The 55,569-nt window shown below is 37.0% G+C and carries 71 protein-coding genes (2 of these 71 only partly in view); 62 read left to right on the forward strand and 9 right to left on the reverse strand.

What is annotated here, in order from left to right:
- The 44 genes from hxlB (BHF70_RS10105) to rpsI form a co-directional block, all read left to right on the forward strand.
- Window positions 1–97: the 3' end of a 6-phospho-3-hexuloisomerase gene (gene hxlB, locus BHF70_RS10105; RefSeq protein WP_075760106.1), read on the forward strand. Its footprint begins 467 nt before the window's first position; only the last 97 of its 564 coding nucleotides appear in the window; its start codon lies beyond the left edge, outside the window; it ends in the stop codon at window positions 95–97.
- Between the two features lie 13 nt (window positions 98–110).
- Window positions 111–1,109, forward strand: coding sequence for a dihydroxyacetone kinase subunit DhaK (locus BHF70_RS10110; protein WP_075760107.1), 999 nt, complete (start codon window positions 111–113; stop codon window positions 1,107–1,109).
- 27 nt (window positions 1,110–1,136) lie between these two features.
- Window positions 1,137–2,285 (forward strand): 3-hydroxyacyl-CoA dehydrogenase NAD-binding domain-containing protein, encoded by a 1,149-nt coding sequence (locus tag BHF70_RS10115; protein ID WP_075760108.1) that lies wholly within the window; start codon window positions 1,137–1,139, stop codon window positions 2,283–2,285.
- Between the two features lie 51 nt (window positions 2,286–2,336).
- Window positions 2,337–2,963 (forward strand): 3-hexulose-6-phosphate synthase, encoded by a 627-nt coding sequence (gene hxlA / locus BHF70_RS10120; RefSeq protein ID WP_075760109.1) that lies wholly within the window; start codon window positions 2,337–2,339, stop codon window positions 2,961–2,963.
- Window positions 2,964–2,984: 21 nt separating this feature from the next.
- The gene (gene hxlB, locus BHF70_RS10125; RefSeq protein WP_075760110.1) at window positions 2,985–3,542 is read left to right on the forward strand and encodes a 6-phospho-3-hexuloisomerase; all 558 of its coding nucleotides are present in this window, start codon (window positions 2,985–2,987) and stop codon (window positions 3,540–3,542) included.
- 118 nt (window positions 3,543–3,660) lie between these two features.
- Window positions 3,661–4,611, forward strand: a complete 951-nt coding sequence (locus BHF70_RS10130; protein ID WP_083638422.1) for an aldo/keto reductase — start codon at window positions 3,661–3,663, stop codon at window positions 4,609–4,611.
- A gap of 485 nt (window positions 4,612–5,096) precedes the next feature.
- Window positions 5,097–5,417, forward strand: a complete 321-nt coding sequence (rpsJ, locus tag BHF70_RS10135) for a 30S ribosomal protein S10 (RefSeq protein ID WP_075760111.1) — start codon at window positions 5,097–5,099, stop codon at window positions 5,415–5,417.
- A 113-nt stretch (window positions 5,418–5,530) separates the two neighbouring features.
- The gene (gene rplC / locus BHF70_RS10140; RefSeq protein ID WP_075760112.1) at window positions 5,531–6,160 is read left to right on the forward strand and encodes a 50S ribosomal protein L3; all 630 of its coding nucleotides are present in this window, start codon (window positions 5,531–5,533) and stop codon (window positions 6,158–6,160) included.
- 29 nt (window positions 6,161–6,189) lie between these two features.
- The gene (gene rplD, locus BHF70_RS10145; protein WP_075760113.1) at window positions 6,190–6,810 is read left to right on the forward strand and encodes a 50S ribosomal protein L4; all 621 of its coding nucleotides are present in this window, start codon (window positions 6,190–6,192) and stop codon (window positions 6,808–6,810) included.
- On the forward strand, window positions 6,810–7,109 hold the full coding sequence (rplW, locus tag BHF70_RS10150) for a 50S ribosomal protein L23 (RefSeq protein ID WP_075760114.1): 300 nt from the start codon (window positions 6,810–6,812) through the stop codon (window positions 7,107–7,109). Before rplD ends, rplW begins: the two co-directional genes overlap by 1 nt.
- 67 nt (window positions 7,110–7,176) lie before the next feature.
- Window positions 7,177–8,019, forward strand: a complete 843-nt coding sequence (gene rplB / locus BHF70_RS10155) for a 50S ribosomal protein L2 (protein WP_075760115.1) — start codon at window positions 7,177–7,179, stop codon at window positions 8,017–8,019.
- A gap of 16 nt (window positions 8,020–8,035) precedes the next feature.
- Window positions 8,036–8,314: a 30S ribosomal protein S19 gene (rpsS, locus tag BHF70_RS10160; protein ID WP_075760116.1), complete on the forward strand. Its 279-nt coding sequence runs from the start codon at window positions 8,036–8,038 to the stop codon at window positions 8,312–8,314.
- A 27-nt stretch (window positions 8,315–8,341) separates the two neighbouring features.
- On the forward strand, window positions 8,342–8,731 hold the full coding sequence (gene rplV, locus BHF70_RS10165; protein WP_075760117.1) for a 50S ribosomal protein L22: 390 nt from the start codon (window positions 8,342–8,344) through the stop codon (window positions 8,729–8,731).
- Window positions 8,732–8,743: 12 nt separating this feature from the next.
- Window positions 8,744–9,394, forward strand: a complete 651-nt coding sequence (gene rpsC / locus BHF70_RS10170) for a 30S ribosomal protein S3 (protein WP_075760118.1) — start codon at window positions 8,744–8,746, stop codon at window positions 9,392–9,394.
- Window positions 9,394–9,831 (forward strand): 50S ribosomal protein L16, encoded by a 438-nt coding sequence (gene rplP / locus BHF70_RS10175; protein WP_075760119.1) that lies wholly within the window; start codon window positions 9,394–9,396, stop codon window positions 9,829–9,831. Before rpsC ends, rplP begins: the two co-directional genes overlap by 1 nt.
- A complete protein-coding gene (gene rpmC / locus BHF70_RS10180) occupies window positions 9,821–10,024 on the forward strand; it encodes a 50S ribosomal protein L29 (RefSeq protein WP_075760120.1) in 204 nt (67 codons plus the stop codon). Before rplP ends, rpmC begins: the two co-directional genes overlap by 11 nt.
- Window positions 10,025–10,048: 24 nt before the next feature.
- Entirely contained in the window at window positions 10,049–10,303 is a 255-nt protein-coding gene (gene rpsQ / locus BHF70_RS10185; RefSeq protein ID WP_075760121.1) for a 30S ribosomal protein S17, read from the forward strand.
- Between the two features lie 33 nt (window positions 10,304–10,336).
- Window positions 10,337–10,705 (forward strand): 50S ribosomal protein L14, encoded by a 369-nt coding sequence (gene rplN, locus BHF70_RS10190; RefSeq protein WP_009264114.1) that lies wholly within the window; start codon window positions 10,337–10,339, stop codon window positions 10,703–10,705.
- A gap of 12 nt (window positions 10,706–10,717) precedes the next feature.
- Entirely contained in the window at window positions 10,718–11,029 is a 312-nt protein-coding gene (rplX, locus tag BHF70_RS10195) for a 50S ribosomal protein L24 (RefSeq protein WP_075760122.1), read from the forward strand.
- A gap of 23 nt (window positions 11,030–11,052) precedes the next feature.
- Window positions 11,053–11,592 carry a 50S ribosomal protein L5 gene (rplE, locus tag BHF70_RS10200; protein ID WP_075760123.1) on the forward strand — a complete coding sequence of 180 codons (540 nt, stop codon included), beginning with the start codon at window positions 11,053–11,055 and terminating at the stop codon, window positions 11,590–11,592.
- A gap of 14 nt (window positions 11,593–11,606) precedes the next feature.
- On the forward strand, window positions 11,607–11,792 hold the full coding sequence (locus BHF70_RS10205; protein WP_008393389.1) for a type Z 30S ribosomal protein S14: 186 nt from the start codon (window positions 11,607–11,609) through the stop codon (window positions 11,790–11,792).
- A gap of 23 nt (window positions 11,793–11,815) precedes the next feature.
- The gene (gene rpsH, locus BHF70_RS10210) at window positions 11,816–12,217 is read left to right on the forward strand and encodes a 30S ribosomal protein S8 (protein WP_075760124.1); all 402 of its coding nucleotides are present in this window, start codon (window positions 11,816–11,818) and stop codon (window positions 12,215–12,217) included.
- Window positions 12,218–12,430: 213 nt separating this feature from the next.
- Window positions 12,431–12,973: a 50S ribosomal protein L6 gene (rplF, locus tag BHF70_RS10215; protein WP_075760125.1), complete on the forward strand. Its 543-nt coding sequence runs from the start codon at window positions 12,431–12,433 to the stop codon at window positions 12,971–12,973.
- Between the two features lie 14 nt (window positions 12,974–12,987).
- Window positions 12,988–13,356: a 50S ribosomal protein L18 gene (gene rplR, locus BHF70_RS10220; RefSeq protein WP_075760126.1), complete on the forward strand. Its 369-nt coding sequence runs from the start codon at window positions 12,988–12,990 to the stop codon at window positions 13,354–13,356.
- A 14-nt stretch (window positions 13,357–13,370) separates the two neighbouring features.
- Complete coding sequence (gene rpsE, locus BHF70_RS10225) at window positions 13,371–13,880, forward strand: 30S ribosomal protein S5 (RefSeq protein WP_075760127.1); 510 nt, start codon at window positions 13,371–13,373, stop codon at window positions 13,878–13,880.
- Window positions 13,881–13,893: 13 nt separating this feature from the next.
- A complete protein-coding gene (gene rpmD, locus BHF70_RS10230; RefSeq protein ID WP_075760128.1) occupies window positions 13,894–14,076 on the forward strand; it encodes a 50S ribosomal protein L30 in 183 nt (60 codons plus the stop codon).
- 28 nt (window positions 14,077–14,104) lie between these two features.
- Window positions 14,105–14,548, forward strand: coding sequence for a 50S ribosomal protein L15 (rplO, locus tag BHF70_RS10235; protein ID WP_075760129.1), 444 nt, complete (start codon window positions 14,105–14,107; stop codon window positions 14,546–14,548).
- Between the two features lies 1 nt (window position 14,549).
- A complete protein-coding gene (gene secY, locus BHF70_RS10240) occupies window positions 14,550–15,866 on the forward strand; it encodes a preprotein translocase subunit SecY (RefSeq protein WP_075760130.1) in 1,317 nt (438 codons plus the stop codon).
- 103 nt (window positions 15,867–15,969) lie between these two features.
- Window positions 15,970–16,614 carry an adenylate kinase gene (locus BHF70_RS10245; RefSeq protein WP_075760131.1) on the forward strand — a complete coding sequence of 215 codons (645 nt, stop codon included), beginning with the start codon at window positions 15,970–15,972 and terminating at the stop codon, window positions 16,612–16,614.
- 3 nt (window positions 16,615–16,617) lie between these two features.
- Window positions 16,618–17,373: a type I methionyl aminopeptidase gene (gene map / locus BHF70_RS10250; RefSeq protein WP_075760132.1), complete on the forward strand. Its 756-nt coding sequence runs from the start codon at window positions 16,618–16,620 to the stop codon at window positions 17,371–17,373.
- Window positions 17,374–17,385: 12 nt separating this feature from the next.
- On the forward strand, window positions 17,386–17,604 hold the full coding sequence (gene infA, locus BHF70_RS10255; RefSeq protein WP_075760133.1) for a translation initiation factor IF-1: 219 nt from the start codon (window positions 17,386–17,388) through the stop codon (window positions 17,602–17,604).
- Window positions 17,605–17,673: 69 nt separating this feature from the next.
- Entirely contained in the window at window positions 17,674–17,787 is a 114-nt protein-coding gene (rpmJ, locus tag BHF70_RS10260) for a 50S ribosomal protein L36 (protein ID WP_075760134.1), read from the forward strand.
- Between the two features lie 283 nt (window positions 17,788–18,070).
- Window positions 18,071–18,439, forward strand: a complete 369-nt coding sequence (gene rpsM, locus BHF70_RS10265) for a 30S ribosomal protein S13 (protein WP_075760135.1) — start codon at window positions 18,071–18,073, stop codon at window positions 18,437–18,439.
- A gap of 111 nt (window positions 18,440–18,550) precedes the next feature.
- Window positions 18,551–18,943: a 30S ribosomal protein S11 gene (gene rpsK / locus BHF70_RS10270; protein ID WP_075760136.1), complete on the forward strand. Its 393-nt coding sequence runs from the start codon at window positions 18,551–18,553 to the stop codon at window positions 18,941–18,943.
- Window positions 18,944–18,960: 17 nt separating this feature from the next.
- Window positions 18,961–19,554: a 30S ribosomal protein S4 gene (rpsD, locus tag BHF70_RS10275; RefSeq protein ID WP_075760137.1), complete on the forward strand. Its 594-nt coding sequence runs from the start codon at window positions 18,961–18,963 to the stop codon at window positions 19,552–19,554.
- 39 nt (window positions 19,555–19,593) lie between these two features.
- Window positions 19,594–20,550 (forward strand): DNA-directed RNA polymerase subunit alpha, encoded by a 957-nt coding sequence (locus BHF70_RS10280; RefSeq protein ID WP_075760138.1) that lies wholly within the window; start codon window positions 19,594–19,596, stop codon window positions 20,548–20,550.
- A gap of 65 nt (window positions 20,551–20,615) precedes the next feature.
- The gene (locus BHF70_RS10285) at window positions 20,616–21,152 is read left to right on the forward strand and encodes a bL17 family ribosomal protein (RefSeq protein WP_075760139.1); all 537 of its coding nucleotides are present in this window, start codon (window positions 20,616–20,618) and stop codon (window positions 21,150–21,152) included.
- A 270-nt stretch (window positions 21,153–21,422) separates the two neighbouring features.
- Window positions 21,423–22,274, forward strand: coding sequence for an energy-coupling factor transporter ATPase (locus tag BHF70_RS10290; RefSeq protein ID WP_075760140.1), 852 nt, complete (start codon window positions 21,423–21,425; stop codon window positions 22,272–22,274).
- Complete coding sequence (locus BHF70_RS10295; RefSeq protein ID WP_075760141.1) at window positions 22,259–23,122, forward strand: energy-coupling factor transporter ATPase; 864 nt, start codon at window positions 22,259–22,261, stop codon at window positions 23,120–23,122. Before BHF70_RS10290 ends, BHF70_RS10295 begins: the two co-directional genes overlap by 16 nt.
- Complete coding sequence (locus tag BHF70_RS10300; protein ID WP_075760142.1) at window positions 23,115–23,924, forward strand: energy-coupling factor transporter transmembrane component T family protein; 810 nt, start codon at window positions 23,115–23,117, stop codon at window positions 23,922–23,924. Before BHF70_RS10295 ends, BHF70_RS10300 begins: the two co-directional genes overlap by 8 nt.
- A gap of 3 nt (window positions 23,925–23,927) precedes the next feature.
- A complete protein-coding gene (truA, locus tag BHF70_RS10305; protein ID WP_075760143.1) occupies window positions 23,928–24,680 on the forward strand; it encodes a tRNA pseudouridine(38-40) synthase TruA in 753 nt (250 codons plus the stop codon).
- A gap of 6 nt (window positions 24,681–24,686) precedes the next feature.
- Window positions 24,687–25,616: an AEC family transporter gene (locus BHF70_RS10310; protein ID WP_075760144.1), complete on the forward strand. Its 930-nt coding sequence runs from the start codon at window positions 24,687–24,689 to the stop codon at window positions 25,614–25,616.
- Between the two features lie 180 nt (window positions 25,617–25,796).
- Entirely contained in the window at window positions 25,797–26,231 is a 435-nt protein-coding gene (gene rplM / locus BHF70_RS10315) for a 50S ribosomal protein L13 (RefSeq protein ID WP_075760145.1), read from the forward strand.
- A 19-nt stretch (window positions 26,232–26,250) separates the two neighbouring features.
- Window positions 26,251–26,643, forward strand: a complete 393-nt coding sequence (gene rpsI / locus BHF70_RS10320; protein ID WP_075760146.1) for a 30S ribosomal protein S9 — start codon at window positions 26,251–26,253, stop codon at window positions 26,641–26,643.
- A 203-nt stretch (window positions 26,644–26,846) separates the two neighbouring features.
- Here rpsI and BHF70_RS10325 read toward each other — a convergent pair whose 3' ends face one another.
- From BHF70_RS10325 to BHF70_RS10335, 3 genes are all read right to left on the reverse strand, one after another.
- The gene (locus BHF70_RS10325; protein WP_158024887.1) at window positions 26,847–27,467 is read right to left on the reverse strand and encodes a transposase; all 621 of its coding nucleotides are present in this window, start codon (window positions 27,465–27,467) and stop codon (window positions 26,847–26,849) included.
- A 162-nt stretch (window positions 27,468–27,629) separates the two neighbouring features.
- The gene (locus BHF70_RS10330) at window positions 27,630–28,358 is read right to left on the reverse strand and encodes a transposase (RefSeq protein ID WP_075760148.1); all 729 of its coding nucleotides are present in this window, start codon (window positions 28,356–28,358) and stop codon (window positions 27,630–27,632) included.
- A 211-nt stretch (window positions 28,359–28,569) separates the two neighbouring features.
- Window positions 28,570–29,415: a patatin-like phospholipase family protein gene (locus BHF70_RS10335; protein ID WP_075760149.1), complete on the reverse strand. Its 846-nt coding sequence runs from the start codon at window positions 29,413–29,415 to the stop codon at window positions 28,570–28,572.
- A gap of 203 nt (window positions 29,416–29,618) precedes the next feature.
- Here BHF70_RS10335 and BHF70_RS10340 point away from each other — a divergent pair, with 203 nt between their 5' ends.
- Window positions 29,619–30,422 (forward strand): SDR family NAD(P)-dependent oxidoreductase, encoded by an 804-nt coding sequence (locus tag BHF70_RS10340; RefSeq protein ID WP_075760150.1) that lies wholly within the window; start codon window positions 29,619–29,621, stop codon window positions 30,420–30,422.
- Window positions 30,423–30,517: 95 nt separating this feature from the next.
- Here BHF70_RS10340 and trpS read toward each other — a convergent pair whose 3' ends face one another.
- The gene (gene trpS, locus BHF70_RS10345) at window positions 30,518–31,579 is read right to left on the reverse strand and encodes a tryptophan--tRNA ligase (RefSeq protein ID WP_075760151.1); all 1,062 of its coding nucleotides are present in this window, start codon (window positions 31,577–31,579) and stop codon (window positions 30,518–30,520) included.
- 137 nt (window positions 31,580–31,716) lie between these two features.
- Window positions 31,717–32,670, reverse strand: coding sequence for an L-lactate dehydrogenase (locus BHF70_RS10350; protein ID WP_075760152.1), 954 nt, complete (start codon window positions 32,668–32,670; stop codon window positions 31,717–31,719).
- 228 nt (window positions 32,671–32,898) lie between these two features.
- On the opposite strand from BHF70_RS10350, the gene BHF70_RS10355 reads away from it, so the two are divergent.
- From BHF70_RS10355 to BHF70_RS10370, 4 genes are all read left to right on the forward strand, one after another.
- A complete protein-coding gene (locus BHF70_RS10355; RefSeq protein ID WP_075760153.1) occupies window positions 32,899–34,062 on the forward strand; it encodes an FprA family A-type flavoprotein in 1,164 nt (387 codons plus the stop codon).
- A 113-nt stretch (window positions 34,063–34,175) separates the two neighbouring features.
- Window positions 34,176–35,102, forward strand: coding sequence for a radical SAM protein (locus BHF70_RS10360; protein WP_075760154.1), 927 nt, complete (start codon window positions 34,176–34,178; stop codon window positions 35,100–35,102).
- 17 nt (window positions 35,103–35,119) lie between these two features.
- Entirely contained in the window at window positions 35,120–35,995 is an 876-nt protein-coding gene (locus BHF70_RS10365) for a pyridoxamine kinase (protein ID WP_075760155.1), read from the forward strand.
- A gap of 27 nt (window positions 35,996–36,022) precedes the next feature.
- Complete coding sequence (locus BHF70_RS10370; RefSeq protein WP_075760156.1) at window positions 36,023–36,664, forward strand: chloramphenicol acetyltransferase; 642 nt, start codon at window positions 36,023–36,025, stop codon at window positions 36,662–36,664.
- Here the strand turns inward: BHF70_RS10370 and BHF70_RS10375 are convergent.
- Window positions 36,656–37,225 (reverse strand): TetR/AcrR family transcriptional regulator, encoded by a 570-nt coding sequence (locus tag BHF70_RS10375; protein ID WP_075760157.1) that lies wholly within the window; start codon window positions 37,223–37,225, stop codon window positions 36,656–36,658. The two genes, BHF70_RS10370 and BHF70_RS10375, sit on opposite strands and share 9 nt — an antisense overlap.
- Window positions 37,226–37,383: 158 nt before the next feature.
- Between BHF70_RS10375 and glgB the strand changes: the two genes are divergently transcribed.
- Window positions 37,384–39,201: a 1,4-alpha-glucan branching protein GlgB gene (glgB, locus tag BHF70_RS10380; RefSeq protein ID WP_075760158.1), complete on the forward strand. Its 1,818-nt coding sequence runs from the start codon at window positions 37,384–37,386 to the stop codon at window positions 39,199–39,201.
- A gap of 63 nt (window positions 39,202–39,264) precedes the next feature.
- Here the strand turns inward: glgB and BHF70_RS10385 are convergent, their stop codons facing one another.
- Both BHF70_RS10385 and BHF70_RS13045 read right to left on the reverse strand, forming a co-directional pair.
- The gene (locus tag BHF70_RS10385) at window positions 39,265–39,891 is read right to left on the reverse strand and encodes an SdpI family protein (RefSeq protein WP_075760159.1); all 627 of its coding nucleotides are present in this window, start codon (window positions 39,889–39,891) and stop codon (window positions 39,265–39,267) included.
- Complete coding sequence (locus BHF70_RS13045; RefSeq protein ID WP_143249386.1) at window positions 39,888–40,046, reverse strand: ArsR family transcriptional regulator; 159 nt, start codon at window positions 40,044–40,046, stop codon at window positions 39,888–39,890. Before BHF70_RS13045 ends, BHF70_RS10385 begins: the two co-directional genes overlap by 4 nt.
- Before the next feature lie 123 nt (window positions 40,047–40,169).
- Here BHF70_RS13045 and trxB point away from each other — a divergent pair, with 123 nt between their 5' ends.
- The 9 genes from trxB to BHF70_RS10435 all read left to right on the forward strand — a co-directional run bounded on the left by trxB (window position 40,170) and on the right by BHF70_RS10435 (window position 51,788).
- Complete coding sequence (trxB, locus tag BHF70_RS10395) at window positions 40,170–41,090, forward strand: thioredoxin-disulfide reductase (protein ID WP_075760160.1); 921 nt, start codon at window positions 40,170–40,172, stop codon at window positions 41,088–41,090.
- 355 nt (window positions 41,091–41,445) lie between these two features.
- The gene (hpf, locus tag BHF70_RS10400) at window positions 41,446–41,976 is read left to right on the forward strand and encodes a ribosome hibernation-promoting factor, HPF/YfiA family (protein WP_075760161.1); all 531 of its coding nucleotides are present in this window, start codon (window positions 41,446–41,448) and stop codon (window positions 41,974–41,976) included.
- Between the two features lie 337 nt (window positions 41,977–42,313).
- On the forward strand, window positions 42,314–44,881 hold the full coding sequence (secA, locus tag BHF70_RS10405; RefSeq protein ID WP_075760162.1) for a preprotein translocase subunit SecA: 2,568 nt from the start codon (window positions 42,314–42,316) through the stop codon (window positions 44,879–44,881).
- Window positions 44,882–44,893: 12 nt separating this feature from the next.
- Window positions 44,894–46,006, forward strand: coding sequence for a peptide chain release factor 2 (gene prfB, locus BHF70_RS10410; RefSeq protein WP_075760163.1), 1,113 nt, complete (start codon window positions 44,894–44,896; stop codon window positions 46,004–46,006).
- Between the two features lie 143 nt (window positions 46,007–46,149).
- A complete protein-coding gene (locus BHF70_RS10415; RefSeq protein ID WP_075760164.1) occupies window positions 46,150–46,590 on the forward strand; it encodes an ACT domain-containing protein in 441 nt (146 codons plus the stop codon).
- Between the two features lie 12 nt (window positions 46,591–46,602).
- Complete coding sequence (locus tag BHF70_RS10420) at window positions 46,603–47,802, forward strand: cofactor-independent phosphoglycerate mutase (RefSeq protein ID WP_075760165.1); 1,200 nt, start codon at window positions 46,603–46,605, stop codon at window positions 47,800–47,802.
- A 22-nt stretch (window positions 47,803–47,824) separates the two neighbouring features.
- The gene (locus tag BHF70_RS10425) at window positions 47,825–49,030 is read left to right on the forward strand and encodes an aspartate kinase (RefSeq protein WP_075760166.1); all 1,206 of its coding nucleotides are present in this window, start codon (window positions 47,825–47,827) and stop codon (window positions 49,028–49,030) included.
- Window positions 49,031–49,145: 115 nt separating this feature from the next.
- A complete protein-coding gene (locus BHF70_RS10430; protein ID WP_075760167.1) occupies window positions 49,146–49,625 on the forward strand; it encodes a deoxycytidylate deaminase in 480 nt (159 codons plus the stop codon).
- 18 nt (window positions 49,626–49,643) lie between these two features.
- Window positions 49,644–51,788, forward strand: coding sequence for a Tex family protein (locus BHF70_RS10435; protein ID WP_075760168.1), 2,145 nt, complete (start codon window positions 49,644–49,646; stop codon window positions 51,786–51,788).
- Between the two features lie 2 nt (window positions 51,789–51,790).
- Here the strand turns inward: BHF70_RS10435 and ymfI are convergent, their stop codons facing one another.
- Window positions 51,791–52,516, reverse strand: a complete 726-nt coding sequence (gene ymfI / locus BHF70_RS10440) for an elongation factor P 5-aminopentanone reductase (RefSeq protein WP_075760169.1) — start codon at window positions 52,514–52,516, stop codon at window positions 51,791–51,793.
- A gap of 135 nt (window positions 52,517–52,651) precedes the next feature.
- Here ymfI and BHF70_RS10445 point away from each other — a divergent pair, with 135 nt between their 5' ends.
- From BHF70_RS10445 to BHF70_RS10455, 3 genes are all read left to right on the forward strand, one after another.
- Window positions 52,652–53,896 (forward strand): LCP family protein, encoded by a 1,245-nt coding sequence (locus BHF70_RS10445; protein WP_075760170.1) that lies wholly within the window; start codon window positions 52,652–52,654, stop codon window positions 53,894–53,896.
- Between the two features lie 96 nt (window positions 53,897–53,992).
- Window positions 53,993–54,820, forward strand: a complete 828-nt coding sequence (locus tag BHF70_RS10450; RefSeq protein ID WP_230973643.1) for a YitT family protein — start codon at window positions 53,993–53,995, stop codon at window positions 54,818–54,820.
- A 96-nt stretch (window positions 54,821–54,916) separates the two neighbouring features.
- Window positions 54,917–55,569: the 5' portion of a PucR family transcriptional regulator gene (locus BHF70_RS10455; protein ID WP_075760171.1), read on the forward strand. It continues 433 nt past the right edge of the window; only the first 653 of its 1,086 coding nucleotides appear in the window; the start codon lies at window positions 54,917–54,919; its stop codon lies off the right edge, out of view.

Here is a 55,569-nt window from a genome sequence, read left to right on the forward strand (position 1 = left end):
GAGCTGGCTTACGTATGACAGTATTATTATGACTCTGATGGATAGACTGGGCCAGACCAGTGAAGAAATGATGGGACGACATACAAACTTAGAGTAAAAGGAGTAAATCAATGCAGAGATTTGTAAATGATCCGGATTATATTGTTGAAGATATGGTCAAAGGTTTTGTGAAAGCATATGATGATTTAATTGTCCGCTCAGAAAACAATGACCGGGTTGTAAAATATAAAGATGCACCAGTTGAAGGAAAAGTCGGACTTGTAACTGGAGGCGGAAGCGGTCATGAACCGGCATTTCTTGGATATGTAGGCAAAAATATGATGGATGCAGTTGCGGTAGGAGAAATTTTTTCTTCTCCATCGGCACAGGCCTTTTATGATGCATTTATGGAAGCAGATGCGGGAAAAGGTGTTGCCTGTCTTTTTGGTAATTATGCTGGTGATAATATGAATGTTAAAATGGCAGTGCGCATGGCAAAAAAGAAAGGTGTTACTGTTAAATTTGTTACTGCAACAGATGATGTGGCATCTTCTTCAAAGGAAACAAAAGAAAAGAGACATGGAATTGCCGGTGGTGTTTTCATGTGGAAAGTCGGCGGAGCTAAAGCTGCCATGGGTGCAGATTTAGATGAGGTTATAGAAACTGCACAGAAAGCAGTGGATAATACCAGAAGCATTTGTGTGGGTTTGGAACCATGTGCCATCCCGGCTGTGGGACATCCAAATTTCCAGATTGATGATGGTAATATGGAATTTGGTATAGGACATCATGGTGAGCCGGGTATTAATGTACAAAAACTGAAACCGGCAAAAGATATTGCAAGAGATATGGCTGAAGCAGTGATTGCAGATCTGGAACCAGATAGTGGAGATGAAGTGGCTGTGCTGTTATCTGGTCTTGGAGCAACACCGGTTATGGAATTGTATGTCCTGTATGATCAGATAGAAGCATACCTGAAGGAAAAAGGACTTTCTATTTATAAAGTCTTTATTGGAGATTATGTGACTTCTCTGGATATGAATGGGGCAGCATTAACCGTGATGAAGCTGGATGAAGAGTTAAAAGAGCTTTTGGATTATGAAGCAAAGTCACCGGGAATAGAAATATAAAGGAAATATTTTTAGGAGGAAGAAAAAATGAAAGCTGTACATTTTGGAGCAGGAAAAATTGGACGAGGATTTATTGCTGATTTATTGCATGATACCGGTTATGAGATTGTATTCGTGGATGTAAACGAAAAAGTAAATGAAGAACTGAACAAATACCATAACTACTATCTGTATGTTATTGAAGAAGATTATAAAAGAAAAGAAATTGATAAAGTATCTGCATTATCTCCAATTACACAGGGAGAAGAAGTTGCACAGGCAATCGTAGACGCAGATGTTGTAACAACTGCAGTTCTGGCAGATAACTTCCCTAAAATTGCAGGAAATCTCGCAAAAGGATTAAAAGCAAGATTGGATGCAGGAAAAGAAAAGATAAATGTAATCCCTTGTGAAAATGCATTGTTCTGTGGTGATATGCTGAAAAAAGAAATTGTTGCTACAGGAATTATTTCTGAAGAAGAGTTAGATAGCATAGCAGCAATTCCAAATACAGCCGTTGACCGTATGGTATTTGGGACAGATCGTGATGGAAGAGACGGAATAGAAATCGGTAAAGATCATGAATTGGCAGTGGAGGTAAATAAACTGACAGATCCGGAGAATCCTCCAATCAAAGGTGCAGAATATACAGATAATCTGCAGAAATTCCTTGAAAGAAAGCTTTATACTATCAACTGTGGTCATGCATGGTCTGGATACATGGCACATCTGATGGGATATGAAATTATTCAGGACTATTTTGCATCAGAAGAAAATGTAAAGATGACAAAAGATGTTATGTTTGAAGTGGCAGCGCTGCTGGAGAAGAAACATGGATTTACACACCAGGAAATGGCAGATTATATTGAATTTGCAGTAAACCGTTTCCTGACACCTGGAATCACAGATACAGTATCACGTATTTCCAGAGCACCAATCCGTAAGCTTGGACCAGAAGACCGTTTGGTAGGACCGGCAACTCAGTGTGAAGAAGCGGGACTTCCAAATGCCATGTTATTAAAAGGAATTGCAGCTGCATTCTTGTTTGATGTGAAAGAAGATGAGCAGTCTGTAGAATTACTTCAGTACGTTGCTGATAATGGAATTGAAAAAGCAATTCCTCATTATACAGGAATCGAAGAAGGAAGCAGAATGTTTAATGAAATTGTAAAGTATTACAATGAATTAAAAAAATAAAGTAAAAGATAATATAAAAAATGATTTTATAGAATTTTAGGAGGAAGAATTATGAAATTACAGTTAGCTTTAGATGAAATGAAAATGGATGCAGCATTAGAATTAATGGAAAAGGTAAAAGATTATGTAGATATTATTGAAATTGGTACTCCATTCTGCCTTGATTCTGGAAATAATGCAGTTGAAACATTTAAAAAAGCATTCCCTGATAAAGAAGTTCTGGCAGATTGCAAGATCATGGATGGGGGATATCTTGAAGCAGAAAATGCAATTAAAGCAGGAGCTGATTATGTAACAGTTTGTGCAGTAGCTGATTTATTAACAGTAAAAGGTGCTTTTAAAGCAACACAGGATTATGGAAAACAATTAGTTGTTGATATGATTACAATTGAAGATATTCCTGGAAAAGTAGCAGAATTAGAGGAAGTTGGAGTTGATGTATTGGCTGTACATACTGGAGCAGATGCACAGGCTGTTGGAAGAGAACCAATTCAGGATTTAGAAGTAATGGTTCAGTGCGCTAAAAAATCTAAAATTGCGGTAGCTGGAGGAATCAACAGCAAAACAATCGATAAATATGTAGCCTTAAAACCGGATATTGTAATTGTGGGAAGTGCTATTGGACGTGCAGAAGATCCGGTAGCAGAAGCAAAAGCAATCAAAGAGGCTATGTTATAAGAGTCGGGAGGAAATTAAATTATGACAGAATGTAAAAATATTTTTGCGATTCTTGATGAGTTAAAAGAAAATGCAGCACAGATCAATGATGACGATTTAAAAGCTGTGGAAAAGCTCATTACAGAAGCAAACCGTATTTTCATCGGTGGTGCCGGACGTTCCGGATTTGCTGCAAGAGGATTCTCTAATCGCTTGATGCATCTTGGATATACGGTATATTTTGTTGGAGAACCAACGACACCATCTATTCAGGCAGGAGATTTATTAATTGTAGGTTCTGGTTCAGGAAATACAGCAAGTCTTGTGTCTAATTCCCAAAAAGCAAAAGAGCAGGGAGCTAAAGTCGCAACACTTACCATGTTCCCGGAAAATACCATCGGATCTATGGCGGATGCTGCGATTAAGATTCCTGGAGAAACTGAAAAAGTGAAAGGGAAAGGAAAAGCATCTGTGCAGGCTTCCGGTTCATCCTTTGAGGAATTATGCTGGATTACCTATGATGCAATGGTAATGGATTTGATGAAATTAACAAATCAGACAAATGAAGATTTGTTTAAACGTCATGCAAATATGGAATAGATTAAAATTACAGCAGCTGTTTAGGTAAAAAGAGATATTTGTATATTAGAGAGTGTTGTACTTCTGGTGCAACACTCTTTTCTCCCCGTTATTACGAGAAATGAAAGAGGTGGAATATATGAAGATACCGGTAAGAACTTTAGAGAATGGAGTAGAAATGCCATATCTGGGATTTGGAACATGGAAACTAAAAGGTGAAAAATGCTCAGAAATGGTTGCGTATGCATTGAAAAATGGTTATACAGCTGTGGATACAGCTCAGGTCTATCTAAATGAAGAAGCAGTGGGGGAGGGAATTCGTCAATCTGGTAAAAAAAGAAATGAATTTTTTATAACATCCAAAATAAGAAATCGTTTTCAGGGCTATGATAATACCATGTATGCAGTGGAGGCTTCGCTGAAACGATTTGGACTGGAATATCTGGATCTGTTTCTTATTCACTGGCCGGGAGAAGATAAATACGTGCCTACATGGAAGGCACTGGTGCGTATGTATGAGGAAGGTATGATCCGGTCCATTGGAGTTAGTAATTTTTATCCGGAGCATATGGAACAATGTGCACAAAACACAGGAATTATGCCGATGGTAAATCAGATTGAAATGCATCCATACTTAATGCAATATGAGATTGTAGATTATTGTAGAGAAAATAATGTATTTCCGGTTTCATGGAGTCCTTTGTCAGCAGGAGGAGAAGCAAGACGAGATCCTAAAACAAGTGCGGAAGGTCATTCAGGACATATAGCCAGCGGAAATGTGATGGAGGATCCGGTGATCAGAAAAATTGCAGAAACACATAAAAAAACACCGGCACAGATTATTTTGCACTGGCATGTGCAAAATGGATTTGGAGTTGTTCCAAAATCTGCAAATCCGAGGCGTATTCTTCAAAATAAAGATATATTTGATTTTGAGTTAACTAAAGATGAAATGAATCAGATACAGGAATTAACCAAAAAGCAGATTCGCATTGGAGATGATGGAAGAACTTATCGTTTCCCGTTGTTGAATGAAATGATTGAAGCAGGAAATGAACCGGAAAAAGACCGGTTTGGAAACTACTTATAATATATTTTAATCCTTTGCCTGTCAGGTGTGCAGGTGAAGGATTATTTTTAAATTTAAGATATATTGTATGATTCTAACTATTTCGTAATATTCGGTGAGAGAAATGAGTTTCTTCTATTATATATGTACTAGAAATCTGCTGTATTGTACTTTCTTTCATACATTCAAAAAAAGTGAAAAAAATTCTTGCATTTCCCTTTCTTTTCATATATAATCTAATCGTTGTGACCTTGATAGCGTTGAAGCGTGAGGTTGCTGTACCGGTAAAAGCCGGTGCAGGTTTTCCGTGGAGCAAATGTCAAGTTGTTAAAACTGGCGACAAGTCACTGTACGAATTACAATCTATTTATTTTTGCATGTATTCAAAAAGAATACTACAAATAGAGACGCAGTGTGTAGATTTCACGATACACACGGAGGAGTGTACAGTCACCACTTGTCGTGCTACAAGAAAATTATAGTGCGAAAAGGAGGCGGCTTTTTTTATGGCAGCAAGTCAGGTAATGAGAATTACATTGAAAGCGTATGATCATCAGTTAATCGATGCAAGCGCAAAGAGTATTATCGAAACAGTTAAAAAAACAGGATCTAAGGTGAGTGGACCAGTACCTATGCCAACTAAGAAAGAAATCATCACAATTCTTAGAGCAACACATAAGTATAAAGATTCCAGAGAACAGTTCGAACAGAGAACTCATAAAAGATTAATTGATATTATTACACCAACACAGAAAACAGTTGATGCTTTATCAAAAGTAGAAGTACCAGCTGGTGTGTACATCGACATCAAGATGAAGACAAAATAAGTAATCCCGAAGGGTTATGAGTAGTGAGGTATCCCCTTAAGCTTGTAGCGTCTAGGATGATTACAACGTAACACGTTATAATCCGCTGTAGATTAATAGGAGGAACAATCAAAATGAAAAAAGCGATTTTAACAACAAAAGTCGGAATGACTCAGATCTTCAATGAAGATGGAGTGTTGATTCCAGTTACTGTATTACAGGCAGGACCTTGTGTCGTTACTCAGGTAAAGACAGTTGAAAATGACGGATACAGTGCAGTTCAGGTTGGATTTGTTGATAAAAAAGAAAAAGGAATCAACAAACCTCAGAAAGGGCATTTCGATAAAGCTTCTGTAACTCCAAAGAGATTTGTAAGAGAGTTCAGATTTGAAAATGCAGAAGAATATACAGTAGGTCAGGAAATTAAAGCTGACATCTTCGCAGCAGGAGATAAAATTGATGCAACTGCAACATCAAAAGGTAAAGGATATGCTGGTGGTATCAAACGTCATGGTTTGAAATCAGGTCCATCTGCCCATGGTTCTAAATATCATCGTCATGCAGGTTCCAATGGTATGGCATCTGATCCTAGTAAAGTATTCAAAGGAAAGAAAATGCCAGGACATATGGGAGCTGAAAGAGTTACAATCCAGAATCTGGAAGTAGTAAAAGTTGACGCTGAACAGAACATTATTTTAGTAAAAGGTGCTGTACCAGGACCTAAAAAATCTTTAGTAATGTTAAAAGAATCAGTAAAGGCATAGGTCTTTAAAAGAAAGGAGGACTATTTAAGATGGCAACAGTATCTGTGTTAAACATGGAAGGCAAAGAAGTTGAAAAATTAGATCTTAATGACAGCATCTTTGGCGTAGAAATAAATGAACATTTAGTACATCTGGCAGTTGTAAGCCAGTTAGCAAATAACCGTCAGGGAACTCAGAAAGCTAAAACACGTTCTGAAGTTCGTGGTGGTGGAAGAAAACCTTGGAGACAGAAAGGAACAGGTCATGCAAGACAGGGATCTATCCGTGCTCCACAGTGGACAGGCGGTGGAGTTGTATTTGCTCCAACACCAAGAGATTACAGCAAAAAGTTAAACAAAAAAGAAAGACGTTTAGCTCTGAAATCTGCTTTAACATCCAGAGTTCAGGAAGATAAATTTATCGTAGTAGATGAATTTAAATTCGACGAAATCAAAACTAAGAATGTTAAAAATATGTTAGACAGCTTCAATGTAAGCAAAGCATTAGTAGTAATGGGAGATAAGAATGATAACTTAATCTTATCTGCAAGAAACATTCCTGGTGTAAAAACAGCATTGACAAGCACAATCAATGTATATGATATTTTGAAATACGACACTGTAGTTGTTTCTAAGGAAGCAGTTGCAAATATCGAGGAGGTATATGCATAATGGCAGATATTAAATATTATGACGTTATCTTAAAGCCGGTTGTAACAGAAAAAAGTATGAATGCAATGGCTGAAAAGAAATATACTTTTTTAGTTCATCCATCTGCAACTAAATCCCAGATTAAAGAAGCAGTGGAAAAAATGTTCGAAGGAACAAAAGTGGCAAAAGTTAACACAATGAACAATGATGGTAAAACAAAAAGACGTGGAATGACTTTTGGAAAAACTGCTAAAACAAAGAAAGCAATCGTTCAGTTAACAGCAGAAAGTGCTGATATTGAAATTTTCGAAGGACTGTAAAATTTAGCAGCTAAAGACTATACGCAGTACAAGCGTGATAATAAAACAGATTTGAAAGGAGATCAACATGGGAATCAAATCATATAACCCATATACACCTTCTAGAAGACATATGACCGGATTAGATTTTGATACTATTACAAAATCAACTCCAGAAAAATCTCTGGTAACTTCTTTAAAGAAGAACGCTGGTCGTAACAATCAGGGTAAAATCACAGTAAGACACCGCGGAGGCGGATCTAGAAGAAAATATAGAATTATTGACTTTAAGAGAAATAAGGATGGAATTCCTGCTACAGTAACAGCAATCGAATACGATCCAAACAGAACAGCAAACATCGCATTATTAACATATGCAGATGGTGAAAAAAGATATATCATTGCTCCGAACAAATTAGCCGTTGGAACAACTCTTATGAACGGTCCGGAAGCAGAAATCAGAGTTGGAAACTGCCTTCCATTGGCAAATATTCCAGTTGGTACAGAAGTTCACAATATTGAAATGTATCCTGGAAAAGGTGGACAGTTAGTACGTTCTGCAGGTAACTCAGCACAGTTAATGGCAAAAGAAGGAAAATATGCAACACTTCGTTTACCATCTGGTGAAATGAGAATGGTGCCTGTAGTATGTAGAGCTACTATCGGTCAGGTTGGAAACATCGAACACGACCTTGTTAACATTGGTAAAGCAGGACGTAAACGTCATATGGGTATCCGCCCAACAGTTCGTGGTTCTGTTATGAACCCTAATGACCATCCACACGGTGGTGGTGAAGGTAAGACTGGTATTGGTAGACCAGGACCATGCACACCTTGGGGTAAACCTGCATTAGGACTTAAGACACGTAAGAAAAACAAACAATCTAACAAGATGATCGTAAGAAGAAGAGATGGTAAAACTGTTAAATAGTACAAGGAGGTAACTTATGGCTCGTTCACTTAAAAAAGGACCATTTGCAGATAAGAGTCTGCTTAAGAAAGTAGACGCTATGAACGAAGCAGGAGACAAAAGTGTTATTAAAACATGGTCTCGTCGTTCTACAATCTTCCCATCATTCGTAGGACACACAATTGCTGTTCATGATGGAAGAAAACATGTGCCAGTTTATATTACAGAAGATATGGTTGGACACAAACTTGGAGAGTTCGTAGCAACAAGAACTTTCCGTGGACATAAAGCTGAGAAAAAATCCGGAATGAGATAATCAAGTTTGGAAGGAGGTTTCATTTAAATGGCTAAGAAATACAGCAGATCTCAGTATAAAAAAGAGAGAAATGCAAACAAAGATACAAGACCAAAAGCTACATTAAGAAATGCTAGAGTTTCTACAACAAAAGCAGCTTTTGTATTAGATGCGATCAGAGGAAAAGACGTAGAAACAGCACTTGGAATTTTACTTTACAATCCAAGATATGCTTCAACATTAATTGAAAAATTATTAAAATCTGCAATTGCTAATGCAGAAAATAATAATGGAATGGACCCAGAAAACCTTTATATTGCAGAATGTTATGCAAATAAAGGACCTACAATGAAGAGAGTAAAACCTAGAGCACAGGGTAGAGCTTATAGAATTGAACATAGAATGAGCCACATTACACTGGTGCTTGATGAAAGATAGAAGGAGGCAAACATGGGACAGAAAGTAAATCCTCATGGTCTGAGAGTCGGAATTATTAAAGATTGGGATTCTAGATGGTATGCAGAAGATGATTTTGCAGATAATCTTGTAGAAGACGATAAAATCAGAAAATATGTAAAGAAAAAATTATATAATGCTGGAATTTCAAGAGTTGAAATCGAAAGAGCATCTGATAGAGTAAAATTAATTGTTTATACAGCAAAACCTGGAGTAGTTATCGGTAGAGGTGGAGCATCCATCGAAGAACTGAAAAAAGAAATCCAGAAGATGACAGACAAAAAGTTACTGATTGATGTTAAGGAAGTAAAAAGACCAGATAAAGACGCTCAGTTAGTTGCAGAAAATATTGCACAGCAGTTAGAAAATCGTATTTCTTTCAGACGTGCAATGAAATCCTGCATGCAGCGTACAATGAGAGCTGGTGCTTTAGGAATTAAAACAGCTGTTTCCGGACGTTTAGGTGGAGCAGACATGGCTCGTACAGAGTTCTACAGCGAAGGAACAATTCCTCTTCAGACACTTCGTGCAGATATTGATTACGGATTTGCTGAAGCAGATACAACTTATGGTAAAGTCGGAGTTAAGACATGGATTTACCATGGTGAAGTACTTCCATCAAAAAAGGAAGGGGGAAATAAATAATGTTAATGCCAAAAAGAGTAAAACGTCGTAAACAGTTCCGTGGAAGCATGCGCGGAAAAGCATTACGCGGTAATAAAATCACATACGGTGAATTCGGTATCGTAGCTTGTGAACCAGGATGGATCACAGCAAACCAGATCGAAGCAGCCCGTGTTGCCATGACTCGTTACATCAAACGTGGTGGTAAAGTTTGGATTAAGATTTTCCCTGACAAACCAGTTACAGCACAGCCTGCTGAAACTCGAATGGGTAAAGGTAAAGGTAACTTAGAATATTGGGTAGCAGTTGTAAAACCAGGAAGAGTTATGTTTGAAATCGGTGGCGTAAGTGAAGAGCTCGCAAGAGAAGCGTTACGTCTTGCTGTACACAAACTACCTGTAAAGTGTAAAATTGTTTCTCGTGAAGCTTTAGAAGGCGGTGACAACAGTGAAAACTAAAGATTTTGTAAAAGAATTAAATAATAAGTCATTAGACGAATTAAACAATGAGCTAGTAGCTGCGAAAAAGGAATTATTCAATTTAAGATTCCAGAATGCAACAAATCAGCTTGAGAATACAAGCAGAATCAAAGAAGTAAGAAGAAATATTGCACGTATTCAGGGTGCAATTACAGCAAAAGCTAATGCTTAGTAAATTCGAAAGGAGGAATTTGTTGTGGAAAGAAATTTAAGAAAGACACGTGTAGGTCGTGTTATCAGTGATAAAATGGATAAAACAATCGTAGTTGCAATCGAAGACAACGTAAAACATCCTTTATATAAGAAAATCGTTAAGAGAACTTACAAATTAAAGGCTCATGACGAAAATAACGAATGTAACATTGGAGATAGAGTAAAAGTTATGGAAACAAGACCTCTTTCTAAAGATAAAAGATGGAGACTTGTAGAAGTTATCGAAAGAGCAAAATAATCTTTTTGTTCAGTTGGAAAGGAGAATAAAGGAATGATTCAGCAGGAGTCAAGACTTAGAGTAGCCGACAACACAGGAGCAAAAGAAATCCTTTGCATTCGTGTGTTAGGAGGATCTACCAGAAGATATGCTAACATTGGTGATGTGATCGTTGCTACAGTCAAAGATGCAACACCAGGTGGCGTTGTAAAAAAAGGTGATGTAGTAAGAGCAGTTGTAGTTCGTACAAAGAAAGGTGCTCGTCGTAAAGATGGTTCCTATATTAAATTTGACGAAAATGCTGCTGTAATTATCAAAGACGATATGAATCCAAGAGGAACTCGTATCTTTGGACCAGTGGCAAGAGAGCTTAGAGACAAGAAATTCATGAAGATTGTTTCATTAGCACCAGAAGTATTATAAGGAGGAAACACTGTGTCAGCAATTAGAATTAAAAAAGGCGATTTAGTTAAGATTATCGCTGGTAAAGATAAAGACAAAGAAGGAAAAGTAATTGCTGTTGATCAGAAAAAAGGTACTGTTACAGTTGAAGGTGCCAACATGATCACAAAGCATACAAAACCTAGTCCTGCAAATCAGCAGGGAGGAATCGTAAGCCAGGAAGGACCAATGGATGTTTCCAATGTAATGTATGTGCATAATGGAAAAACAACAAAGATTGGCTATAAAGTAGTTGATGGTAAAAAAGTACGTGTTGCACGTGCAACTGGCGAAGTTATCGACTAATTAGAGAGAGGAGGTTTACGCAGGTGAGTAGATTACATGAACAGTATAGCAACGAAATTAAAGATGCTATGATGAAAAAATTCGAATATAAGAATATTATGCAGGTACCAAAGCTTGAAAAGATCGTTATCAATATGGGCGTTGGTGAAGCAAAAGAAAATAAAAAGCTTTTAGATTCTGCAGTTGCTGATCTTGAAAAAATTTCAGGTCAGAAAGCAGTCGTAACAAGAGCAAGAAAGTCTGTTGCGAACTTTAAGTTAAGAGAAGGTATGCCTATCGGATGTAAAGTTACATTACGTGGTGAAAGAATGTATGAATTCGCTGATCGTTTAATTAACTTAGCATTACCTCGTGTACGTGACTTTAGAGGAGTTAACCAGAACTCTTTCGATGGAAGAGGTAACTACGCATTAGGTATTAAGGAACAGTTAATTTTCCCTGAAATCGAATACGATAAAGTTGATAAAGTAAGAGGAATGGATATTATCTTCGTTACAACAGCGAACACTGATGAAGAAGCTCGTGAATTATTAACTTTATTTGGTATGCCGTTTAAGAAATAGTTAGGAGGGTTCCCATGGCTAAGAAGTCAATGGTTGCAAAACAAAAAAGAAAAGCAAAATTCTCAACAAGAGAATATAGCCGTTGTAGAATCTGTGGACGTCCACATGCATATTTAAGAAAATACGGAATTTGCAGAGTTTGCTTCCGTGAATTAGCATATAAAGGACAGATTCCAGGTGTCAAAAAGGCAAGCTGGTAGAATAAGGAAGGAGGAACATATAAATGACAATGAGCGATCCAATTGCAGATATGCTTACAAGAATTCGTAACGCAAATACTGCGAAACATGATACAGTAGAAATTCCTGCTTCTAAGATGAAGACAGCGATTGCAGAAATCTTATTAAAAGAAGGTTTCATCAAAGCTTATGACATCAAAGAAGAAGGTTCATTCAGCACAATCGTAATTACATTAAAATACGGTGCAGATAAAAATGAAAAAATCATTACAGGACTTAAGAGAATCTCTAAACCAGGTCTCCGTGTTTACGCTGGAGCAGAAGAACTTCCTAAAGTATTAGGTGGACTGGGAATTGCGATCATCTCAACAAACAAAGGACTGTTAACTGATAAAGAAGCAAGAAAAGCAAACGTGGGTGGAGAAGTATTAGCATTTATCTGGTAGGCATTGAGCACTTGACAAGAACGAGCGTAAGTGATGTTCGAGTTTAGTGCGAAAGCCGTTACCGAGACTCAGTAAAAACAAGTGAAAACGAAGTTTTTACGCTAGTCGAGTGTAACTTCTTATATTTATGAATATCGTATGAAAGCAATATTTCAAATCATTCTGAAAACAGAAGGGATTTTTATCCCTTCCGACAATTTAAGGAGGTAACCTATGTCTCGTATAGGTAGATTACCAATCGATATCCCTGCAGGAGTAGAGGTAAAGATTGAAGAAGGAAACAAAGTGACTGTAAAAGGTCCTAAAGGAACACTGGAAAAGAATTTACCAGTAGAAATGACAATCAAAGTTGAAGATAATCAGGTTGTTGTTACAAGACCAAATGACTTAAAGAAAATGAAGTCTTTACATGGTCTTACAAGATCATTAATTGCCAACATGATTACAGGTGTATCTGAAGGATACGAAAAGAAACTGGAAATCAATGGTGTTGGTTACAGAGCACAGAAAAAAGGAAAAGAAATCACTTTTAACCTTGGTTTCTCTCATCCTGTTGTTATGTCTGACCCAGAAGGTATTGAAACTGTTATGGAAGGACAGAACATCATTATCGTAAAAGGTATTGACAAAGAAAAAGTTGGACAGTACGCAGCTGAAATCAGAGAACTTAGAAAACCTGAACCTTACAAAGGAAAAGGTATCAAGTATGCTGACGAAGTTATTAGACGTAAAGTTGGTAAAACCGGGGCTAAATAAAGGAGTGATATAGGATGATTAGAAAAGAATCAAGAAGCAAGATTCGTGCGAAAAAACACTATAAACTTCGCAATAGAATCAATGGAACAAGCGAAAGACCTCGCTTAAGTGTATTTAGAAGTAATGATCATATGTACGCTCAGATTATTGACGACACTGTTGGAAATACATTAGTATCTGCTTCAACAACTCAGAAAGACGTAAAAGCGGAACTTGATAAAACAAACGATGTTGCCGCAGCTAGCTATTTAGGAAAAGTTATCGCTGAAAGAGCTCTGGCAAAAGGTATTACAGAAGTTGTCTTTGACAGAGGCGGATTTATTTATCATGGAAAAATTGAAGCATTAGCAGATGCAGCTCGTGAAGCTGGTCTGAAATTCTAATAGGAGGAAGTCAAATGAAGCATACACTTATCGACCCTAGTCAGTTAGAGCTGGAAGAAAAAGTTGTATCCATCAAGAGAGTTACAAAAGTTGTAAAAGGTGGACGTAACATGAGATTTGCAGCATTAGTTGTTGTAGGGGATAAAAATGGTCATGTTGGTGCTGGATTAGGAAAAGCAGCTGAAATTCCAGAAGCTATCCGTAAAGGTAAAGAAGCTGCAATGAAAAAATTAGTTGAAGTACCAATCGATGAAAAAGGAACAATCCCACATGACTTCACAGGTCATTTTGGTGGAGCATCTGTATTATTAAAGACATCTCCAGAAGGTACTGGTATCATCGCTGGTGGACCTTCTCGTGTTGTACTTGAACTTGCAGGATATACAAACATTCGTTCAAAATCTTTAGGTTCTAATAATAAACAGAACGTTGTACTTGCAACAATCGAAGGATTAAAGAACTTAAAGACTCCGGAACAGGTAGCAAAACTACGTGGAAAATCAGTAGAAGAGCTATTAGGATAGGAGGAAATCGAAAATGGCAGATAAATTAAGAATTACTTTAGTAAAATCAACAATCGGTGCAATTCCAAAACATAAAAAAACTGTAGAAGCTTTAGGGCTTAGAAAGCTTAATAAAACAGTTGAGCTGCCGGATAACGCAGCAACTCGCGGAATGATTCACCAGGTGAAACATTTAGTAAAAGTAGAAGAAATCTAAAATTATTCGGCAAGGAGGTGTGCAAGGAATGGAATTATCAAACTTACGCCCTGCAGAAGGATCTACTCATAGCGACGCATTTAGAAGAGGTCGTGGACATGGTTCAGGAAATGGAAAAACTGCAGGTAAAGGACATAAAGGACAGAAAGCTCGTTCAGGCGGTGGAGTAAGACCAGGTTTTGAAGGTGGACAGATGCCTTTATACAGACGTATTCCAAAGAGAGGTTTCAAATGTATTAATTCTAAAGAAATCGTTGGAATCAATGTATCTGTTTTAGAAAGATTTGAAGATGGTGCAGAAGTATCTGTAGAAACATTAATTGAAGCAGGAATCGTTTCTAATCCAAGAGACGGTGTCAAAATCTTAGGAAATGGAGAACTTACTAAGAAACTGAATGTAAAAGCAAATGCATTCAGCGCAAGTGCTAAAGAAAAAATCGAAGCACTGGGTGGAAAAGCTGAGGTGATCTAGTATGTCAAACGCTGTAGTCAGCGCTTTTAAAAACAAGCAACTAAGAAAAAAACTATTATTTACGACACTAATATTAATTGTTGTTCGTTTTGGATCACAGTTACCAATACCGGAGATTGATAGTGCACAGATCAGTGCATATCTGAAGAGTACATTAGGCGATTCATTCAGCCTTCTGAACTCTTTCACCGGAGGTTCATTTATGCAGATGTCTGTATTTGCATTAAGTGTAACACCATATATCACATCTTCCATTATTATGCAGCTTATGACCATCGTCATTCCAGCGTTGGAAGAAATGCAGAAAGATGGAGAAGATGGAAGAAAGAGAATGGCAAAGATTACAAGATATGTAACAGTTGTTCTCGCGGTTATCGAAGGTGCCGGACTGGCAATTGGATTTGCCAACAGAGGTGCTTTGGGAACCGATTATACAAAGTTTACTATTGTCACAATGATTATTGCGCTGACAGCAGGTGCAGTACTTGTTATGTGGCTTGGGGAACGCATTACAGAAAGCGGAATAGGGAATGGTATTTCTATTATCCTGTTAATTAACATAGTTTCTGGAATGCCGGGAGATTTTGTATCTCTTTATAATCAGTTTATGAAAGGGAAACAGATCGGGCCTGCGCTTATTGCAGGATGTGTGATTGCAGGTGTAATACTTGCAATGGTTGTATTTGTTATTATCTTATCAGATGCAGAGCGCCATATACCGGTACAGTATTCTAAGAAGATGCAGGGAAGAAAGCTGGTTGGTGGACAGTCCAGCAACATTCCTTTAAAAGTCAATACAGCAGGGGTGATCCCAATTATCTTTGCTTCATCCATTATGCAGTTTCCAGTAATGCTGCAGAACTTATTCCATTATGAAAATAACGGATTTTTTGGAAAGGTATTGACAAGTTTAAATTCGTCCACCTGGTTTGATGCAGCTCATCCAAAAAGATCACTTGGATTGGTGATCTACATTGTGCTTGTTATCTTGTTTGCATATTTCTACACATCGATTACTTTTAATCCGTTGGAAATTTCAAATAATATGAAAAAGCAGGGCGGTTTTATTCCAGGAATCCGACCGGGAAAACCTACAGTAGATTACTTGAATAAAATATTAAAATATATTATATTTATAGGAGCTGCAGGACTAACAATTGTTGCAATTGTACCATTTTTCTTTAATGGAGTTTTTGGTGCAAGTGTTTCATTTGGAGGAACATCCATCATCATCGTTGTAGGTGTTATTCTTGAAACAATCAAACAGATCAAGTCACAATTGTTAGTACAGAATTATTCTGGTTTTTTAAGTGAGTAAGTATAAAAAGAAGCTGTAGTTTCACTACAGCTTCTTTGTGCTTATAAGGAGTTAAGGTGGTCTTGTCCGCTTTATTATGCATTATTGTAAAGGAGGGTTAATTATGAAAATTATAATGTTAGGTGCTCCAGGAGCAGGAAAAGGTACTCAGGCTAAGCAGATTGCAGAAGCATATAAGATTCCGCATATTTCAACAGGTGATATTTTTAGAGCCAATATTAAAGAAGGAACGGAATTAGGTAAAAAGGCTCAGGAATATATGGATCAGGGACTTCTGGTACCAGATGAACTGGTATGTGATCTTGTTGTAGATCGTATTCATAAAGATGACTGTGCAGAAGGATTCATTTTAGACGGATTCCCTAGAACAATTCCTCAGGCAGATGCTCTGGATGGAGCATTGGCAAAAGAAGGAGCCAAGATTGATTACGCAATTGATATTGAAGTACCAGATGAAAATATCATTAAAAGAATGTCTGGAAGACGTTCTTGCAAAGAGTGTGGAGCAATATTCCATCTTGTATATAATCCTCCGAAAAAAGAAAACTGCTGTGATACATGTGGCGGAGAACTGGTGCTTCGTGATGATGATAAAGAAGAAACAGTAAAGAAGCGTCTGGATGTGTATCATGAACAGACAGCTCCTTTAATTAAACATTATAAAGAAGCTGGCTCCTTGTTTGAAATTGATGGAACCCAGGATATTAAAGTTGTTTTTGATGAGATTAAATCTATTTTAGAGGCATAAAATATGGCAGTCACAATAAAATCTAAAAAAGAAATTGCATTAATGAGAGAAGCAGGGAAAATCCTTGAAGATGTACATAATCAGCTGGCTGAGATTATTCGGCCAGGGATTTCTACATTAGAGATTGATCAGTTTGGTGAAAAAGCTATTCGCTCCTATGGATGTATTCCAAACTTTCTGAATTATAATGGTTACCCGGCATCAATCTGTGTATCAGTGAATGATGAAGTGGTCCATGGAATACCAAGAGCAGACAGGATTTTACAGGATGGAGATATTGTAAGTCTTGATGCCGGATTGATCTATGAAGGATATCATTCAGATGCGGCAAGAACCTATGGTGTGGGAAATATTTCAGAAGAAGCCGCTCGTCTGATCAGAGTAACAAAAGAAAGCTTTTTTGAAGGAATGAAATTTGCAAAGCCTGGAAATCATTTGTTTGATATTTCAGAGGCTATTCAAAAACATGTCGAAAGCAATGGATATTCTGTTGTAAGAGATCTGGTGGGACATGGAATCGGAACTCATCTTCATGAAGACCCACAGATTCCAAACTTCAAAGAAAGAAGAAGGGGAATTAAATTAAGACCAGGAATGACATTAGCCATCGAGCCAATGGTAAATGAGGGAACATTTGAAGTGGCCTGGATGGATGATGACTGGACTGTTGTTACGGAAGACGAAAGCTTATCCGCACATTATGAAAATACCATCGCAATTACAGAAGATGGGTATGAAATATTGACGTTGTCTGAATAGGAGGATGAAAAAATGGCAAAATCAGAGGCAATTGAAATTGAAGGAATCGTATTAGAAAAATTACCAAATGCAATGTTTAAAGTTGAAATCGAAGGTGGACATGTAGTTCTTGCACATATCAGTGGAAAACTTCGTATGAACTACATTAAAATTTTACCAGGGGACAAAGTAACATTAGCTTTATCTCCATATGATTTAACAAAAGGAAGAATTATTTGGAGAGATAAGTAAAAAACTCTTGAAAAATAAAAATTATGATGGTATAATCGTGTACGAACGTTTTTTGAAAGGAGAATTCAAGTGAAGGTTAGAGCATCTGTAAAACCAATTTGCGAAAAATGCAAGGTTATTAAAAGAAAAGGATCTATCAGAGTAATCTGTGAAAATCCAAAACACAAACAGAGACAGGGATAGTCTGCAGTTTTATGAATCTAGATAAAATGCAGAGGTCCTTGTTTGACTGTGCATTCACCGGTAAACTGTTAAACAGTGCACTTGGTGTTTTTGTGCTGTGTAATAATACACACACATTAAATTTGGCGGCTGCAGTATGAGGACAGGTACACTCATACTGATTATTTATATAGATAGAAAAGATAATTAAGGAAGAGACATATATGTCATTTCACCGTACGCGGATATATGGATTGCCCTTAATTCGACAATGTTATTATTTATTTTTGGAGGAAGAAAAAACATGGCTCGTATTTCAGGTGTTGATTTACCAAGAGAAAAGCGTGTAGAGATTGGTCTTACTTATATTTATGGAATCGGTCTTTCCAGCGCAAAACGTATTTTGGCAGAAGCTAACGTAGATCCTGATACACGTGTTCGTGATTTAACTGATGATGAAGTTAAGAGACTGAGCGCAGTTATCAACGAAACACAGGTTGTAGAAGGTGATTTAAGAAGAGAAATCGCTCTTAACATTAAGAGATTAAAAGAAATTGGATGCTACAGAGGAAAACGTCATAGACAGGGATTACCTTGCCGTGGACAGAAAACAAAAACTAATGCAAGAACACGTAAAGGTCCTAAGAAAACAGTAGCAAATAAGAAGAAATAAGGTATCGTTTTGTGATACACCCGGCTGCATGTACAGTCTGGGAGACATAAGACTTCTTGATTGATGAAAACCTTATTGAAATGAAATGAAGAAAGAAAGGTATACGTAATTATGGCTAAAGTTACAAAGAAAAGTGCGAAAAAACGTGTAAAGAAGAATGTACAGCACGGACAGGCACATATTCAGTCATCTTTTAATAATACAATTGTTACATTAACAGATGCACAGGGAAATGCTCTTTCTTGGGCAAGTGCAGGTGGATTAGGATTCAGAGGATCTAAAAAATCTACACCATATGCAGCTCAGATGGCTGCAGAAACTGCTACAAAAGCAGCATTAGTGCATGGATTAAAAACAGTAGACGTAATGGTAAAAGGTCCTGGTTCAGGAAGAGAAGCTGCTATTCGTGCTTTATCAGCAGCTGGATTAGAAGTTACTAGCATTCGTGACGTAACACCTGTTCCACATAATGGATGTCGCCCACCAAAACGCAGAAGAGTTTAATTAGGAGGATATAAAAGATGGCAATTGATAGAACTCCAGTCTTAAAGAGATGCAGATCCTTAGGTTTAGATCCAGTCTTTTTAGGAATTGATAAAAAATCAAATAGATCTTTAAATAGAGCAAACAGAAAAAAAAGTGAATATGGTCTTCAGCTTTGCGAAAAGCAGAAAGCTAAATTCATCTATGGTGTATTAGAAAAACCTTTCAGAAACTACTATGCTAGAGCTGAAAGAATGAAAGGTCAGACAGGTACAAACCTTATGACTTTATTAGAGCTGCGTCTTGACAATGTTATGTTCCGTTTAGGATATGGAAGAACAAGAAAAGAATGTAGACAGATTGTTGACCACAAACATGTACTGGTAAACGGAAAACAGGTTAATATTCCATCTTACCAGGTAAAAGTTGGTGATGTGATCGAAATCAAAGAAAAACATAGAAATTCTCCAAGATATAAAGAAATCTTAGAAGTTACTGATGGTAGAATGGTTCCATCATGGTTAGAAGCTGATCATGATAACTTTACAGGAACTGTAAAAGAACTCCCTACAAGAGAAGAAATCGATGTACCAGTTAATGAAACACTGATCGTCGAATTATATTCTAAATAATAACCCTCAAGTCAATCTTAAGCCAAAAGGAGGGCCCATATGTTTGAATTTGAAAAACCAAATATTGAAATTAGTGAGATTTCAGAAGATAATCGTTTTGGACGTTTTGTTGTAGAACCTTTGGAAAGAGGTTATGGTACAACTCTTGGGAATTCCTTAAGACGTATCATGCTTTCTTCCTTACCGGGAGCAGCAGTAAGTTCTGTAAAGATGAAAGGTGTTCTGCATGAATTCAGTTCTATTCCAGGAGTAAAGGAAGATGTACCTGAAATTATTATGAACATCAAATCTCTGGCGATTAAGAACAACAGCTCATCCATGGAACCAAAACAGGCTTATATTGAGTTCTCAGGACAGGGTGTTGTAACAGCAGGAGATATTAAGGCTGATAGTGATATTGAAATTTTAAATCCGGATTTGGTCATTGCAACATTAAGCGATGAAAGCAGTAAACTGGATATGGAACTTACAATTACGAAAGGCCGTGGATATGTTGGTGCTGACAAGGCAGATAAAGAAGGAAAAGCTATTGATGAAATTGCTGTAGATGCAATTTACACACCGGTTGAGAGAGTAAACTTAAAAGTAGAAAATACACGTGTGGGTCAGATTACAGATTATGATAAACTGACATTAGATGTATTTACAAATGGAACTCTTACACCAGATGAATCTGTCAGCTTAGCAGCAAAAGTATTATGCGAGCATTTGAACTTATTCGTTGATTTATCTGAGAATGCCAAGACTGCAGAAGTTATGGTTGAAAAAGAAGATGATGAGAAAGAAAAAGTTCTTGAAATGAGCATTGATGAATTAGAATTATCTGTTCGTTCATACAACTGCTTAAAGAGAGCTGGTATCAATACAGTAGAAGAATTAACAAATAAGACTTCAGAAGATATGATGAAAGTTCGTAACCTTGGACGTAAATCATTAGAAGAAGTTTTAGCAAAATTAAATGAACTTGGATTATCTTTAAGTTCAGGAGACGAATAGTAACCAGACCCGCCTAGGCTGAAGGAAGAAGTAGGCAAGGCGAAAAAACACAGGAGGTCAATAAAATGGCAATGTATAGAAAATTAGGAAGAACTTCTTCCCAGAGAAAAGCACTGATTCGTGCTGAAGTAACAAATCTTTTACATCATGGAAAGATCGTTACAACAGAAGCAAAAGCAAAAGAAATCCGCAAAGTAGCTGAAAAGCTCATTGCTTTAGCTGTAAAAGAAAAAGACAACTTTGAAACAGTTACTGTTGACGCAAAAGTTGCAAAAAAAGATGCTGATGGAAAACGTGTAAAAGAAGTTGTAGATGGTAAGAAAGTAACTGTTTATGAAACAGTTCAGAAAGAAATCAAAAAAGATATGCCATCCCGCTTACATGCAAGAAGACAGATGTTAAAGGTATTATATCCTGTAACTGAAGTTCCTACAGAAGCAGCTGGTAAAAAAGCTAATACTAAAAAAGTAGACTTAACTCAGAAATTATTTGATGAGTATGCACCAAAATATGCAGATCGCAATGGTGGATATACAAGAATCGTTAAGATCGCTCAGCGTAAAGGTGATGGAGCATTAGAAGTATTACTTGAATTAGTATAGTGAATCTATATTAAATACTAAGCAAATCCAAGCCGAAAGGCTGTGGATAAATAAATAATTCCAAATCGACAACACAACATTAAGGGTATTTTAGTAAACACTAAGATACCCTTTTATTATTACATAGGAAATTTCTTTGAATTTCCTATGTAATAATAAATGCTACGCGTTGTTCTTCCATGAAAAGACCTTGTTTCATTTATTATGAAGAATCTTGCCAAGGAAGATTCTTTTTTGTATAATAGGAAACAATGAGTTAAGGAGAAAAACATGTCAATTTTACAGATTAAAAACCTAGTACACAAATATATAACCGTCGGAGATACAGAAGAGGAAAATCTGGAAATCACAGCCATTGATGATATAGATATTTCAGTGGAAAAGGGAGAATTTATAGCTATTCTTGGAAAGAATGGCTCTGGAAAATCATCTTTGGCAAAACATATCAATGGTCTGCTTATGCCAACCAGTGGAATTGTATATGTAAAAGGAATGGATACAAAAGACAGAAAAAATCTGCTGAAAATCCGGCAAAGTGCAGGTATCGTATTTCAAAATCCCGATAATCAGATTGTTGGGACTATTGTGGAAGAGGATGTAGCATTTGGTCCGGAAAATATGGGAGCGTCTGTAGAAGATATATGGAAGCGTGTAACAAGAGCATTGGAAGGCGTTGGAATGACAGCTTATAAGGAAGCCAGTCCCAATCATTTATCTGGTGGACAGAAGCAAAGAGTTGCCATTGCAGGAATTATGGCAATGGAACCGGAATGCATTATATTAGATGAGCCTACAGCAATGCTGGATCCGAAGGGAAGAGAACATGTGCTATCCTTAGTAAAGGAATTGAATCAGGAAAAAAATATCACCATTATCATGGTAACACATCATATGGAAGAGGTACTTTTTGCAAATCGAATTATTGTAATGGATCATGGAAAAATAGCGATGGATGGTACACCTAAGGAAGTGTTTCCTCATGTGGAGAAAATGAAAGAACTAGGTCTGGAAGTTCCGTATGCCACGGAGCTTTCCTATGAACTTCGAAAAGAGGGAGTACCATTGTCAGATACCATAACGACCAGAGAAGAACTTGTGGAGGAATTATGTCAATTGATTTAGAACATGTGGATTATATTTATGAAGATAATTCCCAGAATAAGAATTATGCATTGAAGGATGTAAACTTAGAGATTCATGAAGGAGAATTTATTGGTATTGTAGGGCATACAGGTTCTGGAAAATCAACTCTTATACAGCACCTCAATGGATTAGTTCGACCGACAAATGGAAAAATATTTTTTAATGGTCAGGATATTTTTGATAAGGATTTTGATCTGAGAGGACTGAGAGGAAAGGTTGGAATCTGTTTTCAATATCCAGAACACCAGCTCTTTGAAGTTACAATCTTAGATGATGTTTGCTTTGGGCCAATGAATTTTGGAAAGTCCAGAGAAGAAGCAGAGGAGATTGCCAGAAAAGCGCTTTTTGATGTGGGTATAAAAGAAGAACTATTTTCAAAATCTCCTTTTCAGTTGTCTGGGGGACAGAAACGACGTGTAGCTATTGCTGGAATTCTGGCTATGGAACCAGAATATTTTATATTAGATGAACCTACAGCAGGACTTGATCCAATCGGAAGGGATCAGATTCTTAATCTGTTAAAAAACCTTCATGAAACAAAAGGTATTTCTATTATTTTAGTATCCCATAGTATGGAAGATGTAGCATCATATGTGGATAGAATGATTGTAATGAATCAGGGATCTGTATTGTTTGATGGGAATAAAAGAGAAGTATTTTCTCATCAGAAGGATCTGGAAAAAATAGGACTGTCAGTACCATTTTTCACTTATCTGGCAAAAGATTTAAATGACCACGGTTTTCCTGTAAAAAAGGATATTTTAACATTACAAGAAGCAAAAGATGAAATTTTGAAAGTATTAAGAAGGAAATCAGAAGATGCTTAAAGATATTACCATTGGACAATATTATAGATCAGATTCAGTTTTACACAGGCTGGACCCGAGAGTAAAATTATTTGGGACACTGATATATGTAATTACGCTTTTTTTGCATAAATCACCAGTGAATTATGTAATGTCACTGGGCTTTTTGTTGATAATGATAGGATTATCAACAGTACCGGTGTCTTTTATTATAAGAGGATTGAAATCTGTAGCGGTTATTTTAGTTTTTTCTGTGGGAATCAACATGCTTTTCATTCCGGGAAAGCCGATTTTTCAAGTGGGGTTTATCAGTATTAGCAAAGAAGGCCTTAGAATGGCAGTTTATCTGGGAAGTCGTCTGATTATGCTGATAATGGGAACTTCATTGCTTACCTTTACTACAACGCCAAATGAATTGACAGATGGGCTGGATAAATCCCTGGGATTTCTTAATGCATTAAAGATTCCTGTCCATGAAATTGCAATGATGATGTCCATTGCTTTAAGATTTATTCCGATTCTTACAGAAGAACTGGATAAAATCATGAAGGCACAGACAGCCAGAGGAATTGATTTTGAATCTGGAGGACTTTTAAAGCGAGTAAAAAGTATGGTGCCGATTGTTGTACCTTTAATTGTAGCCGCTGTTCGCAGAGCCAATGATCTGGCACTGGCTATGGAATCCCGGTGTTATCACGGTGGACAGGGAAGAACAAAAATGAAACCATTGAGATATGAAACCAGAGATAAAATTGGTTATCTGATTTTGTTGGTATTTTTGGCTGTAATGATTTATTTATCATTTTGCAGTCCATGGAGATAGATCATGAAACGTATAAAATTAGAAGTCGCCTATGATGGGACAAATTATTATGGCTGGCAGATTCAGCCAAATGACATTACCATCGAAGCTGTGTTAAATCAGACTTTATCAGAACTTCTTGGGGAAGAAATTAAAGTAATAGGTGCAAGCAGAACCGATTCTGGTGTTCATGCTCTTGGAAATGTGGCAGTATTTGACACAGAAAGCAAAATACCAGGAGAACGTATGGCAAAGGCATTAAATGCAAGACTTCCTGAAGATATTATCATCCAATCTTCAAAAGAAGTGCCATTGGATTTTCATCCGCGTCATCAGGATACTAGAAAAACCTATGAATACACCTTTTACCATGCACACTATGACAATCCGGTTACAAGACGCCATCATCATTTTGTGTATGTACCTCTTGATGTGGAGAAGATGAATGAAGCGGCAGGTTATTTTAAAGGAGAGCACTGTTTTATTAGCATGTGCAGCAGCAAAGCACAAGTTACATCTTATGTAAGAGAAATATATGACTGTAAAGTAACTCAACAGGGTAAATACATTACTATGAGGGTTACAGGAAGCGGATTTTTATATAATATGGTGCGATTAATGGCAGGAACCATACTGGAAGTAGGTCGTGGCAGAAAGGACCCGGAATGGATCAGGGAAATACTTTCCAGCGAAGAAAGAGTAGCTGTAGGGCCAAAACTTCCAGCAAAAGGACTGACGCTAATAGGAATAGAATATATGGAAGAGAAGGATAATTAAATAATAATGGAAAATAGTATTATTATATTCCAAAAACTTATTGTACTTTTTGGTTTTATACTTATAGGATATATTGCATACAAGAAAAAATGGGTAACAGATGAAGGATCCAGTCAGATTTCAGGATTGATTGTAAATGTATTCAATCCACCATTAATTATCATGACAGTTATCGGGACCAAGAGCCGGCCTGCAGCGGAGCTTGTAATGGTAGATTCAGTGCTTGCAATTTTAATGTTTGTTCTTTTGATTGCAATTAGTCCTTTGATTGTGCGAATGCTGAAGATTGAGGAGAAGAATCGAACTATTTATTCCATTATGCTGATTTTTTCCAATCTTGGATTTATGGGTATACCATTGATACAGGCAGTATATGGACAGGAAGCGACTTTTTATGTGGCAATGTATATGATGGTATATAATATCTTGTTTTATTCTTATGGAGTATATGTATTTGAAAAAGCCAAAAATAAAAGTGAAGAGTTTCATTTTCAATTAAAAAAAATGTTTAATCCAGGAATGATATCCTGTCTGATTGCATTATTTTTATTTCTTGTACCGATACCAGTTCATGGAATAATCGTAAACTGCATTACATATCTGGGAAATGCAGCAGTACCATTATCTATGATCGTGACAGGAATTTCTCTGGCAAGGAGTAATTTGAAAGAAGTATTTATGGACAAGAAATTATATGAATTCACCTTTTGGAAAATGCTAGTTATACCTGCCGTAGTTGCACTGATCCATAAAAATTTTCATCTGGATCCGGTTGTTACAGGCGTTATGGTACTGATGCTTGGGATGCCCAATGGTAGTATGCCGGTTATTATGGCGGAAGACTATGGATTGGACAGTTCTATCTGCAGCAGAGGGGTTGCATTGACCACGATTTTATCATTGATTACACTACCACTTGTGACCTATCTGATATAATCGGTAAAATGCGTGCAGATAGCAAAAAACAGAGAAAATTTGGTCGATTTGACTATTGACACACCCGAGGGTGTGTTATATAATATAAAACTGTGACACGTGAGAGAATACTACCCCAAAGCCCCGGTGGGAGTATTTTAATATAGACACAATGATTGAAATATTTTAAGGAGGAACACCATGAAAAGTTTTATGGCCAGCCCATCAACAATTGAAAGAGAATGGTATGTAGTTGATGCTACAGGACATACATTAGGACGTTTATCATCAGAAATCGCTAAAATCTTAAGAGGAAAAAATAAACCAACATATACACCACATATTGACACAGGTGATAATGTAATCGTAGTAAATGCTGATAAGATCAAAGTAACTGGTAAAAAATTAGACCAGAAAATTTACTACCATCATTCAGACTATGTAGGTGGAATGAAAGAACAGACATTAAAAGAAAAATTAGCTAAGAAACCTGAAGACGTAATCTATCTTGCAGTAAAAGGAATGCTTCCAAAAGGTCCTTTAGGAAGACAGATGATTAAGAAACTTCACGTATATGCAGGCCCAGAGCACAAAAATCAGGCTCAGCAGCCAAAAGCATTAGAGATTAAGTATTAATTAGAAGGAGGACGAAGAAGTGGCTACAGCAAAATATTACGGAACTGGTAGAAGAAAAAGCAGTGTTGCTAGAGTATATTTAGTACCTGGAACAGGAAAAATCACAATCAATAAAAGAGATATTGATGAATATTTAGGATTAGAAACATTAAAAGTAGTTGTACGTCAGCCATTAGTTGCTACAGACACACTTGATAAATATGATGTATTAGTAAACGTTCATGGTGGTGGATTCACAGGACAGGCTGGAGCAATCCGTCATGGTATTTCCAGAGCTTTATTACAGGTAGACGGAGAATACCGTTCAACTTTGAAAAAAGCAGGATTCTTAACAAGAGATCCAAGAATGAAAGAAAGAAAGAAACCAGGTCTCAGAAAAGCACGTCGTGCACCACAGTTCAGCAAGAGATAATATTTTTACAGAGAAAATATATGAAAACCTCGGAGATGTTATATTCAATGGCATTAAGTTAGTGTGGGTTTAAGAGAAGTTTGTAGTGTAAGAACTGCAAACTTCTCTTTTCTTTTACTGTGCAAATGAGAGATAGATGATTTTTGACACGCCAAATAAGCAAGGATGATTTCCTTGCTGAAAAGGTATATTTTTATAAGAGATTATGCTACTCTATACATGAAGCTGATTGCTTGTTTGATCCGTATATCTCGTGGTCTTGAACGCCCAGGGCGAATAGGCGTTATATATCTTGCAATTATTGCTTCAATATTAGACGGAATACATTTTCCTAATAGAAATTCTCGACAAATATGTGTGGCAACAGAAAAATTCACTTTGTAAGTATGTTTTCTATTTCTCTTTTCTAAGATTACGTGCGAGGTAATCAGTTCAGAAAAGTTGTACATCGTAAGTCGAGCAAAGATTTCTTGGAGTATGTATTCCTCTTTTTTTGAGTGAAAATGTAATAATCCTATTGTATATTTCAAATCCCTAAAAGATGTTTCTATTCCCCAGCGCATACCATAAAGCTGCTTTAAAGTTTCTGGCGGAAACTCCTCTTTATCTAGATTTGTCACAACAACCTCATAGGTATCATCCGTAATCGGAAATCGAACCACTCGGAATGGCAATTCATAAAACACCGTTTCATCAGCTTTCTTGCTTGTTTCAGGCAAGTAATCAAATGGCTTTCCATGGGCTATTCGTCGATAGTGATTTTTATCTTTGAGTAATTCCTTTACTTCATTCGTCTGTTTTCTGGTAAGTTTCAAATCTTTCAAGACTCGCTTGCGAGTCTTGGCGCGGAATTCGGGTCTGCATAGCAGACATACTTCCAATCCGAATTCCTGCGCATCCTCGCGGAGCGTATATCAGATGGGGGATTGAAACCCGCCACTGATACATAATTGTTGCTCACCGCCTACAGAGGCGGGAGTCATCCCTCATCTGATATATTCATCAAATTCATCTTCGTCAGGAAGTTCCAAACCATGTAAAATCCCAGATGAATAATTCTGAAAATCTTTTATTCTTATTAGATATTTCCATCCTTTTTCTTGAATATGTGCCATGTTGTTATAGGCTTCATACCCTCGGTCTGCAATAATAATGATATTTCCAGACAATGAAGAACGATCCACCATTTTTACAAGAGCTTTGTTCTCATTTTCTATCCTTTTCTTGAATACAACAGCGTCTTTATAGGTATGCGCCATTACATCGTATATTGCATTTAAATGAAGCAGATTATACGGTTTGACGCCTTCTCTTGTTTGAATAAGAGAATCCGTATCACTTAGATTTGTTGCGATTTGAATATCAGTCCCATCTACAGCAAGTAATCGATGACCTTTAAAATTAACCGTGTGTTCTGTCTCTTTGGAAAAATCAAAAAAGAGCTTTTCAAATGCTTCGGGAAGTATTTTCTTTCTTTGTTGAACAAATGCTGATGAAGTAGCAATACTCATATCGCAACCAAACTGGCGTAAAAGTTCACTTGTTAATGAAGCACCCTCCATTGTCAAAAGTGAAAGCATCATCTTCTCATATGGAATCTTTCGATTTCGAGAAAAATCTTTTTGGGGGTTGACTACGAGTCCAGTCAAATTTTCTTTCTGTCGATTAATAATACTGAGTAGAATGTTTTTAGCATCTTGTGGTTTATAATTCATGCGATTTCCTCCTTGTAAAAGATATTTATCTAATTACAAGGGCCGCTTTAGCTACCTCTAAAAATTATCAGTAGCTAAATCGGCCGCATTTTTTTAGCCCTTTGTCAATACTTTTTACAAAAAAATCCCACACCACATTTTAGTGTGATGTGAGATTTCTTAACTTAATGCCATTGGATGTTATATTTCCGGGGTTTTTTCTATGGCAAATTTATAATTGGCGAAGAAAATCCTGTAGTTTCATAAGATTTGTGTTTGCATCTGATAGACCAAGCTCATAGACTTTCTGCAATTTGGCTGGATTCTTCTCGATGCGTCCAATTTCAATGGGCTTTGATGGCCTGATGACAAATGCTTTTTCCGCTTTTTCCAGTTGCAAAAGTTTTTCTACAGAGTGATTGTATAAAGTATGTCGTTCCAGTAATCTTTTTGCAATCTGGGGATATTTCCGAGCGTAAAGTTTTATAAGAGCAGGAGACATTGGCTTTTTACGATAATTTATATCGCGGGTGAGGACTACAATCAGTTTTTCACATCCCTGGTTTAAAAGCCATTCAAAAGGAATACTGTCACTAATTGCTCCGTCAAGATATTTTTGACCGTTAATTTCTACAGGCTGGGATACAAATGGCATGGAACCGGAGGCACGCAACATATCCATCTGAGTGAATACACTTTTGATTTGCATGTATTCTGGATTTGCTGTTTCTATATTTGTTGCGACAGCATAAAAAGGTATTCCGGATTTTTTATAGCTTTCATCGTCAAAAGGATCCAGTTTGCGAGGAACTTCCTCATAAGCATATTTTGTGCTGACAATATTGCCTTCATTCAACAAAGGAAGAATTCCCAGATAATTTTTATCCGGATTAAAACGTTTGCTGTAGCGAATTACCCTGCCTTTTTGACCGGATAAGTAATTTACGCCAAATAATGCCCCGGCGGAAACACCGACAGCACAATCTACAAGAATATGGTGATCCAGAAAAATGTCCAATACACCTGCAGTATACATTCCACGCATGGCACCGCCTTCTAAAACCAATCCTGTTTTCATTCTTTTTCTCCATTCTTTTTATAATTTAACACATCACGACTGCTGCATATTCAAAAATGCGTCTGCAATATCATACTGGTTTAGAATAGTAATGTCAAGAAATATGCAATGGTGGCATAGATATATATTTTTTTATGTATGTATACACAAAATTGTGCTAAAATTTATAAAAAGAAAAAATTTAAATAAGGAGGACTTCGAGTATGGACAGATTAAAAGACAAAGTTGCTGTTGTTACAGGATCTACCAGTGGAATTGGTGTCGGGATTGCCAGATTGTATGCTTCGGAAGGAGCTAAGGTAGTGATTTGTGGACGAAGAAAAGAAAAAGGTCAGGCTGTTGTGGATAGTATTCTAAAAGAAGGCGGAGAAGCAACTTATCATTTTATGGATATTACCGTTACAGAAAGTATTGAAGAACTTTTTGCAGATACAGCAAAGAAGTACGGGAAGATTGATATTCTGGTAAATAATGCAGCCAATGTAGGTCTGAAGGATGGTCGTGTGGATGAACTTAGTCTGGAGATGTGGGACAGTGTCTTCCAGAGTGATGTACGTGGTACTTTTTATGCCACAAAATGTGTCCTTCCATATATGAAGGAAAATGAAACCGGAGGCTCTATTATTAATATTGGTTCTATGGCTTCCTGTGGAGGAGATCTGGGTTCTACAGCTTATGCCTGTGCCAAGGCAGGTGTGGATATGCTGACACAGTCAACGGCACTTCAGTATGGAAAACAGAAAATCCGTTGTAACTGTGTGCGTCCAGGTTTGATCGTAACACCAGAAAATGAAGAACGTGTACCTCAGGCACTGAAAGATATTTTCTTAAGTAATATTATGGTAGATCGTTATGGATGTCCAGAAGATATAGGACATATGTGCGTATATCTTGGCTCTGATGAAAGCAGTTATGTAAGTGGACAGATTATTAATGTAGATGGTGGTCTGAATTCGCATGTTTCCACAGTTGCTCAGTTTAGGGAATTAAATTCTCGTACATGGTAGAATCTGATAGGCGCCAAAAGATAGTAGGAATCAGAAATATAAAAGGAGGAATTTCTCTTCATTGAGAAATTCCTCCTGCTTCATTTACATATCAATTATTTCCAAAGGTCTACATCTTCAAAATAGTTAATCTTCATAGCAGAACGAACATCATGAAGTGTCTGGGCAGCTTTGGCCTGTGCCACTTCACTTCCCTGTTTTAAGATGTCATACACATCAGGAATTCTTTTTTCCCACATTTTTCTGCGTTCACGGATTGGTTCCAATTCTGCCTGAAGTACATTGTTAAGGAATTTTTTAACTTTTACATCTCCAAGACCTCCGCGTGAATAATGAGCCTTTAATTCATCCAGATTCTTATAGTCAGGTAAAAATTCATCAAAATACTCTGGACGGCAAAATGCGTCAAGATAAATGAATACAGGGTTTCCTTCAACTTTTCCAGGATCCTGAACACGGAGATGGTTAGGATCGGTAAACATAGACATAACCTTCTTCTTTATATCTTCTGGTTCATCAGAAAGATAAATACAGTTTCCAAGGGATTTGCTCATCTTTGCTTTTCCATCAATTCCCGGCAAACGCAGACATGCCTGATTTTTAGGTAAGATAATCTCAGGATCAGTTAAAGTTTCACCATAAACAGTATTGAATTTATGAACAATTTCCTTACACTGCTCAAGCATAGGAAGCTGATCTTCTCCAACTGGAACAGCAGTAGCACGGAAAGCAGTGATATCTGCCGCCTGACTGATTGGATAACAGAAAAAGCCTACAGGAATGCTGGCTTCAAAGTTTCTCTGCTGAATTTCAGCTTTAACTGTCGGGTTACGCTGAACACGGGAAACTGTTACCAGATTCATATAGTAGAATGATAATTCTGTTAATTCAGGAACCATGGACTGAATAAAAATCGTTGATTTGTCCGGATCAAGCCCGCTTGCAAGATAATCAAGTGCAACCTGAATAATATTCTGACGTACTTTTTCCGGATTTTCTGCATTATCAGTCAATGCCTGAGCATCTGCGATCATAATATAAATTTCATCAAAATTTCCAGAATTCTGCAGTCTGACACGTTCTTTCAAAGAACCTACGTAGTGTCCTACATGAAGGCGTCCGGTTGGCCGGTCACCTGTTAAAATCACATTTTTCATAATGTGTAAACTCCTTTTAAAATATAATTATAAATTGATTTCATCCGTTAAAGGGAATACCCTTTCTTTCTAATATTAAATTATATCGTGACTGACAACTTCCGTCAATATTGGAAACAATGAATAGCTTTATTCCATCATTCTATGACCATATCATTTAATTTTTTATTGAATCTGACGCCATCACAACATGCTTTAAATTCTTCTTGTTCCTGTGGAGTCAGATCCAGCTCGATAATTTCTTCAACACCATTGGAACCAATGATAGCCGGAACTCCAACAAAGATATTATTTTGTCCATATTCGCCATTAAGCGGAGCACTGACAGGCAGGATTGTTTTTTCATCATGTAAAACTGCTTCTACACATCTCGCCAATGTTGAGCAAATACCGTATTCTGTACATTTTTTTCCTTCATAGGTCAGCCATGCACCGTCGATTACGCGTTTTTTCAGTTCTTTGGCATCAAACTGGAATCTTTTATCATGCTGCAAAGAGGATAATGCTTTTCCATGGAAGGAAATCTGAGACATAGGAACCATAATGGCATTTCCGTGTTCACCAAGCATATAGGCAGTGATTGATTTGTGGTCAATGCCGGTTTGCTGAGATAATGCAGATAACAGACGAGATGTATCAAGACCGGTTCCCGTTCCAAACACATGTCCTTTTGGGAGGTCAGATATTTTTGCAATCTGTGAAGTGATAATGTCACAAGGATTTGTAATATTGATAAAGATTCCATGAAAACCACTTGCGATAACTTTAGGAACCATTTCCGTAGTTTCTTTAATTGTAAAATTTAATTCAGCCACACGGTCATGAGTTGCTTCCAATAATGTTATTTTTCCAAGGGAATTTACGATAATATCACAATCCCCAAGATCACCATAGTCAGAGATAGATACATTAACCTTATGTGGACAGTAAGCGATAGCATCCATCAAATCCTGACGTTCACTCTTAACTTTCTGCTCATTCTTATCTACCAGAACCAGTTCATCTACCAGTCCGCGAAGAGCAAGTGCATATGCACAATGAGCTCCTACATGTCCAACACCAATAATTGCTACTTTTCTTTTTTTAATCATGCTAAAAACCTCCAGTCGATATTTCTTGTATCTGTCATTCTACCTTTTAAACAGAAAGAAGGCAACTGTTACATGAGGATATCATAAATATATTTTTATCAGGAAAGGTTCATGATAAAAAAAGATTGTATAGAAAACAATAATAATTACAACTAGTTTATGATTTAAAAATGTGTTATAGTTGGTACAATAGAAGATATAAATATTTTAATTTTGGAGGAATAACTAATGAAAGATATTGTAATTACAGATGAAATTAAATACATTGGTGTGAATGATCATGATATTGACCTGTTCGAAAGTCAGTATATTGTTCCTAATGGAGTTTCCTATAACTCTTATGTCATTTTGGATGAAAAAGTTACAGTTATGGATACCGTAGATAAAAGAAAAACAGATGAATGGCTGGATAATCTTGAAAAGGCACTGGACGGACGTACAGTAGACTATATTGTTGTTTCTCATATGGAACCAGACCATGCAGCAAGCCTTCAGGTACTGGCTGAAAAATATCCGGAAGCTAAGATTGTGGGAAATGCCAAGACATTTAACATGATTCCTCAATTCTTTACTTTTGATTTAACAGATCGTACAGTGACAGTAAAAGAGGGAGATACTTTATCACTTGGTGTACATACATTACAGTTCTTTATGGCACCTATGGTGCATTGGCCAGAAGTTATGGTTGCTTACGAACAGTCTGAAAAGATTCTGTTTGCAGCAGATGGATTTGGAAAATTCGGAGCACTGGATGTGGAAGAAGACTGGGCTTGTGAAGCCAGACGCTATTATTTCAATATTTGTGGAAAATATGGTGTACAGGTACAGGCTCTGCTTAAGAAAGCTGCAACATTGGATATTCAGATGATCTGTCCTCTTCATGGACCAATCCTGAAAGAAAATCTTGGATATTATATCGGACTGTATGATACATGGAGCAAATATGAACCTGAAAATGAAGGAATTCTGGTTGCATATGCATCAATCCATGGAAATACAGCAGAAGCAGCTAAGAAATTTGCTGCTATCCTGGAAGAAAAAGGAGCTAAGAAAGTGGTAGTTGCAGATTTATCCAGAGATGATATGGCAGAAGTTATTGAAGATGCATTCCGCTATGACAAACTGGTTCTTGCAGCAGCAACATATGATGGTGGAATTTTCCCATGTATGGAAGATTTCTTACACCACTTAAAAGCTAAGAATTATCAGAAGCGTACAGTAGCATTTATGGAAAATGGATCCTGGGCACCTATGGCTGCAAAACATATGAAAGCAATTGTAGAAAATCTGAAAAATATCACAGTTGTAGATCCTGTTGTAACAATTCGTTCTACAATGAATGACGATACTGTAAAAGCAATGGAAGAACTGGCTGATAACCTTCTTGCATAATAAGATGATTTTGATTTTTTATTAAGTATAATAAAATGAGATGTGAATGAGAAAATATCAGGCACATCTCATTTTTTCTGCTATAATATTAAGAAAAAAGAAAGGGTAGGAAAATGGAAGAGTTTCGTTATGTTTTTGGACCGATTCCATCCAGAAGACTTGGAAGATCCCTTGGAATCAGTCCATTACCAAAAAAAACCTGCAATTATTCCTGTATTTATTGTCAGCTGGGACGTACCAATAAAATGACAAATCAGAGACAGGAATTTTATAAAACGGAAGCTATTTTAGATGAATTTAAAGCATATTTAAAAGATTCTGATAAGTTTGATATTGTAACGGTGGTAGGAGAAGGAGAACCTACTTTATGTAGTAATCTTGGTGAGCTGATTTGCGGATTAAAAGAGCTCACAGACAAGCCTGTGGCGGTGATTACCAATGGTTCACTGCTTTCAGATCATCAGGTGCGGGAAGAGCTTTGTCATGCAGATATGGTACTTCCTTCTTTAGATGCTTACAATCAGGAAATTGCAAAGAAAATCGACCGTCCGTATGGAACTATTAAGTTTGATGAGGAATTTGAAGGACTGGTTGAATTTTCTAAAATATATCAGGGAGAGTTATGGCTGGAAATTATGCTGGTGGATGGAATAAATGATGACAAAGAATCCATAAAAGAATTTCAAAAGCTGATTAGCCAGATAGATTACGACCGATTGTATCTGAATACTCCTGTTCGCCCTCCTGCTGAAGAAGGAGTTAATATAGTATCAGAAGAGAACATGCAGTATGCTGTGGAAAAGCTGGGAGGAATCTCTATTGAAATGTTAAGTTCCGGAAGCTTTTTTAGTGAAATAGAAGATACTTATGAAGCTGTTAAATCTATTATAGGAAGACATCCAATGAATCAGTTTGAATTAAATGGTTTTTTGGACAGCAGAAACTGTGAAAACAAAGAAGAAATGCTTGAAAGAATGAAACAGGATAAGGAGATTGCCATTATTGATTATAAGGGAATCTTTACATTTCGTCTTCAGTAAAAAGGAGGTTCATTGTTATGAAACGTAGTGTACCAAGAGTTGCAGCAATTCATGATTTATCAGGGTTTGGACGAGCTTCTCTGACAACAATCATTCCAATTCTTTCTACAATGGGGGTGCAGGTATGTCCATTGCCTACAGCGATTCTTTCTAATCATACAGGGGGATTTGATTCCTTTAGTTTTGTGGATTTTACAGAACATATGAAGGCTTACATTGAAGAATGGAAAAAACTTAAGATAGATTTTGATTGTATTTATTCCGGATTTTTAGGATCTGAACGACAGATACAGATTGTATCAGATTTTATTGATGATTTCAGTACAGATGATAATCTTGTTGTTATAGATCCGGTTCTGGGAGATAATGGAAATCTCTATTCTACCATGACAGAAGACCATGTAAGGGAGATGAAAAAACTGGTAGCCAAAGCAGATATTATTACACCTAATTTTACGGAAGTAAGTCTGTTGCTTGGGGAAGACTATAAAGAAGAGACCAATAATGAAGAAATGAAAGTGTGGCTCAGACGGTTATCAGATATGGGACCGAAAATCGTGGTAGCTACCAGTGTGCCGGATCAGGGAGTAGAAAAAGATTCCAACGTCATTGCTTTTGACAGGGATAGTGATACTTACTGGAAAATACGATGCAAGTATATTCCGGCATTTTATCCGGGAACAGGAGATGCATATACTTCTGTTATGATAGGAAGTCTTCTGAATGGCGACAGCCTGCCTATCGCCCTTGATAAAGGTGTTCAGTTTATCACACAGGCGATTAAAGCAAGTTATGGGTTTGATTATCCAAATAGAGAAGGTGTCCTATTGGAAAGAGTGCTTGATGTGTTAAAAATGCCGGTAGTACTGGGCGGATATGAAATGCTGGAATAAACTGGTAACAGAAAAGAGGAAAAAGAAATGTTTCAATTGATCGATGAGAATAAATGGCCAAGAAAAGAACATTATAAATACTACACAGATACCCTTACCTGTGGTTATACGATTACTGTTCGTCTGGATGTCACTAACCTGTATCAGCAGGTAAAAAGAAATCATTTGAAATTCTATCCGGCATTTATTTATTGTGCTGGAAAAGCAATCAATGAGATGGAAGAGTTCCGTATGGGAACAGATTCCAAAGGAAATCCAGGATACTGGGATGTTGTACATCCCAATTTTACAATTTTCCATAAGGATGATCATACTTTTTCTGATGTCTGGTCCTATTTTCATGAGGATTTTAGAAAATGTTATGAAAATATAGTAAATGATATGGAAACATATAAAGATTGTAAAGGACCAAAGGTAAAAGAAAACCAGCCACCTAATTTCTTTTGTATTTCATGTGTTCCATGGATGGATTTTACAGGATATAGTACATGGGTGCCAGGAGGCAGGCCGAATCTGTTCCCGATTATCACATTTGGAAAATATATAGAAGAAAAGGGTAGAAAGAAATTGTCAGCTTCTTTGACAATTTCACATGCGGCAGCAGATGGCTATCATTCAAGTATGCTATTTAAAAGGCTTCAGGAAATCCTGGATGAGTTGTTAATCTAAGAAACCTCTGCAGGTGATAGAAACTAAGGTTTCCAGAAGGTGAGAGATTTCTTCTTCGGATTTCTGAAAGTCATTTTCAATCCATTGTGCAATGATACCGATACAGCCTCGTGAAACATAAGTGTGAAGCGCGATTAAAGTTGATTCTGGCTGGTGTGGATAAACCTTTTTCCAGCCGGAAATAGTTTTTTCCTGAGTCATGGTGGTAATCTCATCTAGAAAAGAAGGATTGCCCTGTTCAGAGAAAATCAGACGTATCAGTTCCTTGTTGGCAGAAAGACAGTGTACAATAGAGGTCATTAGTTCGGCAATGGAATTTTCCCGTTGAAATTGAATCATGGTATCTTCCAGATTTTCGAAAACTTCGTCTTGAATTGAGCGAAGAAGATCCATAGGATCAGAATAATATGTATAAAATGTACTACGATTAATATCCGATTTTTCGCATAAGCGGGAAACGGATATTTTTTGTATAGGTTGTTCTTTTAGAAGTAGCAGAAGATTTCTTTTTAATGAATTTTTTGTTCGCAATACACGGCGATCAGTTTTTTTGTTTTTCATGCAATCAACTCCTTATTTTTTTAATTAAACAATTTATTTTTAAAATGTCGGATAACCGTCAGTGGCAAAAACTTTGTTGGTTGTTCTGTTCTTTATCATTGATTATAATATACATATGAATGAAAAACAACAGATGTATGTTAAAGGGGGACGGCTTAATGAACAGGCAGGATTTTTATGATGGTAAAATCTTTGATGCATATAAATATTTTGGAGCCCACAAAGAAGGAGATGGGATTAGATTTATTACATATGCACCGAGAGCCACAAAGATTTCTGTGATTGGAGAGTTTAATCAGTGGACAGAAGAATTTCTTACCCAGGATGAACAAAGCGGTTTCTTTTCCATGTATTCTCGGACGGCAAAAGAAGGACAGATGTACAAATATCGTATTTATGGTCCGGATGGTAATATGGCAGAGCATTGTGATCCGTATGGATGTGAAATGGAAATGCCGCCACGAGCATGTACAATTATCAACGAATTGAAAAACTATCAATTTCATGATGAAGAATGGCTTAGAAAGAGAAATGATCAGAAGAACCAGCCATTAAATATCTATGAGATGCATATGGGATCATGGAAAATGGATATGGAAAAAGTGGATGAGAACGGAGAAAACGGATGGTATACTTATGATCAGATAGGAGAAATGCTGGTACCATATCTAAAAGAAAATCATTATACCCATGTGGAATTAATGCCTTTATCTGAGCATCCGTTCTATGGATCCTGGGGATATCAGAATACAGGATTTTTTGCACCTACCAAACGGTATGGAACTCCACAGCAGCTGATGAAATTTGTAGATTTGCTTCATCAGGCGGATATTGGTGTTATCATGGATTTTGTACCGGTACACTTTGCTATTGATGGCTATGGCCTGCAAAAGTACGATGGCACGGCTTTATATGAGTATGATAATAACGATACGGGGGAAAGTGAATGGGGAAGTTTTAACTTTATCCATTCTAGAAGAGAAGTTCGCTGTTTCCTTCAGTCAGCAGCCAATTACTGGATCGAAGAGTATCATGTAGATGGAATTCGCATGGATGCAGTGAGTCGTTTATTATACTGGCAGGGAAATGAAAACAGGGGAACCAATGAGCTTGCTATTGAGTTCCTGAAAAATATGAATCAAGGATTAAAAGAAAGGCATCCGGATGTAATGCTGATTGCTGAGGACTCCACATCTTATCCAGATATAACGAAACCTGTAAAGGAAGGAGGTCTTGGATTTGATTATAAATGGGACCTTGGATGGATGCATGATACCCTGGAGTATTTTCAGACATCGCCTGAATACAGAACGAGGGATTATCACAAATTGACTTTTTCCATGATATATTTCTGGAATGAAAAATATTTACTGGAATATTCTCATGATGAGGTAGTTCATGGAAAGGCAACAATTCTTCAGAAAATGTATGGAAATTATGATGACAAATTTCCACAGGCACGTGCTATGTACATGTATATGATAATGCATCCTGGAAAAAAACTGAATTTTATGGGAAATGAATTTGGACAGTTAAGAGAATGGACAGAAAAACAGGAACAGGACTGGATGGTACTGAAATATCCTGCTCATGATGCTTTTCATCAATATATGATTCGGCTGAACCAGATTTATCAGGATTGTGAAGCTCTTCATAAGGATTATGACCATAATAATTTCCTATGGCTGGATTGTCATCAGGAAGAACGTTGTATCTATGCCATTGGGCGTAAAGAAGGAAATACCATGGTGGCAGCAGTTTTTAATTTTTCTGATAAAGTACAGGAAGACTATAAAGTCACTATTGCAGGACTATGGAAGGAACAGGTTATATTAAATACAGACTGGAACCAGTACGGAGGCTCTACTGCAGAAGGACAGGATATTTATAAGACAGAGAAGGAAGCAGATACAGAACTGACTATAACTCTTCCTAAATATAGTGGAATCATGTTTGAAATGAAAAAAGGAAATTAAAAAAATCACTTCCATGCAGACGGAAATCAGGAGCAGCTGATGTAAAATATCAGCTGCTCTCTATTATTTTTTAAAGATTATGCAGGAGTATACCATTGGAGTAATGGAAATAATCAGAATAATCAATGTGAAAACAATCATTTTCCCAATACCTGGAAGAAATGAAGATAAAGCAGCAAGTATTCCGCCAATAAACCAGAGTTTCCCAGCGAAACGGTGAGTTCTGAACCAGACTTCTTCACTGTTTAAAGTCCATGGTGTTTTGATTCCCATAAAATAGTTAAATTTTATCTTAGGCATCATATTACCAACATAAGCCAGTAAAAATCCAATGATAAACGGAAGAACAACATCAATTTTTATCGGTACACCAAATGTGACAGCGATAGTAAAAATCTGAAGCGCGAACATTAACAGGCAAATCACCAATTTAAAATGTTCATATTCTTTTTCAAATTTTTGATAGTTTTTTCGTTTTGGATCAGCTTTACGGAGTATATCCATAAACATCCAGAGAATGAAAATAAGTGCCGGTTCCATAAAAATAGTAAACTTACTGCCATAATGATCAATTTCGCCATAAATGTTCCAGTGAGTGGGAATTTTATCCGGCAGATAAAAAAAGAAGACAATGGAAACTATTAGTGAAAGAATAAAAATAATAAAAATTCTTTTGTTTTTGATTTTCATTTACAATCCTCCTTAAATTGCTGAAGCCAGCCTATGATTTCTTCCAGAACAGAAAGATTTAACTCATAATAAATATATTTTCCTTTTTTTTCTGCTGTAATCAGGTTGGCATTTTTTAAAATACTTAAATGATGAGAGATGGTTGCGCCTGTCATGTTAATCTAAATATTATTTTTCAAATAAGGATTCAGCAGATTGTATAGGTTTGGTATAATAATAAATATGGAAAGGATAATAATAATTAGAAAGATAATAAAATATCAGAAGGAGTTGAAAAAATGAAAATTTATGATTTGGTGATCATTGGTTCCGGTCCTGCTGGAATGGCTGCTGCGATTTATGCAAAGAGAGCAATGCTTGATACAGTCCTTATTGAAAAAGAATATATACCAGGCGGTCAGGTGATTCAGACCTATGAAGTTGATAATTATCCGGGAATTCCCAAAACGAATGGAATGGAGTTAAGTGATAAATTTGCAGGCCATGCAAAAGATCTGGGTGTAGAGACAATGACAGCTGAAGTCACAGATATCAAACCAGAGGGAAAGATAAAAGAAATTTATCTAAAAGATGGGAATATGATAAAAACAAAAACAATTATTCTGGCAACAGGAGCTGTCCATCGTACACTTGATATTCCAGGAGAAAAAGAACTGACAGGTATGGGAGTTTCTTATTGTGCAACCTGTGATGGTGCTTTCTTCAGAAATAAAGTGACTGCAGTTGTTGGTGGAGGAGATGTGGCACTGGAAGATGCAATATTTTTAAGCCGTATATGCGAAAAAGTGTATCTGATTCACAGAAGGGATGAATTGCGTGGAGCAAAGATCCTTCGGGATCAGGTGAAAAACAATGATAAGATTGAAATACTGTGGAATACGGTGGTAACTGAAATTCAGGGAGAAAATAAGGTAGAAAATATCCACATCCAGGATGTGAATAACGGTGTGGATAAGGTTTTAAAAGTGGATGGTATTTTTATTGCAGTAGGAACCAGGCCTGCATCAGATCTACTGAAAAATCAACTGGAGACTGATTCGCAGGGATATATTATTGCAGGAGAAGACGGAATTACAAATCTTCCAGGAATTTTTGTCGGTGGGGACGGAAGACGGAAAAACTTACGTCAAGTGGTGACTGCAGTTGCGGATGGAGCTAATTGTGTGCTTTCAGTGGAGAGATACCTTCAAAAATTATAATTTTCTGATAATTTAGCAAGATTATTTTTGCTGACTAATAAATCAAAATGCAACTGTTTTTTTACGATTTGTGATAGATGTATAACATTTTCCAATGCAAGTATTTTTTGAAAAAATAAGTCACAATATACCCACAAAGTTATCCACATACACAAATGGCATATTTAAGCCAAAAATTAGTTACCCACAAAGTTATCCACATTATCCACAGGCAGTAATCGACAAAAAACGATTGTTAAAAAACATAAAAACAAAACAAATGTTTTGTGTAGTATTTCTAAAAAGATTTTGTTTCATTCGTAAATGTTATATGTTATAATAAATTTACAATTAAAAAGTAAAGGAGTTGGGAGCCATGAAGTTCATTATTAGTGGAAAGAACATTGAGGTTACGGAAGGAATCAAAGCAGCAGTTGAAGAGAAACTGGGACGCCTTGATAAGTATCTGGTTGATGATACGATTATTAATGTAACACTTAGTGTTCAGAAGGGAAGACAGAAGATAGAAGTTACCATTCCTATGAAAGGACATATTATTCGTGCAGAAGAAGACAGTGAAGATATGTATGTATCTATCGATCTGGTTGTAGACGTTATTGAACGTCAGATTCGCAGATATAAAACAAGACTGATGAATCAGAAGCACGAGGGAACCAGCTTCAGACAGGAATTTATGGAGATGGAAGATGATGCAGAAGATGATGAAATCAGAATCATCCGAAGCAAGAAGTTTGCGATCAAACCAATGGATGTGGAAGAAGCCTGCATTCAGATGGAACTCTTAGGACATGATTTCTTCGTATTCCGCAATGCTGATACCTTTGAAGTTAATGTTGTGTATAAGAGAAAGGGAAATACATACGGATTAATTGAACCAGAATTTTAAGATAGTTTATAAAAGGAGATCATATGATCTCCTTTTTTTATTACATAGGAAATTCCTTTGAATTTCCTATGTAATAAAAAACGCTCCGCGTGGATGTGCAAAGGAAAGCAGTTAAAACTGCTGCACATCGGCACGCAAAGCGGAGCAAGTCCCTCATGATTGAGGGATACAGGGAGTTGATAGCGACTTGTCCGCTTTTTTTACAATCTGTTAACTTGCGTCTCATATTTAGAAGTGTTACAATAGCAGAGTCTATAGGCAGATGGCAGAAATACTCTGTCTACGGAATTTATGAGAGGATGTAACTATACATCATATAGATTTAGGAGAGCAATTTATGGGTTTATTTGACAAAGTGTTTGGTTCTCACAGTGAAAAAGAGTTAAAGAGGATCAGTAAGATTGTTGATCAGATTGAAGCAATGGACGAAACCATGCAGAAATTATCTGACGAAGAGTTAAGACATAAGACAGACGAATTTAAGGAACGTTTATCCCAGGGAGAAACTTTAGATGACATTCTTCCAGAAGCTTTTGCAGTTGTCCGTGAAGCCAGCAGCCGTGCCATTGGACTGAAACATTACCGTGTTCAGTTGATCGGTGGTATTATCCTGCATCAGGGACGAATCGCAGAAATGAGAACTGGTGAAGGTAAGACTCTTGTATCCACACTTCCTGCATATTTGAATGCATTGGAGGGCAAAGGTGTTCATATTGTTACTGTTAATGATTATCTGGCAACTCGTGATGCCCAGTGGATGGGACAGGTACACAATTTCCTTGGTATTAGTGTGGGGGTTGTTACCAATGATATGGAAAATGACCAGCGTCGAGATGCTTATAATTGTGATATTACTTATATTACCAATAATGAACTGGGATTTGATTATCTGAGAGATAACATGGTCATTGACAAGGCAGATCTGGTACAGAGAGATCTTCACTATGCTATCGTGGATGAAGTGGACTCTGTTTTGATCGATGAGGCAAGAACTCCTCTGATTATTTCCGGGGAAAGTGGTAAATCCACTGAATTATATCGTGCATGTGATATTCTGGCACGTCAGATGCAACGAGGAAGTTCCACAGGAGAATTATCCAAGATGGATATTCTGATGAATGAAGATATTGAGGAAGACGGAGATTTCCTTGTAAATGAAAAAGATAAACAGATTATGCTGACAGCCGATGGTGTAAAGAAGGTAGAAAAGTTCTTCCATATTGATAACCTTGCAGATCCTGATAATCTGGCAATCCAGCATAATATTATTCTGGCATTGCGTGCTCATAATCTGATGTTTAAAGATAAAGATTACGTGGTAAAAGATGATGAAGTTCTGATCGTTGATGAATTTACCGGACGTATTATGCCGGGAAGACGTTATTCTGATGGATTGCATCAGGCAATTGAAGCTAAAGAAAATGTAAGAGTTAAGAGAGAATCTAAAACTCTGGCAACTATTACATTCCAGAATTTCTTTAATAAGTATGATAAGAAAGCAGGTATGACTGGTACAGCTCAGACAGAAGAACAGGAATTTCGTGAAATATACGGAATGGACGTTGTAGTTATTCCGACAAACAAGCCGGTGCTTCGTATTGATCATGAAGATGCCATTTATAAAACAAAACGGGAAAAAATGAATGCCGTTGTGGAAGATATCATTGCCAGCCATGAAAAAGGACAGCCGGTCCTGGTTGGTACCATTACTATTGAAATGTCTGAAGAACTTAGTGCAATGCTCAAGAAAAGACGTATTAAACATAACGTCTTGAATGCAAAGTTCCATGAAAAAGAAGCAGAAATTGTTTCTCATGCAGGTGAAATCGGTGCGGTGACTATTGCAACCAATATGGCTGGTCGTGGTACGGACATTGTTCTGGAAGATGGAGTTGCAGAGCTTGGAGGACTGAAAATCATTGGAACGGAACGACATGAGTCCAGACGTATTGATAATCAGCTTCGTGGTCGTGCCGGTCGTCAGGGAGATCCGGGTGAATCTAAATTTTACCTGTCTCTGGAAGATGATCTGATGAGATTGTTTGGATCTGAACGTATGATTTCTGTATACAATGCCCTTGGAATTCCGGAAGGAGAAGAAATACAGCACAAATCCATCAGCAAGACCATTGAGAAAGCACAGAAGAAGATTGAAAATAACAACTTTGGTATTCGTAAGAATCTGCTGGATTATGACCGTGTAAATAATGATCAGCGAGAGGTTATTTATAAAGAACGCCGTAGAGTATTAGACGGTGATGATATGAAAAATTCTATTCTTTCCATGATGAAAGATACGGTGGCTGATCATGTTAATAAAGTAATCAGTGATGAACTTCCACCGGAAGAATGGGATCTGAAAGCTTTGAATGCTGAATTAAGACAGATCGTTCCATTGAAGAAGATTGAACTGACAGAAGAAGAGAAAGCTTCTGGAAGAGTGGAAAATCTTATAGAGCGTCTGCAGAATGAGACAGTTGAACTGTATGCACAAAAAGAAAAAGAATTTGAAGATTTCGATCTTCGTGAGATTGAACGTATTATCCTTTTGAAAGTTATTGACCGTAAGTGGATGGATCATATAGATGATATGGATCAGTTGCGTGAAGGTATCGGTCTGCAGGCTTATGGACAGAGAGATCCTGTTGTTGAATATCGTATGGTGGGATTTGATATGTTCAATGAAATGACAAAAGCTATTCAGGAAGAGACTACAGGTGCACTGATGCATGTTCAGATTGAACAGAAAATCGAAAGAGAAGAAGCACCAAAAATTACTGGAACCAATAAGGATGAGAGTAATGAAAAAATGCCGTACGTAAGGAAAGGGGCTAAAATCGGACGTAATGATCCTTGTCCTTGCGGTAGCGGAAAGAAATATAAAAACTGTTGCGGAAAAAATTAAGGAGTTTAGTAAGTGATTGAATTAGAACAATTAAGATACACTTTGAACTCTTTTCGAGAACCACTTGAGACACTCAGTGGTTCTCTTGCTTTAGAAGCGAAAAGAGAAAGAATCGATCAACTGGAGCTTTCCATGGAAGAACCAGGATTCTGGGATGATATTGAAGAATCTCAGAAAGTAATGAAAGAAATAAAGAGTCTGAAAAGTGTTGTAGAAGATTACGAAGATTTAAAAACAAAATATGAAGATGTGGAAACCCTGCTGGATATGGCTCAGGAGGATGAAGATGAAGAGCTGGTAACAGAAGCAGAAGAGATTATGAAAGATTTTGAAAAACAATATGAGAGTCTTCGGATTTCCACATTGCTCACGGGAGAGTATGATAAAAATAATGCCATTTTGACACTGCATGCCGGTGCAGGTGGAACAGAATCCTGTGACTGGGCTAATATGTTATATCGAATGTTCACAAGATGGGCAGTGAAAAAAGGATATTCTACAGAAGTTATCGACTATCTGGATGGTGATGAGGCAGGACTTAAGTCTGTAACGGTGGAAATAAAAGGGGAAAATGCATATGGATATCTTCGTTCGGAGCGAGGAGTGCATCGTCTGGTAAGAATTTCTCCATTTAATGCTGCTGGAAAGCGTCAGACATCTTTTGCCTCCTGTGATGTTATGCCGGAAATTGAAGATGATCTTGAAGTGGAGATTGCTGATGAGGATATTCGAATTGATACTTATCGCGCCAGTGGTGCAGGAGGTCAGCATATTAATAAAACAGATTCTGCAATTCGAATTACCCATCTGCCTACAGGAATCGTTGTGCAGTGCCAGAATGAAAGATCCCAGCATAAGAATAAAGATCAGGCCATGAAAATGCTGAAAACCAAGTTGTTTTTGCTGAAAGAACAACAGCACCTGGAAAAATTATCGGATATTCGTGGTGATGTGACAGATAATGGATGGGGAAGTCAGATCAGATCTTATGTTCTACAGCCATATACTATGGTAAAAGATCATAGAACCAATCAGGAAAGCGGAAATCCAACGGCAGTGTTAGATGGTGATCTGGATGATTTTATGAATGCATATTTATCATGGGATAATCAAAAAGAAAAATAATTTTAGAACAGCTGCCTGTTTCATAGTAATTATTAAATTGTATTTTTTTTAAAGCAATTTTTCCTATTGCTTCTGAAAATCATCTATGGTAGTATTCTGTAGAAAGACAATTGTACATCACAGAAAAACAAAGGAAACTTGTTATGGAAAAAACAAATTATTATGTAATTAAGAAGAAAGCGGTTCCGGAAGTTTTACTGAAAGTGCTGGAGGTACAGAAGCTTTTGGATTCCAAAAAGGCACTTTCTATTTTGGAAGCTACAGAAATTGTTGGTATTAGCCGCAGTTCTTATTATAAATACAAAGATGACATTTTTCCGTTTTATTCCAGTAAAAAAGGGAAAAATATTACATTTGTTATAGAAGTCAATGATCAGCCTGGTGTTATGGCATCGATTCTTCAGACTTTTGCAGTCTATGATGCCAATATTCTGACGATACATCAGAGTATTCCAATCAACGGGAAAGGATTGTTGACAGTCAGTGTGGAAATTGTATCAGATGAAAGTGATGTTTCTGCAATGATTCAGGAAGTGGAACAGATGGAAAATGTTTCTTATGTAAAGATTATTGCAATGGAATAGCAGGAGGATATTATGAAATACGTAGTGATTTTAGGAGACGGAATGGCAGATGAGCCAATAGAGAGTCTGAATGGGAAGACACCTTTACAGACAGCGGAGAAACCGGTTATGGATGAGATGGCAAGAACAGCTGAGCAGGGAATTGCATATACTGTTCCTGAAAATCTTCCGGCAGGAAGTGATGTGGCCAATCTTTCTATGCTTGGATATGATCCGCAGCAGTATTATTCCGGACGATCTCCACTGGAAGCGTTAAGTATAGGTGTGGATATGAAGGATACAGATATTGCTCTCCGCTGTAACGTGGTAACTGTAACTGAAGATGGAGAATATGAAGACAAAGAAATTCTTGATCACAGTGCAGGAGAAATTACCTCTGAAGAAGCAGAAGTTCTTATTGAAGCTGTAAAGAAAGAACTGGAAACAGATGAATTTAAATTTTATCCAGGAGTGAGCTATCGCCATCTTACTATTTGGGACAAAGGTCAGGTAATAGATTTAATACCGCCTCATGACATTTTAGGGAAAAAGATTGGAGATTATCTTCCGACAGAACCTAAATTAAAAGAGATGATGAAGAAAAGTTTTGATATACTTAATCATCATCCGATTAATGAAGAACGTGCAAAAAAAGGTCTTAATAAGGCAAACAGTATCTGGTTCTGGGGTGCAGGAACAAAGCCTGCTTTGGATAATTTCAAAGAAAAGACAGGTATGAATGGAGCTATGGTTTCTGCAGTCGACCTTTTAAAGGGAATTGCAGTGGGAGCAGGGATGAGAAATCTGGATGTTGAAGGGGCCAATGGAGGCCTGGATACAAATTATCATGGAAAAGCTATGGCTGCAGTAAAATCACTACTTGAAAATGATGATGATTTCGCGTATATTCATGTAGAAGCCCCAGATGAAATGGGACATCAGGGAAACGTTGAGAATAAGATTAAATCAATTGAATATCTGGATTCTCAGGTTGTAAAGGTTGTGAAAGAAGAACTGGAAAAAGCAGGAGAAGAATTTAGAATTCTTATTGGACCAGATCATCCAACACCTATTGCAATCCGTACACACTCTAAAGAGCCTATTCCATTTATGATCTATGACAGTACAAAGAAAGTGGAAGGACAAAACGAGTACAGTGAAGAAGCAGCAAGAAAAACAGGTCTTGTTGTGGAGCACGCATATGAATTAATGAATCGATTATTACAAAAATAAGAGAAAATGTAGGAGGCACAAAATGCTGGTAGTAAAAAAATTTGGTGGTACTTCTGTTGGAAATAAAGATCGTATCATAAATGTAGCAAAAAGATGTATTGAAGATTATCAAAAAGGAAATGATGTGGTAGTTGTTTTATCTGCCATGGGAAAAATGACAGATGAACTGATTGCAAAAGCAAAGGAGATTAATCCAAATCCATCCAGAAGAGAAATGGATATGCTGCTTACAACAGGTGAACAGACTTCTGTATCATTAATGGCAATGGCAATGGATGCACTGGGAGTACCAGCGGTTTCCTTGAATGCCTTTCAGGTTGCAATGCATACAACATCTGCATACAGTAATGCAAGAATTAAGAGAATTGATACCGATCGTATCTTAAATGAACTGGAACAGCGTAAAATTGTTATTGTAACAGGTTTCCAGGGAGTGGATCAGTTTGATAACTATACAACACTTGGACGTGGTGGTTCAGATACAACTGCTGTTGCACTGGCAGCTGCACTTCATGCAGATGCATGTGAAATCTACACAGATGTAGATGGAGTCTATACAGCAGACCCAAGAAAAGTATCTGTTGCAAAGAAACTTTCTGAAATTACTTATGATGAAATGCTGGAGATGGCAACACTTGGTGCAGGTGTTCTTCATAACCGTTCTGTTGAACTGGCAAAAAAACACGGAGTGCAGCTGGTTGTAAGATCCAGTATGACTACAGAAGAAGGAACTGTTGTTAGAGAAAGAGTTCGAAAAAAAGATGCTGAAATCAGTGGAGTTGCCGGAGATGATGATGCAGCAAGAATTGCAGTTCTTGGAGTTGATGATATTCCTGGTGTTGCATTTAAGATCTTTAATATTCTTGCAAAGAAAAATGTCAATGTTGATATGATTTTACAGTCTGTAGGACAGCATAAAAATAAAAAGGATATTTCTTTTACAGTTAAAGAAGAAGATATGGATATTGCAGTTCAGGCCCTGGAAGATAATCTTCCTGATGGAAGCTATGAAGGAATCAGTGCAAGTGGAGAAATTGCAAAAGTTTCCATTATCGGAGCAGGACTGCGAAATAATTATGGTATGGCAGCTCGTATGTTTGAGGCTTTATATGAAGCAAATATTAACATTCGCATGATTTCCACTTCTGAAATCAGAGTAACAGTTTTGGTTAATCGCGAAGATATGGTGAAAGCGATGAATGCAGCTCATGATGCATTTAAGATGTAACCTTAAAATCAGCTAGATATAGTTATCCATTTTGTTTTGAAATGTGTCAGAACAAAATGGATTTTTTTTGCTTTATAAGGTAGAATAGGGGTTGAGAATAGAAAGGAGATCGACTATGAAAAGAAAAGATTATATTTCATGGGATCAGTATTTTATGGGAATTGCGTTGCTTTCTGCCCAGAGAAGTAAAGATGAAAATACCCAGGTTGGAGCATGTCTGGTAAATGACCACAATAAAATATTATCTGTGGGATATAACGGAATGCCGATTGGCTGTAATGACGATGATATGCCATGGGAACGGGAAGGTGATGCATTGAATACTAAATATTTTTATGTATGTCATGCAGAACTGAATGCTATTTTAAATTACAGTGGTGGTTCTCTGGATGGTGCAAGAGTCTATGTTACTTTGTTTCCGTGCAATGAGTGTGCAAAAGCAATCATTCAAAGCGGCATGAAAGAAGTTGTATATATGCAGGATAAATATGCTGATGATGATGCTACCATAGCATCAAAAAGAATGTTTGATATGGCGGGTGTGACCTATCGCCAGTTTGTCCCTAAAGGGCAGGTAATAGAACTAGATTTATAAAAGAAAGAGTAGTTGATTATGGACATTATTAAAATTTTGCAGGATGAATTAGGTATTAGAAAAAATCAGGTTGAAACAACCATCAAGCTGATCGATGAAGGAAATACTATTCCATTTATAGCAAGATATCGAAAAGAAATGACAGGTGCATTGGATGATGAAACCCTTCGTACATTTCATGAGAGGCTAATGTATTTAAGGAATCTTCAGGATCGGAAAGAGGCAGTCATAAAAAATATCGAGGGGCAGGGAAAACTGACCGACCAGCTGAAAAAGGAGATTGAAGAAGCTGTAACGCTGGTTTCAGTGGAAGATTTGTATCGCCCTTACAAGCAGAAAAAAAGAACCCGTGGAATGATTGCAAAAGAAAAAGGACTGGAACCTTTAGCCAATATTGTACTTCTTCAAATGACAGAAAATCCATTGGAAAAAGAAGCAAAAGATTTCCTGGATGAAGAAAAAGGTGTTGAAACAGTGGAAGATGCACTGAATGGAGCAAGGGATATTATTGCAGAAAATATTTCAGATAATGCAAAATATCGTACTTATATAAGAAAAACAACATGGGAGCATGGAAAAATAATTTCTGTGGCCAAGAAACCGGAAGAATCTTCTGTGTTTGATATGTACTATGATTTCGAGGAACCAATCAGGAAAATAGCAGGATACAGGATTCTGGCAATTAACAGAGGGGAAAAAAAGGGAATTCTCACTGTTAAAATTGAACCTGATCAGCAGAAAATAGCAGCTTATCTGGCAAATCAGGTTATTACCAAAAAAAATCCTAATACTACAAAGTTTCTGCTGGAAGCCATAGAGGACAGTTATAAAAGGCTGATTGCACCGTCTATAGAGCGTGATATTCGAAGTGAACTTACTGAACATGCAGGAACTGAAGCCATTAAAGTATTTGGAAAGAATCTGGAACAATTGCTGATGCAGCCTCCTATTGCAGGACAAACAGTCCTTGGATGGGATCCTGCATTTCGTACCGGATGCAAGCTGGCTGTGGTTGATCCTACCGGGAAAGTACTGGATACAGTGGTGATTTATCCAACAGCACCTCAAAATAAGGTAGAAGAAGCTAAGAAGACAGTAAAAGCACTGATTAAAAAATATGGTATTACACTGATTTCCATTGGGAATGGAACAGCTTCAAGAGAATCCGAGCAGATTGTTGTAGATATGTTAAAAGAACTGGATTCCCCGGTTCAGTATGTGATTACCAATGAGGCAGGTGCATCTGTATATTCTGCAAGTAAACTGGCAACAGAGGAATTTCCGAATTTTGATGTGGGACAACGAAGTGCTACGTCTATTGCAAGACGTGTACAGGACCCTTTAGCAGAATTGGTTAAAATTGAACCTAAGGCCATTGGAGTGGGACAGTATCAGCATGACATGAACCAGAAACAGCTGTCAGAAGCATTAAGTGGTGTTGTGGAAGCAACGGTAAACAAAGTAGGAGTTGACTTAAATACTGCATCAGCTTCTTTGCTGGAGTATGTATCTGGAGTGTCCAAAGCGGTAGCAAAGAATATAGTAACCTATAGAGAAGAGAACGGGCGGTTTTTAAATCGGAGACAGCTGTTGAAAGTATCTAAATTAGGATCTAAAGCCTTTGAACAATGTGCCGGATTTTTAAGGATTTCCGGAGGAGACCAGCCATTAGATGCAACAGGAGTTCATCCGGAAACTTATAAAGAAACCAAACATCTTCTGGAGACTCTTGGATATACCCTGGAAGAATTATCCAGTGAAGGTTTTCGTGAAATTGGCAAAAAAGTTACAGATTATAAAAAGCTGGCCAAAGAACTGGGAATTGGTGAGATTACATTGCAGGATATTGTAAAAGAACTGGAAAAACCAGGACGAGATCCTCGGGAAGATATGCCAAAACCGATTCTTCGCAGTGATGTACTGGAAATGTCCGATTTAAAACCAGGAATGAAATTAAAAGGAACCGTTCGAAATGTTATCGATTTCGGAGCTTTTGTGGATATTGGAGTCCATCAGGATGGTCTTGTGCACATTTCCCAGTTGTCAGATAAATTTATTAAGCATCCACTGGAGGTTGTCAGTGTAGGAGATATTGTGGATGTGACAGTTTTGAGCGTTGATGAAAATAAAAAGCGAATACAGCTAAGTATGAAAGAAAAATAATATTAATACCAGCCACCGGAGAATGTTATGATTTGTCCGGTCATATACTCAGGAGCCGTTGCAGTATGATAAATCATCTGTGCGGCTTCTTTTGGATCTGCAATATAGTCAGCTGGAATCTCTTCCCTTATCATTTCCACATCTTCCTCTGAAAATTCCCGGTTCATATCGGTATCAATCATTCCAAAAGCAATGGCATTGACCTGTATATTGCTGGTTGCAACCTCTTTAGCCAGTGCTTTTGTTAAGGCATTGATACCACCTTTTGTGGTGGAATATAGAACTTCACAGGAAGCACCGACATTTCCCCAGACAGAAGAAATATTGATGATTTTTCCTGATTGATTTCTGATCATGTGAGGAAGAATATTCTGGCAGGTAGAAAATACAGATGTGAGATTGGTGTCTATCATCTGATACCAGTCTTCTATAGATGCATCTGTAAAAAGTCCGATTTTTGAAATACCTGCATTGTTGATCAGACAGTCAATGGTACCAAAATAATCCAGTGCCTGTGTAATCATTTCAGACACGAATTGGTGGTTACCAATGTCGCCGGTAAAAGACATACAGGATACATTCATGGAACATATTTCTTTCTTAAGGGAATCTAATTGTTCTGGATGACGAAAACCGTGAATAACAACATTCCAGCCTTTTTTTGCAAAATAAAGAGCAGTTTCACGTCCAATACCGCGAGAACTTCCTGTGATTAGTACTGTTTTCATAATTTACCTCACAAAGTATATGATATTAAGAAAATTTTAAGGTTATCTACAAGAGATTATAACATAGAGGATTGTTGAAATAAATCGAATAATTTGTTATACTGAACAAAGTTGTATACGGAAGGAGCAGGCACTATGACAAAGAGAAAAAAAAAGGTGGGAGCAGGTGCAATTGCCGCAAGAGTTCTGGTATTGATTCTTGCAATGGTAATTGCTGGTGTTGGAAGTTTTATGGCCAGTAAAGCGTTTTTTGCCCATAGATTTAAAGAAGATAAAAAAGCAGAAATTGCAAAACAATTAAAAGAAGAGAGTAAAGAAAGAGTTGATGTGACATTAGTTCAGATGGATGATACCATGACTATCCGCATTTATCATAATAAAAATCAGCAGATGATTTTTGTACCATTGCGCTCAGATATGGTACTTACTCTCAATGACGATGGCAAAAAGGCAGTAAAAGATGAACTTGGAATCAGTGATGATACAGCAACAGTATCTGATGTGATTAAATCCACCAGTGATGGAAAGTTAATGAAAGAGCAGGTTGAAAAGACTCTTGGAATCTCAATAAATAATTATGAAACCATCACTAAAAAGAAATTTGTAAAATTGATGAATCAGGCAGGAGAAATCAAGATAAATCTTGATAAAGATATTACTTATGAAGATTTAACAGCAAAATCAGTCACCTTAAGTGCCGGAGAAAACACACTAAATGGTAATGCTGTTTTGGCATTGCTCACAGATAATGAAATTTTTCAGGATGAAGCAGATCATATGACTTTGGTAGGAGACATCCTTGTGGAAATCTCTTCTGCCTTAAAAGATAAATCTTTATCTGAATATCAGGATTATGTGAAGACTTATTATGAAACAGTAACATCAGATCTGTCATATGATGATGTTTCAGATTCTCTGGAGAGAATTTATGAAATCAAGGAAAAAGACTTTAATTATAAGATTTTAGATGGAGAAGAATCTAATGGTAAATTCCAGATCGATACAGATGCTGCTAAGAATGCATTTGATGAGATCTTGTCAGAAAGCGGTGATCTGGAAGCAGCGCTGGCTACAACAGAAAAGAAGAAAGAAAGCAATGATGATTCTTCCACAAAGAGTATTGCCATCGAAATTCAGAATTCAACCCAGATTTCAGGATTGGCAGGTCGTTGGAAAGATAAACTTGTCGAAGATGGATATACTGTTGGATCCGTAAAAACAAATCGTCAGGGAGAACTGACTCATACCAAGATTATAATATCAGAAAAGGGTATGGCAAAGGATTTGGAAAGCTATTTTAAGAATCCTGAATATGAAGTTGGAGAAGTAACCAGCGGAGCAAAGATTTGTATTATTCTTGGAACAGAAGATGAAATTTAGACGAATATCATAATTGAATAAAAAGAAAGATCTTTTCCATACTAAATGTACATTAAGACCGGGAAAATGAAGAGTGTACATTTAGGAGGGAAGGCATTGAAACATTTTATAAAAATGATCGTTGGGACATTTTGTATGGCAGTGGCCACCAATACCGTTTTTCAGCCAATGGGAATTGTAACCGGAGGTTTTAGCGGATTAGGGATTATTCTATGGAAAATATGGAGAATCCCATTATGGGTGACAAATACCATGCTGAATGTCCCTGTTTTTTTTGCAGCTTATCATTGTAAGACAAGAAAGTTTTTTTGGAATACATTATCAGGTGCAGTTTTATTATCTCTGTTTCTTGGGATTCTGCCTCGATTTACTTTTTTTCCAAAAGATTTCTATGTGAATCTTATTTTAGGAAGTATTCTAATGGGAATCGGTCTTGGGGTTATTCTAAAAAATGGAGAATCTACCGGTGGAACAGATTTGATGGCATCTTTGCTGAAAAACATATTTCCACAATTTAGTATAGCTGTTCTTCTTGGAATATTAGATGGAATGATTGTGTTTATGGGAATTTTTGCTTTTGGAGTTGAAAAAGCCTGTTATGCGCTTCTTTGTATTTATGGAATCACAAAGATTACAGATACAGTAGTGGAAGGACCCGGGACATTAAAGCTGATTTATATTATAAGTGAAAAGGAAAACAGAATTGCAGAAGAAATCTTAACCAGGAAGCGAAGAGGTGTAACAAAAGTCTATGTAAAAGGCGGATATCGAGGAAAAGAGGGTTTTATGCTTATGTGCATGGTATCGAAAAAAGAGGTTTCCACAATGAAAGATATTGTGAAAAAGATAGATCCGGAGGCATTTGTGATAATTTCTGATGCACGGGAAACTATTGGGGAGGGTTTTGTGAATTTTCAACAATAGTATTAAAGAATTACTAGTTTTTTCTTTTTTTTTTGTAAAAAATGCTGTATAGTAAAAGAAAAGATCGAAGGAAAACTAGGAAAGGTAGATGAAGGGATGATTTCAAATCAGATTTTACAAGAAGCAATTAGTGGAATCAAAGATGTAACGGGAATAGATTTGTGTGTCGTGGATGTATCTGGCAATGTTGTGGCAAAAACGATGGATATACTGGATAATGTGGGGATGGAAGTACAGGCTTTTGCAGGATCCATGGCAGAAAGCCAGGTAATTGATGGTTTTCAGTATTTTAAGATATTTGATGATAAACGTCTGGAGTATATTCTTTTAGTTAATAGCATAAATGAAACAGCATATACTATTGGGAAATTAGCAGTTTTACAGGTGGAAAATTTACTGGTTGCCTATAAAGAACGATTTGATAAGGAGAACTTTGTAAAAAATCTGCTTCTGGATAATCTGCTTTTAGTGGATATTTATAACAGAGCAAAAAAACTGCATATCAAGGTGGAAGCAAAAAGAGTTGCTTTTCTGATACAGGCTGCCTATGGAAAGGATCAGAGTCTTATGGAAACTATGAAACAGTGCGGATCCATTGAAGAGACAGCTTTTCTGACAGCAGTAGATGAAAAGAGCATAGTTTATGTTACGGAAATCGGGCCAAAGGACAGCCAGATTCAGTTTATATTACATGCAAAAGAATTGGTGACAGAGCTTGCTGATGCAGGTATCAGGGATATTAAGATTTC

Origin of the sequence: Anaerostipes sp. 494a, assembly GCF_001940315.1 — a bacterium.
Classification (GTDB): domain Bacteria; phylum Bacillota; class Clostridia; order Lachnospirales; family Lachnospiraceae; genus Anaerostipes; species Anaerostipes faecalis.

What these genes read in the sequence shown, in the direction of transcription:
- BHF70_RS10110 (WP_075760107.1), top strand. Translation starts at nt 111, where the DNA reads ATGCAGAGATTTGTAAATGATCCGGATTATATTGTTGAAGATATGGTC.
- BHF70_RS10115 (WP_075760108.1), top strand. Translation starts at nt 1,137, where the DNA reads ATGAAAGCTGTACATTTTGGAGCAGGAAAAATTGGACGAGGATTTATT.
- hxlA (WP_075760109.1), top strand. Translation starts at nt 2,337, where the DNA reads ATGAAATTACAGTTAGCTTTAGATGAAATGAAAATGGATGCAGCATTA.
- hxlB (WP_075760110.1), top strand. Translation starts at nt 2,985, where the DNA reads ATGACAGAATGTAAAAATATTTTTGCGATTCTTGATGAGTTAAAAGAA.
- BHF70_RS10130 (WP_083638422.1), top strand. Translation starts at nt 3,661, where the DNA reads ATGAAGATACCGGTAAGAACTTTAGAGAATGGAGTAGAAATGCCATAT.
- rpsJ (WP_075760111.1), top strand. Translation starts at nt 5,097, where the DNA reads ATGGCAGCAAGTCAGGTAATGAGAATTACATTGAAAGCGTATGATCAT.
- rplC (WP_075760112.1), top strand. Translation starts at nt 5,531, where the DNA reads ATGAAAAAAGCGATTTTAACAACAAAAGTCGGAATGACTCAGATCTTC.
- rplD (WP_075760113.1), top strand. Translation starts at nt 6,190, where the DNA reads ATGGCAACAGTATCTGTGTTAAACATGGAAGGCAAAGAAGTTGAAAAA.
- rplW (WP_075760114.1), top strand. Translation starts at nt 6,810, where the DNA reads ATGGCAGATATTAAATATTATGACGTTATCTTAAAGCCGGTTGTAACA.
- rplB (WP_075760115.1), top strand. Translation starts at nt 7,177, where the DNA reads ATGGGAATCAAATCATATAACCCATATACACCTTCTAGAAGACATATG.
- rpsS (WP_075760116.1), top strand. Translation starts at nt 8,036, where the DNA reads ATGGCTCGTTCACTTAAAAAAGGACCATTTGCAGATAAGAGTCTGCTT.
- rplV (WP_075760117.1), top strand. Translation starts at nt 8,342, where the DNA reads ATGGCTAAGAAATACAGCAGATCTCAGTATAAAAAAGAGAGAAATGCA.
- rpsC (WP_075760118.1), top strand. Translation starts at nt 8,744, where the DNA reads ATGGGACAGAAAGTAAATCCTCATGGTCTGAGAGTCGGAATTATTAAA.
- rplP (WP_075760119.1), top strand. Translation starts at nt 9,394, where the DNA reads ATGTTAATGCCAAAAAGAGTAAAACGTCGTAAACAGTTCCGTGGAAGC.
- rplN (WP_009264114.1), top strand. Translation starts at nt 10,337, where the DNA reads ATGATTCAGCAGGAGTCAAGACTTAGAGTAGCCGACAACACAGGAGCA.
- BHF70_RS10205 (WP_008393389.1), top strand. Translation starts at nt 11,607, where the DNA reads ATGGCTAAGAAGTCAATGGTTGCAAAACAAAAAAGAAAAGCAAAATTC.
- rpsH (WP_075760124.1), top strand. Translation starts at nt 11,816, where the DNA reads ATGACAATGAGCGATCCAATTGCAGATATGCTTACAAGAATTCGTAAC.
- rplF (WP_075760125.1), top strand. Translation starts at nt 12,431, where the DNA reads ATGTCTCGTATAGGTAGATTACCAATCGATATCCCTGCAGGAGTAGAG.
- rplR (WP_075760126.1), top strand. Translation starts at nt 12,988, where the DNA reads ATGATTAGAAAAGAATCAAGAAGCAAGATTCGTGCGAAAAAACACTAT.
- rpsE (WP_075760127.1), top strand. Translation starts at nt 13,371, where the DNA reads ATGAAGCATACACTTATCGACCCTAGTCAGTTAGAGCTGGAAGAAAAA.
- rpmD (WP_075760128.1), top strand. Translation starts at nt 13,894, where the DNA reads ATGGCAGATAAATTAAGAATTACTTTAGTAAAATCAACAATCGGTGCA.
- rplO (WP_075760129.1), top strand. Translation starts at nt 14,105, where the DNA reads ATGGAATTATCAAACTTACGCCCTGCAGAAGGATCTACTCATAGCGAC.
- secY (WP_075760130.1), top strand. Translation starts at nt 14,550, where the DNA reads ATGTCAAACGCTGTAGTCAGCGCTTTTAAAAACAAGCAACTAAGAAAA.
- BHF70_RS10245 (WP_075760131.1), top strand. Translation starts at nt 15,970, where the DNA reads ATGAAAATTATAATGTTAGGTGCTCCAGGAGCAGGAAAAGGTACTCAG.
- map (WP_075760132.1), top strand. Translation starts at nt 16,618, where the DNA reads ATGGCAGTCACAATAAAATCTAAAAAAGAAATTGCATTAATGAGAGAA.
- infA (WP_075760133.1), top strand. Translation starts at nt 17,386, where the DNA reads ATGGCAAAATCAGAGGCAATTGAAATTGAAGGAATCGTATTAGAAAAA.
- rpsM (WP_075760135.1), top strand. Translation starts at nt 18,071, where the DNA reads ATGGCTCGTATTTCAGGTGTTGATTTACCAAGAGAAAAGCGTGTAGAG.
- rpsK (WP_075760136.1), top strand. Translation starts at nt 18,551, where the DNA reads ATGGCTAAAGTTACAAAGAAAAGTGCGAAAAAACGTGTAAAGAAGAAT.
- rpsD (WP_075760137.1), top strand. Translation starts at nt 18,961, where the DNA reads ATGGCAATTGATAGAACTCCAGTCTTAAAGAGATGCAGATCCTTAGGT.
- BHF70_RS10280 (WP_075760138.1), top strand. Translation starts at nt 19,594, where the DNA reads ATGTTTGAATTTGAAAAACCAAATATTGAAATTAGTGAGATTTCAGAA.
- BHF70_RS10285 (WP_075760139.1), top strand. Translation starts at nt 20,616, where the DNA reads ATGGCAATGTATAGAAAATTAGGAAGAACTTCTTCCCAGAGAAAAGCA.
- BHF70_RS10290 (WP_075760140.1), top strand. Translation starts at nt 21,423, where the DNA reads ATGTCAATTTTACAGATTAAAAACCTAGTACACAAATATATAACCGTC.
- BHF70_RS10295 (WP_075760141.1), top strand. Translation starts at nt 22,259, where the DNA reads ATGTCAATTGATTTAGAACATGTGGATTATATTTATGAAGATAATTCC.
- BHF70_RS10300 (WP_075760142.1), top strand. Translation starts at nt 23,115, where the DNA reads ATGCTTAAAGATATTACCATTGGACAATATTATAGATCAGATTCAGTT.
- truA (WP_075760143.1), top strand. Translation starts at nt 23,928, where the DNA reads ATGAAACGTATAAAATTAGAAGTCGCCTATGATGGGACAAATTATTAT.
- BHF70_RS10310 (WP_075760144.1), top strand. Translation starts at nt 24,687, where the DNA reads ATGGAAAATAGTATTATTATATTCCAAAAACTTATTGTACTTTTTGGT.
- rplM (WP_075760145.1), top strand. Translation starts at nt 25,797, where the DNA reads ATGAAAAGTTTTATGGCCAGCCCATCAACAATTGAAAGAGAATGGTAT.
- BHF70_RS10330 (WP_075760148.1), bottom strand. Translation starts at nt 28,358, where the DNA reads ATGAATTATAAACCACAAGATGCTAAAAACATTCTACTCAGTATTATT.
- BHF70_RS10335 (WP_075760149.1), bottom strand. Translation starts at nt 29,415, where the DNA reads ATGAAAACAGGATTGGTTTTAGAAGGCGGTGCCATGCGTGGAATGTAT.
- BHF70_RS10340 (WP_075760150.1), top strand. Translation starts at nt 29,619, where the DNA reads ATGGACAGATTAAAAGACAAAGTTGCTGTTGTTACAGGATCTACCAGT.
- trpS (WP_075760151.1), bottom strand. Translation starts at nt 31,579, where the DNA reads ATGAAAAATGTGATTTTAACAGGTGACCGGCCAACCGGACGCCTTCAT.
- BHF70_RS10350 (WP_075760152.1), bottom strand. Translation starts at nt 32,670, where the DNA reads ATGATTAAAAAAAGAAAAGTAGCAATTATTGGTGTTGGACATGTAGGA.
- BHF70_RS10355 (WP_075760153.1), top strand. Translation starts at nt 32,899, where the DNA reads ATGAAAGATATTGTAATTACAGATGAAATTAAATACATTGGTGTGAAT.
- BHF70_RS10360 (WP_075760154.1), top strand. Translation starts at nt 34,176, where the DNA reads ATGGAAGAGTTTCGTTATGTTTTTGGACCGATTCCATCCAGAAGACTT.
- BHF70_RS10365 (WP_075760155.1), top strand. Translation starts at nt 35,120, where the DNA reads ATGAAACGTAGTGTACCAAGAGTTGCAGCAATTCATGATTTATCAGGG.
- BHF70_RS10370 (WP_075760156.1), top strand. Translation starts at nt 36,023, where the DNA reads ATGTTTCAATTGATCGATGAGAATAAATGGCCAAGAAAAGAACATTAT.
- BHF70_RS10375 (WP_075760157.1), bottom strand. Translation starts at nt 37,225, where the DNA reads ATGAAAAACAAAAAAACTGATCGCCGTGTATTGCGAACAAAAAATTCA.
- glgB (WP_075760158.1), top strand. Translation starts at nt 37,384, where the DNA reads ATGAACAGGCAGGATTTTTATGATGGTAAAATCTTTGATGCATATAAA.
- BHF70_RS10385 (WP_075760159.1), bottom strand. Translation starts at nt 39,891, where the DNA reads ATGAAAATCAAAAACAAAAGAATTTTTATTATTTTTATTCTTTCACTA.
- BHF70_RS13045 (WP_143249386.1), bottom strand. Translation starts at nt 40,046, where the DNA reads ATGACAGGCGCAACCATCTCTCATCATTTAAGTATTTTAAAAAATGCC.
- trxB (WP_075760160.1), top strand. Translation starts at nt 40,170, where the DNA reads ATGAAAATTTATGATTTGGTGATCATTGGTTCCGGTCCTGCTGGAATG.
- hpf (WP_075760161.1), top strand. Translation starts at nt 41,446, where the DNA reads ATGAAGTTCATTATTAGTGGAAAGAACATTGAGGTTACGGAAGGAATC.
- secA (WP_075760162.1), top strand. Translation starts at nt 42,314, where the DNA reads ATGGGTTTATTTGACAAAGTGTTTGGTTCTCACAGTGAAAAAGAGTTA.
- BHF70_RS10415 (WP_075760164.1), top strand. Translation starts at nt 46,150, where the DNA reads ATGGAAAAAACAAATTATTATGTAATTAAGAAGAAAGCGGTTCCGGAA.
- BHF70_RS10420 (WP_075760165.1), top strand. Translation starts at nt 46,603, where the DNA reads ATGAAATACGTAGTGATTTTAGGAGACGGAATGGCAGATGAGCCAATA.
- BHF70_RS10425 (WP_075760166.1), top strand. Translation starts at nt 47,825, where the DNA reads ATGCTGGTAGTAAAAAAATTTGGTGGTACTTCTGTTGGAAATAAAGAT.
- BHF70_RS10430 (WP_075760167.1), top strand. Translation starts at nt 49,146, where the DNA reads ATGAAAAGAAAAGATTATATTTCATGGGATCAGTATTTTATGGGAATT.
- BHF70_RS10435 (WP_075760168.1), top strand. Translation starts at nt 49,644, where the DNA reads ATGGACATTATTAAAATTTTGCAGGATGAATTAGGTATTAGAAAAAAT.
- ymfI (WP_075760169.1), bottom strand. Translation starts at nt 52,516, where the DNA reads ATGAAAACAGTACTAATCACAGGAAGTTCTCGCGGTATTGGACGTGAA.
- BHF70_RS10445 (WP_075760170.1), top strand. Translation starts at nt 52,652, where the DNA reads ATGACAAAGAGAAAAAAAAAGGTGGGAGCAGGTGCAATTGCCGCAAGA.